This is a genomic window from Streptomyces sp. NPDC001514 (assembly GCF_053597075.1).
The window spans coordinates 112,509-155,025 of record NZ_JBSFHO010000020.1 but is presented as its reverse complement, the minus strand read 5'-3'; the positions used below and the strand labels follow the sequence as shown (position 1 = coordinate 155,025).

General features: G+C 70.8%; 38 protein-coding genes and 2 pseudogenes (1 of these 40 running past the window's edge). 22 read left to right on the top strand and 18 right to left on the bottom strand.

Going from position 1 to position 42,517, the window contains the following annotated elements:
• Positions 1 to 412: 412 nt before the first annotated feature.
• Positions 413 to 3,088: a pyruvate dehydrogenase (acetyl-transferring), homodimeric type gene (gene aceE / locus ACWCXB_RS22100; RefSeq protein WP_450725159.1), complete on the top strand. Its 2,676-nt coding sequence runs from the start codon at positions 413 to 415 to the stop codon at positions 3,086 to 3,088.
• Between the two features lie 174 nt (positions 3,089 to 3,262).
• On the top strand, positions 3,263 to 4,237 hold the full coding sequence (locus ACWCXB_RS22095) for a helix-turn-helix transcriptional regulator (RefSeq protein WP_450725158.1): 975 nt from the start codon (positions 3,263 to 3,265) through the stop codon (positions 4,235 to 4,237).
• On the opposite strand, the gene ACWCXB_RS22090 is transcribed toward ACWCXB_RS22095, so the two are convergent.
• Positions 4,228 to 5,148, bottom strand: a complete 921-nt coding sequence (locus ACWCXB_RS22090) for an SDR family oxidoreductase (protein WP_450725157.1) — start codon at positions 5,146 to 5,148, stop codon at positions 4,228 to 4,230. The two genes, ACWCXB_RS22095 and ACWCXB_RS22090, sit on opposite strands and share 10 nt — an antisense overlap.
• Positions 5,149 to 5,258: 110 nt before the next feature.
• Here ACWCXB_RS22090 and ACWCXB_RS22085 point away from each other — a divergent pair, with 110 nt between their 5' ends.
• Entirely contained in the window at positions 5,259 to 5,777 is a 519-nt protein-coding gene (locus tag ACWCXB_RS22085; protein ID WP_450725170.1) for a DUF4240 domain-containing protein, read from the top strand.
• Positions 5,778 to 5,801: 24 nt separating this feature from the next.
• On the opposite strand, the gene ACWCXB_RS22080 is transcribed toward ACWCXB_RS22085, so the two are convergent.
• Complete coding sequence (locus ACWCXB_RS22080; protein ID WP_450725169.1) at positions 5,802 to 6,572, bottom strand: SDR family NAD(P)-dependent oxidoreductase; 771 nt, start codon at positions 6,570 to 6,572, stop codon at positions 5,802 to 5,804.
• Positions 6,573 to 6,694: 122 nt separating this feature from the next.
• On the opposite strand from ACWCXB_RS22080, the gene ACWCXB_RS22075 reads away from it, so the two are divergent.
• A complete protein-coding gene (locus ACWCXB_RS22075) occupies positions 6,695 to 7,393 on the top strand; it encodes a TetR family transcriptional regulator (RefSeq protein ID WP_450725156.1) in 699 nt (232 codons plus the stop codon).
• Here the strand turns inward: ACWCXB_RS22075 and ACWCXB_RS22070 are convergent.
• Genes ACWCXB_RS22070 through ACWCXB_RS22055 form a run of 4 tightly spaced genes read right to left on the bottom strand, consistent with a single transcriptional unit; the run spans position 7,383 to position 11,342 of the window.
• Positions 7,383 to 7,916, bottom strand: a complete 534-nt coding sequence (locus tag ACWCXB_RS22070; protein ID WP_450725155.1) for an N-acetyltransferase family protein — start codon at positions 7,914 to 7,916, stop codon at positions 7,383 to 7,385. The two genes, ACWCXB_RS22075 and ACWCXB_RS22070, sit on opposite strands and share 11 nt — an antisense overlap.
• A 32-nt stretch (positions 7,917 to 7,948) precedes the next feature.
• On the bottom strand, positions 7,949 to 8,854 hold the full coding sequence (locus ACWCXB_RS22065; RefSeq protein ID WP_450725154.1) for a polysaccharide deacetylase family protein: 906 nt from the start codon (positions 8,852 to 8,854) through the stop codon (positions 7,949 to 7,951).
• Positions 8,851 to 10,020 carry an aspartate racemase/maleate isomerase family protein gene (locus ACWCXB_RS22060; protein WP_450725153.1) on the bottom strand — a complete coding sequence of 390 codons (1,170 nt, stop codon included), beginning with the start codon at positions 10,018 to 10,020 and terminating at the stop codon, positions 8,851 to 8,853. The genes ACWCXB_RS22065 and ACWCXB_RS22060 overlap by 4 nt, the downstream gene beginning before the upstream one ends.
• On the bottom strand, positions 10,017 to 11,342 hold the full coding sequence (locus tag ACWCXB_RS22055; protein ID WP_450725152.1) for an MFS transporter: 1,326 nt from the start codon (positions 11,340 to 11,342) through the stop codon (positions 10,017 to 10,019). The genes ACWCXB_RS22060 and ACWCXB_RS22055 overlap by 4 nt, the downstream gene beginning before the upstream one ends.
• Positions 11,343 to 11,454: 112 nt before the next feature.
• Between ACWCXB_RS22055 and ACWCXB_RS22050 the strand changes: the two genes are divergently transcribed.
• From ACWCXB_RS22050 to ACWCXB_RS22040, 3 genes and pseudogenes are all read left to right on the top strand, one after another.
• Positions 11,455 to 12,138, top strand: a complete 684-nt coding sequence (locus ACWCXB_RS22050; protein ID WP_450725151.1) for a GntR family transcriptional regulator — start codon at positions 11,455 to 11,457, stop codon at positions 12,136 to 12,138.
• A gap of 17 nt (positions 12,139 to 12,155) precedes the next feature.
• Positions 12,156 to 13,046 carry a TIGR01777 family oxidoreductase gene (locus tag ACWCXB_RS22045; protein ID WP_450725150.1) on the top strand — a complete coding sequence of 297 codons (891 nt, stop codon included), beginning with the start codon at positions 12,156 to 12,158 and terminating at the stop codon, positions 13,044 to 13,046.
• A gap of 504 nt (positions 13,047 to 13,550) precedes the next feature.
• Positions 13,551 to 14,885: pseudogene (locus tag ACWCXB_RS22040) on the top strand (NAD(P)/FAD-dependent oxidoreductase); the annotation flags it as partial.
• 7 nt (positions 14,886 to 14,892) lie between these two features.
• Here the strand turns inward: ACWCXB_RS22040 and ACWCXB_RS22035 are convergent.
• On the bottom strand, positions 14,893 to 16,344 hold the full coding sequence (locus ACWCXB_RS22035; RefSeq protein ID WP_450725149.1) for a regulator: 1,452 nt from the start codon (positions 16,342 to 16,344) through the stop codon (positions 14,893 to 14,895).
• Positions 16,345 to 16,551: 207 nt separating this feature from the next.
• On the opposite strand from ACWCXB_RS22035, the gene lipB reads away from it, so the two are divergent.
• From lipB to ACWCXB_RS22015, 4 genes are all read left to right on the top strand, one after another.
• Positions 16,552 to 17,391, top strand: coding sequence for a lipoyl(octanoyl) transferase LipB (gene lipB, locus ACWCXB_RS22030; RefSeq protein WP_450725148.1), 840 nt, complete (start codon positions 16,552 to 16,554; stop codon positions 17,389 to 17,391).
• A gap of 102 nt (positions 17,392 to 17,493) precedes the next feature.
• A complete protein-coding gene (gene lipA, locus ACWCXB_RS22025) occupies positions 17,494 to 18,459 on the top strand; it encodes a lipoyl synthase (RefSeq protein WP_450725147.1) in 966 nt (321 codons plus the stop codon).
• A gap of 231 nt (positions 18,460 to 18,690) precedes the next feature.
• Positions 18,691 to 18,894, top strand: coding sequence for an SCO2195 family GlnR-regulated protein (locus tag ACWCXB_RS22020; protein WP_450725146.1), 204 nt, complete (start codon positions 18,691 to 18,693; stop codon positions 18,892 to 18,894).
• Positions 18,895 to 18,913: 19 nt separating this feature from the next.
• Positions 18,914 to 19,618 carry a DUF4191 domain-containing protein gene (locus ACWCXB_RS22015; RefSeq protein ID WP_450725145.1) on the top strand — a complete coding sequence of 235 codons (705 nt, stop codon included), beginning with the start codon at positions 18,914 to 18,916 and terminating at the stop codon, positions 19,616 to 19,618.
• Between the two features lie 169 nt (positions 19,619 to 19,787).
• On the opposite strand, the gene ACWCXB_RS22010 is transcribed toward ACWCXB_RS22015, so the two are convergent.
• A complete protein-coding gene (locus ACWCXB_RS22010; protein ID WP_450725144.1) occupies positions 19,788 to 20,255 on the bottom strand; it encodes an RDD family protein in 468 nt (155 codons plus the stop codon).
• Positions 20,256 to 20,475: 220 nt separating this feature from the next.
• Between ACWCXB_RS22010 and glnA the strand changes: the two genes are divergently transcribed.
• The gene (gene glnA / locus ACWCXB_RS22005) at positions 20,476 to 21,885 is read left to right on the top strand and encodes a type I glutamate--ammonia ligase (RefSeq protein WP_450725143.1); all 1,410 of its coding nucleotides are present in this window, start codon (positions 20,476 to 20,478) and stop codon (positions 21,883 to 21,885) included.
• Between the two features lie 293 nt (positions 21,886 to 22,178).
• Here glnA and ACWCXB_RS22000 read toward each other — a convergent pair whose 3' ends face one another.
• Positions 22,179 to 22,682 carry an NUDIX domain-containing protein gene (locus ACWCXB_RS22000; protein ID WP_450725142.1) on the bottom strand — a complete coding sequence of 168 codons (504 nt, stop codon included), beginning with the start codon at positions 22,680 to 22,682 and terminating at the stop codon, positions 22,179 to 22,181.
• Between the two features lie 244 nt (positions 22,683 to 22,926).
• Here ACWCXB_RS22000 and ACWCXB_RS21995 point away from each other — a divergent pair, with 244 nt between their 5' ends.
• Positions 22,927 to 23,361 carry a DUF6234 family protein gene (locus ACWCXB_RS21995; RefSeq protein WP_450725141.1) on the top strand — a complete coding sequence of 145 codons (435 nt, stop codon included), beginning with the start codon at positions 22,927 to 22,929 and terminating at the stop codon, positions 23,359 to 23,361.
• 88 nt (positions 23,362 to 23,449) lie between these two features.
• Here ACWCXB_RS21995 and ACWCXB_RS21990 read toward each other — a convergent pair whose 3' ends face one another.
• The 6 genes and pseudogenes from ACWCXB_RS21990 to ACWCXB_RS21965 all read right to left on the bottom strand — a co-directional run bounded on the left by ACWCXB_RS21990 (position 23,450) and on the right by ACWCXB_RS21965 (position 31,084).
• Complete coding sequence (locus tag ACWCXB_RS21990; RefSeq protein ID WP_450725140.1) at positions 23,450 to 25,282, bottom strand: choline/carnitine O-acyltransferase; 1,833 nt, start codon at positions 25,280 to 25,282, stop codon at positions 23,450 to 23,452.
• On the bottom strand, positions 25,279 to 26,124 hold the full coding sequence (locus ACWCXB_RS21985) for a class I SAM-dependent methyltransferase (protein WP_450725139.1): 846 nt from the start codon (positions 26,122 to 26,124) through the stop codon (positions 25,279 to 25,281). Before ACWCXB_RS21985 ends, ACWCXB_RS21990 begins: the two co-directional genes overlap by 4 nt.
• 153 nt (positions 26,125 to 26,277) lie before the next feature.
• Positions 26,278 to 27,147 carry a HalD/BesD family halogenase gene (locus ACWCXB_RS21980; protein WP_450725138.1) on the bottom strand — a complete coding sequence of 290 codons (870 nt, stop codon included), beginning with the start codon at positions 27,145 to 27,147 and terminating at the stop codon, positions 26,278 to 26,280.
• 443 nt (positions 27,148 to 27,590) lie between these two features.
• A complete protein-coding gene (locus ACWCXB_RS21975) occupies positions 27,591 to 29,036 on the bottom strand; it encodes a glyceraldehyde-3-phosphate dehydrogenase (protein WP_450725137.1) in 1,446 nt (481 codons plus the stop codon).
• A 165-nt stretch (positions 29,037 to 29,201) separates the two neighbouring features.
• Positions 29,202 to 29,720, bottom strand: a pseudogene (locus ACWCXB_RS21970) (ABC transporter permease); the annotation flags it as partial.
• 194 nt (positions 29,721 to 29,914) lie between these two features.
• On the bottom strand, positions 29,915 to 31,084 hold the full coding sequence (locus tag ACWCXB_RS21965) for a S1 family peptidase (protein ID WP_450725136.1): 1,170 nt from the start codon (positions 31,082 to 31,084) through the stop codon (positions 29,915 to 29,917).
• Between the two features lie 449 nt (positions 31,085 to 31,533).
• Between ACWCXB_RS21965 and ACWCXB_RS21960 the strand changes: the two genes are divergently transcribed.
• Positions 31,534 to 33,327 carry an ABC transporter ATP-binding protein gene (locus ACWCXB_RS21960; protein WP_450725135.1) on the top strand — a complete coding sequence of 598 codons (1,794 nt, stop codon included), beginning with the start codon at positions 31,534 to 31,536 and terminating at the stop codon, positions 33,325 to 33,327.
• A gap of 146 nt (positions 33,328 to 33,473) precedes the next feature.
• The gene (locus ACWCXB_RS21955; protein ID WP_450725134.1) at positions 33,474 to 34,850 is read left to right on the top strand and encodes a DUF1254 domain-containing protein; all 1,377 of its coding nucleotides are present in this window, start codon (positions 33,474 to 33,476) and stop codon (positions 34,848 to 34,850) included.
• Between the two features lie 60 nt (positions 34,851 to 34,910).
• Here the strand turns inward: ACWCXB_RS21955 and ACWCXB_RS21950 are convergent, their stop codons facing one another.
• The gene (locus tag ACWCXB_RS21950) at positions 34,911 to 35,195 is read right to left on the bottom strand and encodes a hypothetical protein (RefSeq protein ID WP_450725133.1); all 285 of its coding nucleotides are present in this window, start codon (positions 35,193 to 35,195) and stop codon (positions 34,911 to 34,913) included.
• A gap of 119 nt (positions 35,196 to 35,314) precedes the next feature.
• On the opposite strand from ACWCXB_RS21950, the gene ACWCXB_RS21945 reads away from it, so the two are divergent.
• Both ACWCXB_RS21945 and ACWCXB_RS21940 read left to right on the top strand, forming a co-directional pair.
• Positions 35,315 to 35,674 (top strand): arsenate reductase family protein, encoded by a 360-nt coding sequence (locus ACWCXB_RS21945; RefSeq protein ID WP_450725132.1) that lies wholly within the window; start codon positions 35,315 to 35,317, stop codon positions 35,672 to 35,674.
• 177 nt (positions 35,675 to 35,851) lie between these two features.
• Positions 35,852 to 36,544 carry a hypothetical protein gene (locus ACWCXB_RS21940; protein ID WP_450725131.1) on the top strand — a complete coding sequence of 231 codons (693 nt, stop codon included), beginning with the start codon at positions 35,852 to 35,854 and terminating at the stop codon, positions 36,542 to 36,544.
• A gap of 81 nt (positions 36,545 to 36,625) precedes the next feature.
• Here ACWCXB_RS21940 and ACWCXB_RS21935 read toward each other — a convergent pair whose 3' ends face one another.
• On the bottom strand, positions 36,626 to 37,546 hold the full coding sequence (locus tag ACWCXB_RS21935) for a Gfo/Idh/MocA family protein (RefSeq protein ID WP_450725130.1): 921 nt from the start codon (positions 37,544 to 37,546) through the stop codon (positions 36,626 to 36,628).
• A gap of 238 nt (positions 37,547 to 37,784) precedes the next feature.
• Here ACWCXB_RS21935 and ACWCXB_RS21930 point away from each other — a divergent pair, with 238 nt between their 5' ends.
• The 5 genes from ACWCXB_RS21930 (at position 37,785) to ACWCXB_RS21910 (ending at position 42,398) form a co-directional block, all read left to right on the top strand.
• The gene (locus tag ACWCXB_RS21930) at positions 37,785 to 39,209 is read left to right on the top strand and encodes a hypothetical protein (RefSeq protein WP_450725129.1); all 1,425 of its coding nucleotides are present in this window, start codon (positions 37,785 to 37,787) and stop codon (positions 39,207 to 39,209) included.
• Entirely contained in the window at positions 39,206 to 40,372 is a 1,167-nt protein-coding gene (locus tag ACWCXB_RS21925) for an ARPP-2 domain-containing protein (RefSeq protein ID WP_450725128.1), read from the top strand. The genes ACWCXB_RS21930 and ACWCXB_RS21925 overlap by 4 nt, the downstream gene beginning before the upstream one ends.
• Positions 40,373 to 40,464: 92 nt before the next feature.
• Positions 40,465 to 41,484 carry a glutamine synthetase gene (gene glnII, locus ACWCXB_RS21920; RefSeq protein WP_450725127.1) on the top strand — a complete coding sequence of 340 codons (1,020 nt, stop codon included), beginning with the start codon at positions 40,465 to 40,467 and terminating at the stop codon, positions 41,482 to 41,484.
• A gap of 81 nt (positions 41,485 to 41,565) precedes the next feature.
• On the top strand, positions 41,566 to 41,745 hold the full coding sequence (locus tag ACWCXB_RS21915) for a hypothetical protein (RefSeq protein WP_450725168.1): 180 nt from the start codon (positions 41,566 to 41,568) through the stop codon (positions 41,743 to 41,745).
• A gap of 107 nt (positions 41,746 to 41,852) precedes the next feature.
• Positions 41,853 to 42,398, top strand: coding sequence for a winged helix-turn-helix domain-containing protein (locus tag ACWCXB_RS21910; RefSeq protein ID WP_450725126.1), 546 nt, complete (start codon positions 41,853 to 41,855; stop codon positions 42,396 to 42,398).
• 47 nt (positions 42,399 to 42,445) lie between these two features.
• On the opposite strand, the gene ACWCXB_RS21905 is transcribed toward ACWCXB_RS21910, so the two are convergent.
• Positions 42,446 to 42,517 carry the 3' end of a PepSY-associated TM helix domain-containing protein gene (locus tag ACWCXB_RS21905; RefSeq protein ID WP_450725125.1) on the bottom strand. Its footprint extends 1,353 nt past the window's final position, so 72 of the gene's 1,425 nt are visible here — the last part of the coding sequence; its start codon lies off the right edge, out of view; it ends in the stop codon at positions 42,446 to 42,448.

Genomic DNA, 42,517 nt, shown 5'->3' with positions numbered 1-42,517 from the left:
CACCGATTTCCGAGGAGGCGAGCCCGGAGGGGCACCGCACCACCACCCACCCACAGCAGCCGCACCAAGCCCGTCCGGCGCTTGAGGACGGACACCCCGGACGCCCACCCGGCACCGGGCAACACCGCCACCCCCGCCGGAGGCACACCGCATGACCCCGGACCCCCACCCGGGTGGACCCTCGGTCCCGGGGCCGTGGGGCGGAGCCCCGCAAGCAAAAAACCCGGCACCGGGTGCCCCAGCTCGCGGCACCCTGTGCCGACTTTGTCGATCTGAAGAGGTTTTTCGCTCAACACTTTGATCGATCATCGATCGTCGGCTTACAGTCGACGACGGACTCACCGGTCCACGGCCCCGTCCTGCCAGACAAGGCCCCCTATCTCCACCCCCCTCCTCACCGGAAGGCGGCGACATGACCGACCCCGTAGGCAAGCTGCTTCCGAGCGAGCTCGACCAGCTCCCGGACCGTGACACCGAGGAGACCGCCGAATGGGCGGCCTCCCTCGACGCTGTCACCAAGGCTGCCGGCCCGCACCGCGCCGCGTACCTCATGCGGCGTACCCTCCAGCACGCCGAGGGTGTCACCGGGCTCGACCTGCCCAAGCTGCTCGAGACGGACTACGTCAACACCATCCCCACCGCCGCCGAGCCCACCGTGGACGGCGACGAGGAGATGGAGCGCCGGATCACCGCCTGGAACCGGTGGAACGCCGCCGCGATGGTCACCCGCGGCTCCAAGTACGGCGTCGGTGGCCACATCGCCACCTTCGCCTCCGCGGCCTGGCTCTACGAGACCGGCTTCAACCACTTCTTCCGCGGGAAGGAGGCCGACGGTTCCGGCGACCAGCTCTACATCCAGGGTCACGCGTCCCCCGGCATCTACGCTCGCGCCTTCCTCGACGGCCGCCTCACCGAGGCCCACCTGGACAAGTTCCGCCAGGAGTCCGGCGGCGACGGTCTGCCGTCGTACCCGCACCCGCGCCGGCTTCCGTGGCTCTGGGAGTTCCCGACGGTCTCCATGGGTCTCGGCCCGCTCTCGGCGATCTACCAGGCACGTTTCAACCGCTATCTGACCAACCGCGGCATCAAGGACGTCTCCGCGTCCCACGTCTGGGCGTTCCTCGGCGACGGCGAGATGGACGAGCCCGAGTCGACCGCGGCACTCGCGCTCGCGAGCCGCGAGGGCCTCGACAACCTGACCTTCGTCATCAACTGCAACCTGCAGCGCCTCGACGGCCCGGTCCGCGCCAACTTCAAGATCGTGCAGGAGCTGGAGGCCCAGTTCCGCGGCGCCGGCTGGAACGTCGTCAAGACCCTGTGGGGCAACGCCTGGGACGAGCTCTTCCAGCTCGACACCACCGGCGCCCTCGTCCGCCGCCTCCGTGAGGTGCCGGACGCGCAGGTCCAGACGTACCAGACCCGCGACGCCGCCTACATCCGCGAGGACTTCTTCGGCAAGGACCCCGCGCTCGTCGAGATGGCGAAGCTGCTGTCCGACGACAAGATCCTCGAGTGCTTCCACCTCTCCCGCGGTGGCCACGAGCCGCGCAAGGTGTACGCCGCGTACAAGGCCGCCCTGGAGCACAAGGGCGCCCCGACGGTGATCCTGGCCCAGACGGTCAAGGGCTACACGCTCGGCGAGGGCTTCGCGTCCAAGAACGCCAACCACCAGATGAAGAAGCTGACGGTGGACGAGTTCAAGACGATGCGGGACCTGCTCGGCCTGCCGATCTCCGACTCGGCCTTCGCCGACGGCCAGGTGCCCTACGGCCACCCGGGTGCGGACTCCCCCGAGGCCCGTTACCTGCAGGAGCGCCGCGCGGCCCTCGGCGGCCCGGCCCCGGCCCGCCGCGTCCACCCGGTCGCCCCGCTGCCCGCGCCCGCCGAGAAGGCGTTCGCCGCCTTCGACAAGGGCTCCGGCAACCAGTCCGTGGCGACCACGATGGCCTTCGTCCGCCTGGTCAAGGACCTGATCCGGGACAAGGAGACCGGCAAGCGCTGGGTGCCGATCGTCCCCGACGAGGCCCGCACCTTCGGTATGGAGTCGCTCTTCCCGTCGCTCGGCATCTACTCGCCGAAGGGCCAGACGTACGAGCCGGTCGACCGCGACCAGCTGATGTACTACCGCGAGGCCAAGAACGGCCAGATCCTCAACGAGGGCATCACCGAGGCCGGTTCGATGGCCGACTTCATCGCCGCCGCCACCGCGTACTCGACGCACGGCGAGACGATGATCCCCTTCTACATCTTCTACTCGATGTTCGGCTGGCAGCGGACCGCCGACCAGATGTGGCAGCTCGGTGACCAGCTCGGCAAGGGCTTCCTGGTGGGCGCCACGGCCGGTCGTACGACCCTGACGGGTGAGGGTCTGCAGCACGCGGACGGTCACTCGCCGATGATCGCGGCGACCAACCCGGCGGCGCTGACGTACGACCCGGCGTTCGCCTACGAGGTCGCGGCGATCGTCAAGGACGGTCTGCGCCGTATGTACGGGGAGAACGCCGAAGACGTCTTCTACTACCTGACGGTCTACAACGAGCCGATGCCGCAGCCCGCGAAGCCGGAGGGCGTCGACGAGGGCATCGTCCGCGGTCTGTACCGCTTCAAGGAGGGCGAGGGCGCTGCGGACAACCCGCGCATCCAGCTGCTCGCCTCGGGTACGGCGATCCACTGGGCGCTGGAGGCGCAGCAGCTGCTCGCGGCCGACTGGAACGTCACGGCCGACGTGTGGTCCGCGACCTCCTGGACCGAGCTCCGGCGGGACGCGCTGGAGGCTGACGCGGCGCTGCTGCGCGGCGAGTCCCGTATCCCGTACGTCCGCGAGGCGCTCGAGGGCGCCGAGGGTCCGGTGCTCGCGGTGAGCGACTACATGCGCCAGGTCCCGGACCAGATCGCGCAGTGGGTGGAGCAGGACTGGTCCTCGCTCGGCGCGGACGGCTTCGGTCTGTCGGACACGCGTGAGGCGGCCCGCCGTCACTTCGGTGTCGACGCCCAGTCGATCGTGGTCGCCGCCCTGGCCCAGCTCGCCCGCCGCGGCGAGGTCCCGGCGTCGGCGGTCAAGGACGCCCGCGAGCAGTACGGCCTCTGAGGCCCGCGCGCGCCGCGTTGTGCCGCCCCCGTCGCCCATCGGGCGCCGGGGGCGGCTCCTTTGATGCCCGTCCGGCGCTTGAGGACGGACGGACACCCCGGTCCGCCGGACGTGGGCGGCACGCTCCGCAGGGCGCACCGGGGCACACGGGGCCGGCCCCGCGACAATGACTTCATGCGTGCTGCCCGGCTCATCAAGATGGTCCTCCTCCTCCAGTCGCGGCCCTCCATGACCGCCGCCGAGCTCGCCCAGGAGCTCGAGGTGTCCGAGCGGACCATCACCAGGGACGCGCTCGCGCTGTCGGAGGCCGGGGTTCCGGTGTACGCGGACCGGGGGCGGGCCGGAGGGTACCGGCTGATCGGGGGGTACCGGACGCGGTTGACCGGGCTGGCCAGGACGGAGGCGGAGGCGCTGTTCCTGTCCGGGTTGCCGGGGGCGCTGCGCGAGATGGGCCTGGAGGACGCCGCCTCCGCCGCACAGCTCAAGGTGTCCGCCGCGCTGCTGCCGTCACTGCGCGACGCCTCCAGGTCGGCGGCGCAGCGGTTCCATCTGGACGCGCCCGGCTGGTACCAGGAGCCCGAGACGCCCGACCTGCTTCCGGTCGTCGCGGAGGCCGTCTGGGACGACCGGGTGCTCGCCGCCCGCTACCGGGACGCCGAGCGGGAGTTGGAGCCGTACGGGCTCGTCCTCAAGGCCGGGGTCTGGTACCTGTGTGCCCGTGCCGACGGCGCGTCGTTCCGCGTCTACCGGATCGACCGCTTCACCGCCGTCGCCCTCACCGAGCGCCGCTTCGCACGGGACGAGTCCTTCGACCTCCCGGCCTTCTGGGAGGAGCGCGCCGCGCAGTTCGCCCGCTCGATCCTGCGCACCGAGATCGTCGTCCGGCTCTCCCCCGACGGCGCCCGCCGGCTCCCGTACGTCACGGACCGCGCCGCCGCCGAGGAGGCGCTGGCGGCCGCGGGCCCGCCGGACGGGCAGGGCCGGGTCACGGTCGCCCTGCCCGTGGAGTCCGAGGTGGTGGCGTTCAGTCAGCTCCTCTCCCTCGGCGCGGAGGCGGAGGTGCTGGAACCCGCGGATCTCCGCAAGCGGTTCGCGGAGGCCGGGGCCCGTTTGCACGCCCTCTACGCGGGCGACGCCCGTCAGCGGTAGTCGTCCACCGGCGCGTCCTTGCCGCCGTGGACGACCTCTTCGAAGTACGCCCATGCGTCGGGACGGCTTCCGTCGACGTCCGTGAAGCCGTACGCCTTGGCGAGCTGTCCGCTGGAGAGCGACTGGCCGTTCCACCGCGCCCGCTCCGGGTCGGCGGCGAGCGCGGCGACCGCCCGGCCCACGTACACGGGCGATTCGGCGACGGCGAAGTGCGGCTGCTCGGCGATGGCGTCCCGCCAGTTCTCCTCCCGTACCCCGAAGACCTCCAGCATCTGCTCGGAGCGGAGGAAGCCGGGGCTGATGCAGACCGCCGTGCCGCCGACGCTCTTCAGGTCCTCGCCGAGCGCGAAGGCCATCCGGATCGGGGCGTTCTTGGTGAGGTCGTAGTAGAAGTTCTCGCGGAAGCGCCGGTTGGACTCGGCCGTGCCGTCGGTGATCTCGACGACGAGTCCGCCGGGGTTGCGCACGAGCAGCGGCAGGGCGCAGCTGCTCGTGATGATGTGGCTGCGGACACCGAGTTCCAGCATGCGCAGCCCGCTCTCGAGGTCGGTGTCCCACATCTTGGTGTTCCAGACGATGAGGTGTTCACCGCCCCAGATGTCGTTGACGAGGATGTCCAGCCGACCGTGGTCTTTGTCGATGCCGGCGACCAGCGCCCGGACCTGCTCCACGTCGAGATGGTCGGTCGGCACGGCGATGCCCCTGCCGCCCGCCTCGGTGACGAGCTCCGCCGTCTGCTCGATCGTCTCCGTCGCCCTCCCGACCTCGCTGGTGTGTTCCCTCGTCGTACGGCCGGTCACATGGACCGTCGCGCCCGCCGCGCCCAGTTGTACGGCGATGGCGCGGCCCGCGCCCCGTGTCGCGCCCGCGACCAGCGCGATCTTCCCCTGCAGTGCTGTGTCGGTCGTCATGTTGCAACGCTTGCAGGAAAATCGGACACCCTCTGTCCACATTTCCGAAAGGCAGCATTTCGGTGACTCCGCGTGCGCCACTCTCCGCAAACCCCGATGCTTGTCCCGTGATGGACGAGACGGAGTTCTGGGAGATCATCGACAGCACTCGCGAGGCCGCCGAGGGCGACCCCGAGGAGCATGCCGACCTGCTCGTCGAACGGCTGCTGCAGCTCGATCCCGACTCCGTGCTGGACTTCGCCCGCCACTTCGAGGCGCGCTACAACCGTGCGTACCGCTGGGATGTGTGGGGCGCGGCCGCCGTGCTGCTGGGCGGCGCGAGCGACGACGCCTTCGACTACTTCCGGTGCTGGCTGATCGGCCAGGGACGGGAGGTCTTCGAGGGCGCGGTGCACGACCCCGACTCCCTCGCCGAGCTCCTGGACGACTTCGACGAGGAGATCGACGGGGACGGGGAGGAGCTGGGGTACGCGGCGGACGAGGCGTACGAGCAGCTCACCGGCACGGTCGCACCCGATCTGGGGATTCCTTCGCAGGCGGCGGAGCCGGAGGGCACGCCGTTCGACTTCGACGACGACCGCGCGCTGGCTGAGCGCTTCCCCTCGCTCTGGGAGCGCTTCGGGATGTGACTGCTCGCGGGGCCTGTCGTGGTGTCAGAAGTGCGTGCCGCCGTCGATACGGATCTCCGTACCGGTGATGAAGGCACCGTCGTCCGAACCGAGCATGGCGACGACACCCGCGACCGTGTCGGGGCTTGCGAAGCCGGCGCCGATGGCGGGGGCGAGCTTCGCGAACAGCGACATGTCGGCGTCGGCGGGGAGGCCGGGCCCCGTGCCGCTGGTCATGTCGGAGGAGATCGAGCCGGGGGCGACGCACACCGCGCGCAGGCCCTGCTTGCTGTACTCGCTCGCGATGGCATGGGTCATGGACTGGATGCCGCCCTTGCTCGCCGCGTACGCCGACATATAGGGGTGCGCGAAGCTCGCCGACGTCGACGAGAAGTTGACGACGACCGGCCTGTCGCCCGCGAGGAGCGCCGGGATGGCTTCGCGGATCATCAGGAAGGTGCCGGTGAGGTTCACCGCGATGATCGTGTTGAAGAGGTCGAGCGAGGTCCTGTGCGTGTGCTCGGAGCGCAGGATTCCGGCCGCGTTGACGAGTACGTCGAGTCCGCCGAGGGTGTCGACGGCGGTGGTGACGCCCGTGGTGACGGCCGCCTCGTCGGAGATGTCGAGGAGGGCGGTGGTGAGGCGGGCCGCGGTGCCGTCGGCCGCGGCGCGGGCGACGGTGGACTTCAGCCCCTCCTCGTTGACGTCGACGGCGACGACGTGGCCGCCCTCGGCGAGGATCCGGTGCGCGGTGGCCCGGCCGATGCCGGAGCCGGCGCCGCTGATGAGTACGCGGCGGCCTTCGTAGCGGTGCATGTTCTGTCTCCACTCCTCGACGGGTACGGCAGGCACAGCGGCACACGGTACGCCTGGGTGGCACGTTTTGCCATACTGGCCAGTCGTGCCCCCGGGAGTCGCTCGGGCGTACGCTTCCTCCGGTGAGCACTCATGCACCGTCCTCGCAGACGTCTCCGCGGCCGTCGCTGACCGAGCGCCGCAAGGCGGCGACCCAGCTCGACATCGCGCGCGCCGCAGCCGAGTTGTTCGCCGAACGCGGGCCCGACGGCACCACGGCCGAGGAGATCGCCGAGCGCGCCGGGGTCGCACTGCGCACCTTCTACCGCTACTTCCGCAGCAAGCAGGACGCCGTCGCCCCGCTGCTCGCGGGCGGCGCCGAGCGCTGGCGCGCGCTGCTGGCGGCAGCCGGGCCGGACACGACCGTGCCCGAGGCGCTGGAGCGGTCGATCGCCGAAGCGCTGTCCGGGCAGGGCGAGGAGGCGGAGGAAGGCCTGCGCTGGACGCGGGGGCTGCTGCGCGCGGCCGCGGCGGACCCGGCGCTGCGGGCCGTCTGGTACCGCGTGAACCAGGAGTCCGAGGAACGGCTGCTGCCGGTGCTGGCCGCGCTGGCGGGCCCGGGCGCCGACCCGCTGGGCCTCCGGCTCGCCGCGGCGGCGGCCACGGACGCGATCCGGGTGGCGCTGGAGACCTGGGCGGAGACGGACGCGCCGACGGCGGGGACGGCGGACGCACCGGCCGCCCTCGCGGTGCGGTGTCTGCGGGAACTGATGGGCGGGATGCGCCCGTTGACCACCGGGCCGCGGGGCGGGGCGCGGGGCGGGGCGCCCGCTACCGGGTGAGCGAGCGGCCCATGAGTACGTCGTCGACGTACCGCCCGGCCATGAAGAACTCACCGGGCAGGACGCCTTCGACGACGTAGCCCTCGGATTCGTACAGCCGCCGGGCGGGTGTGTTGTGGCCGAGCACGCGCAGGGTGATCCTGACCGCGCCCTGCCGCCGCGCCTCGTCGCCCGCGGCCCGCAGCAGCGCCCGTCCGACCCCCTGCCCGCGGGCCCAGTCGGCCACCGCGAGGCCCTGGATCTGGCGTACATGCCGGTTACAGGAGAGCGGGGTGGGGAACCCGAGACGGATGTACCCGGCGGGGGCGATCCGGCGACCGCCCTCGCCGGGTACGCCCTTCTCTGCCACCAGATAGCCGTCGGGCCGGTGAGTCTCGTCGAAGAACGGCTCGTACGGCGGCATCGGGCGCGGCAGCACGGCATGCAGCGTGGACCAGGTGGCCCGGTCCAGCTCCGCGAGTGCGGCGTCGTCGGAGCTGCGGGCCGGACGTATGGCGAGTGGCGGCGTGTCGGGCTCGGACATGCCGCCACTGTGCCAGGCGCCCGCCCCCGAGGTCAGCGCATGTCGGCGGGACGCTCGGCGCCCTCGAAGGGGAAGCGGCGGCGGAAGTCGTCGGCCGCGTCCTCCAGGGTGCAGAAGCTGACCCCGTCGTGCCCGGAGACGTACTCGATGAAGCGCTCGAGCATGAGCAGCACCTGTGGTCGCCCGCTCACGTCGGGGTGCAGGGTGACGGGCAGTACCGCGTAGTCCAGTTCGCGGTGAACCCAGTCGAATTGGTCGCGCCAGTCCTGTTCCAGGGCACGTGGGCTGACATAGCCATGGCTGTTGTGGGCGTGCTTGTTGAACATCATGGGCGGCAGGTCGTCGACGTACCAGTTGCCGCAGAACTCGACGAGGTCCACCTCATTACCGTGGATGAGCGGCTTCATCCACTCCTTGGCCTCCTTGGTGTAGTCGATCTTCGTCCAGCTGTCGCCGACGCGGGCGTAGAAGGGGGTGAAGTCGCGGTAGTTCTGGCTGTGGTCGTACGAGAAGCCGTACGTGTGGAGCAGCGCGGCGGTGTGCGCCGACATCTCCCACCAGGGCGCCACATAGCCGCGCGGCCGCCGTCCGGTGTACTCCTCGATGAGCTCGACGGAGCGGGCGAGGACGTCCTCCTCCTGCTGCGGGCTCATCGCGATGGGGTTCTCGTGCGAGTAGCCGTGCGCGCCGACCTCGTGGCCCGCCTCGACGACCATCCGGGTCTGCTCGGGGAACGTCTCGATCGAGTGGCCGGGGATGAACCAGCTGGTGCGTATCCCGTACCGCGCGAACAGCTTGAGCAGGCGCGGGGTGCCGACCTCGCCCGCGAAGACGCCGCGCTGGATGTCGTTCGGGGAGTCCTCGCCGCCGTACGAGCCCAGCCAGCCGGCGACAGCGTCCACATCGACGCCGAGCGCGATCTTGATGTCCTTGGTCATGCGAGTGCCTTTTCCTGGGTGTCAAGGATGTGCTGTACGCGCTCGGTGGCGGCGGCCAGTTCGGCGGTGTCGTCGGCGGTCCAGCTCCGCTCGTCGAGGCTGTGGACCGAGATCCAGCCGGTCATCGCGCCGTCGCGGACGACGGGCGACAGCATCTGGGCGTGCACGCCGTAGACGTCGACGAGCGCCTGCGGCGGGTGCGGGTCGGCAGCGAAGTGCGGCTGGACGAGGGGGATCCGGTGGCGTTCCAGCCACTCGACGGTGTTCAGCCGGCGCTGGTCGAGGGAGGCGTCGCGACGGATGGACCGCACGCCCCCTCCGAGTGCCTCGGCGGCCGTCAGATCGACGTGCAGTCGGTGGGCGGGGAGGTCGAGCCTGAGGGTGGTTCGGGCGGCACCGGTGGCCTCGCGCAGCTGCCGCAGTACGTCCTGGAAGCGGGCGCGCAGGCTGCCGGAGCGCAGCAGCTCACCGTGGCCCTCGAGGGCGGGCGCGGCGCCCGCGAGGTCCAGGGCCTTCCACAACGTGGCGGCGACGCTGTCGAAGACCGGGATGCCCAGGGCCTCTTCGAGTCCGGTCGCGGCGGCGGCTCCGTACACGTTGGTGCAGACGACGGCGACGGCGTGCGCGGCGGCGGCTGCCGCCTCGATCTGGCGGGCGACGTGCACCTCCGGGATCCGAGCGAATGCCTCGTTGTCGCCGATGCCGAACGGCTCGGCGAGCGTGCACTCCAGGCCCTCGGCGGCGTACGTCGTGACGATGCGCTCCGCAACGTCCTGGGTGTAGGGCACGGCGAGACCGAGCCGGGTCACTCCGTACGCGGCGCAGGCGTCGAGCAGCGCGAGCGTGGAGGTGGTGGCGGGGATGCCGGTGGCCTCGGTGATCGCGGCGCACAGCGCCCGGTCACGGTCGGGGCCGAGCCAAGAGCCGGAGGTGCCGTTCCAGACGATGACGTCGACCCGCGCGTCGGCGAGTTGCCGGGCGGCGGCGAGCATGGGTGCCGGATCGAACTGGGCGTCGGAGCCGCCGTCGAGGGCGATGCGGGTGACGGGGACTCGGGCGAAGTGGGCGGTGACGGCACCTCGTACGCCGTCCAGGAGCTGGTACGTGACCGGCTCCAGACAGGTGTTGGAGGACGGGGTGAGCATCCCCAGGCGATATGCGGTCATCGGACGGCCAGCCTCTTGCTGTAGTCGAGTACGAGGGACGAAACGGTGAACAGGACACCTGCGCCTACGAAGTAGAGCAGCGCCCAGGTGTACGACCCGGTGCCGCCGACGATGAAGCCGACCGCGATCGGCGTGACGATCCCGGCGATGTTGCCGGAGAGGTTCATGGCACCGCCGACGACTCCGGCGTTGGCCCGCCCGGCGAGGGTGGACGGCAGCGACCAGTACAGGCCCGCCCAGCGCAGGAAGAACAGCACGGCGGAGAGGAGCACGACCGCGGTGATCGCGTCCGGGACGAGGACCACACCGAGCAGTCCGGCGACGACGGCCGCGCCCGCCACGCCCATCAGGGTGCGCATGACCTTGTTGGCGCCGGCGCCGCTCGCCTTCCAGCGGTCGGAGAGCCAGCCGCCGATGAGTTCGCCGACGAAGCCCGCGCCGAAGATGACGAGGGTCGACCAGCCGATGGTCTTGATGTCGAAGCCCTTGGTCTCGGCGAGGTAGAGCGGGCCCCAGGTGAGCAGTCCGTAGAAGACGCCGTTGAAGCCCATCCAGCCCAGGCACATGGCCCAGAAGGTGCGGTACCGGAGGTACGGGCGCAGTCCCGTGCGCTCGTCGGCGGGTCCGACGGCGTCCTCCTCGGCATGGGCGGTCTCGATGTACGTACGCTCGGCGGCGTTGACGCCCGGGTGCTCGGCCGGGGTGTTGCGGAGGTACCAGCCCGCGTAGAGGCCGATGGCGACGGTGAGGATGCCCGCGATGACGAAGCTGAGCCGCCAGCTGCCGGTCCAGGCGATCAGCGCGGAGATGACGATGCCACCGAGGGCGGCGCCGAGCGGGGCGCCGCCGTCGAGGAGGACGGCGCCGCGTCCGCGCTCCTTCGCGGGCAGCCACTGGGCGTTGAGCTTGCCGCCGGCCGGCATGACGGGGGCCTCGACGGCGCCGAGCAGCAGCCGGTAGCCGAGGAGCGATCCGGCGCCGGTCGATGCCGCGGTGAGACCTTGGGCGATGCCCCAGCCCACGCACGCGCCGGAGACCATGCGGCGGGCGCCGAAGCGGTCGGCGAGCCAGCCGCTCGGTATCTGCATCAGCGCGTACGTCCAGAAGAACGCGCTGAGCACGAAGCCGGTCGTCTCCTTGGAGAGGCCCAGGTCCTCGGTGATGAGAGGGAGGGCGACGGAGACGGAGCCGCGGTCGATGTAGTTGAGCGCGACGACGCCGAGCAGGAGGACGAACATCTTCCAGCGGACGCGGGTGGGGCTGGGGCCGGCCGGGGTGGCGGCTCTTTCACTGACGGTCTTGCCGACCGCTGGTGTCTTCATGGCAAACCCTCGATTCGCTGAACCGGCGTTTTGGTATACCAAACAATGAAGGCACTCCCGGGAGTCGTCAAGCGTTTGGTATACCGTGATGACTTCGATACGGGGAGGAACCGTGACCGGGACCAACGCGAGGGCGTCGGCCGATGCGACGGGGGACGCCGGCGGCAACGGAATCGGCCGGCTGCGCGACCAGGTCTGCGAGGGCCTGCGCGACCGGATCATCACGGGGCGGCTCAAGCCGGGAGACCGGCTCGTCGAGCGCGATGTGGCGGAGGAGTTCGGGGTTTCCCGGGTCCCGGTGCGCGAGGCGATCCGCATCCTGCTGGGCGAGGGGTTCCTGGAGGCGCTCTCGCCGCGCCGCATCGTCGTCAAGCAGCTGTCCCGGCAGGACGTCGAGAACCTCTTCGACATGCGGGAGGCGCTGGAGGTGCTGGCGGTGCGGCGCGCCGCGGAGCGGCGCACCGACAAGCAGCTGCGCGAACTGGAAGAGCTGCTGGAGACGGCCCGGCAGGCCACGGCGACCGGCAGGGCGGAGCTGATCTCGCGCGCGAACGCCGCGTTCCACCACCACATCGTGGAGCTGTCCGGCAACGAACTGCTCGCCTCCACACTGGAGTCCCTGGAAGGGCGGCTGCGCTGGCTCTTCCAGCAGATCGACGATCCCGGCCCGCTGTGGGACGAGCACCGGGAGCTGTACGAGGCGATCGCGGCGGCGGACGCGGACGCGGCGGCGGACTGCTCTTTGCGGCACGTGCAGCACTACCGGAACGTCGCACTCCGGCTGTTGTTCACCTGATGCGGCAGGATGGCCACATGCGCATCGCGGTCACCGGCTCGACCGGGCTCATCGGTACGGCACTGGTTCGTTCCCTGCGGGCGGACGGGCACGAGGTGGTACGGCTCGTTCGGCGCGCCGCCCGGGCGGCGGGCGAGGTGGAGTGGGACCCGCTCCGCCAGTACGTGGACGCGGCGGGGCTCACCGGTTGCGAGGCGGTCGTGCACCTGGCGGGCGCGGGGGTCGGTGAGCGGCGGTGGACGGAGGCGTACAAGAAGGAGATCCGGGACAGCCGGGTGCTCGGTACGGCCGCGATCGCGGAGGCGGTGGCCTCGCTGGAGGTGCCGCCGCGGGTGCTGGTCTGCGGGACCGCGGTCGGCTACTACGGCGACACCGGCGAGCGCTCGGTGGACGAGAGCGCGCCGCCCGGCTCGGGTTTCCTCGCGTCGGTGTGCGAGGAGTGGGAGGCGGCGGCGGCCCCGGCCGAAGAGGCGGGCATCCGCGTGGCGTTCGCCCGTACGGGGCTGGTCGTGGCGCGCCAAGGCGGCGCCTGGGGGCGCCTGTTCCCCATCTTCCGGGCGGGACTCGGCGGACGGCTCGGTCAGGGCCACCAGTACTGGAGCTTCATCTCCCTGGACGACGAGGTCGCGGCCTTCCGCCACATCATCGACACGGACACCCTCTCCGGCCCGGTCAACCTCACCGCCCCGGCCCCCCTCACCAACCACGAGGTCACGGCGGCCATGGGCCGCGTCCTCCACCGCCCGACCCTCTTCACGGTCCCGCCCTTCGCCCTGCGCATCGCCCTCGGCGAGTTCGCCGAGGACGTCCTCGGCAGCCAGCGCGTCCTCCCCAAGAAGCTCCTCGACTCGGGCTTCACCTTCAGGCACCCGTCGATCGACGAAGCAATCCGCGCGGCCCTGTACTGATCGGGGACGTTGCCCCCGTGCCCCGTGCCCCGTGCGCCCCGCGCGTGGGCGCCGAAGCACCCCTGTACCGCGGGGCGGCCCGCGTGCGGGCTTGAAGTGCCCCCGTACCGCGGATGGGCCGGCCCGTCCGTCCCCGCCGGACGGGCTCCTGGGAGCCCGCGTAGGGGGAGCTTGAGCCCAGGGGGTGCGGGGGCGGAGCCCCCGTTCGGGAAGGGCGGGGTGGGGCAAAGGCCCGCCGCAGGCGCCCCCACGCCCCGCCGCAGAGCGGCTGTCACCCGGGAGGCCCCGGGACACTGGCCCCGACGCGCCGGGCCGCCCCCGGAGCCCCGCCCCGCCGCGCGGGGAGGCGCACACACGTACGACCCCGTGCTGCCGGGCGACCGATGTGCGCGGCTGGTGGGCACCGCACCACAGGGTTTCTACTCTCCACCCGAACTTCCGCATTGCGCAGGCCGGTTGGGGGAATGAGGCCCCCACACCAGCCGCGCCGACCTCGGGGAGGGGCACGTGCTCAGCAGCGCACGCCACGCGGACGTCGTCATCGTCGGGGCCGGTGTCGCCGGCCTGTCGGCGGCTCATCAGCTGACCAGCGCGGGGGTCACGGTCACCGTGCTGGAGGCCGCGCCCACCGTCGGAGGCCGGATGGCCACGGAACGGGTCGACGGGTTCCGGCTCGACCGGATCGGGCAGTTGCTCAACACCTCGTACCCGGAGCTCCGCCGCACCCCCGGCCTCGCCGAGCTCGGGCTCCGCTCGTTCTCACCCGGCGTGCTCGTGCACAGCGAGGGCCGGCACCACAGGGCAGGCGTGCGCCGGAGCTCCCCCCACACTCCCCGGAGCGTAGGGGGAGCACTCACCGCGGCGCGCGCCCTCGCAAGCGCCCCTCGCACGCCGCTCAGTGAGGCCTTCGACCAGGCGCGCCTGGCCACCGCCCTCGGCCGCATCGCCGCCACCCCGCCGCGCCGCCTCCTCGCGCGCCCCGAACTCCCCGCCCTGGAGGCCCTGTACGCCCGCGGCTTCCCCGCCCGTACCGTCAACGGCTTCCTCCGCCCCCTCCTCTCCGCCCTGCTCGGCGACCCGGAGCTCACCACCTCCAGCCGTATCGGTGACCTCGTGCTGCGCGGCTTCGCCCGCGGTCGGCTGTGTGTCCCGGCGGGCGGCGCGGCCGCGCTTCCCGAGCTGCTCGCGAACGCCCTCCCGCCCGGCACGGTCCACACCGGTGTGCGCGTCACCGAGGCGTCGATCAGCAGCGTCACCACCGAGGAACACGGCCGCGTCAGCTGCCGTTCCCTGCTCCTCGCGACCGGCGCGCGCACCGCCGCCACCCTCCTGCCCGGCCTGCGCGTACCCGTCTTCCATCCCGTGACGGTCCTTCACCACACCGCCCCCACCCCGCCATTGCGCGAGCCCGCCCTGCTGCTCGACGCGGACCGCACCGGCCCTGTCTCGCACACCACGGTGATGAGCGAGGTCGACCCCTCCCGCGCCCCGAACGGCCGTGCTCTGATCACCTCCACCGTCCTCGGCCGGCCGCCCGCCGACCTCGACCGCCTCGTCCGCGCCCAGCTCGCCGGGCTGTACGGCACGCCCACCGGCGACTGGGAGCTGCTCGCCGTCCACCACGACCCGGAGGCCGTGCCCGCGATGCCCCCGCCGCACGACCCGCGCCGCGCGGTGCGGCTGATCGACGGGCTCTACGTCTGCGGCGACCACCGGGACACGAGCACGGTGCAGGGTGCGCTGTTCTCGGGCCGCAGGGCCGCGCAGGCGATCCTGCGCGACTTCGGTGTGCGGCCGGGGTACGCCACGGCGTCGCTCACCTCGAGCGCCGCCGCCTGAGCCCGGGTCAGCCGATCGCCGCGACCCGGTCGCGGTACCCCCGTACCGCGGCCGCGTCGCGGTACGGCTCCAGGCGGCGTTCGAAGTCGCGTACGTACTCGATCGCGCGGGCCGAGCGCATCTCGGAGGCCTGCTGCGCGGCCTCGGCGCCGAGCGCGCATGCCTGGTCGAGCTCGCCGAGCCCGAGGCGCGCGGACGCCAGCACCACCCGGCAGAACAACCGGCTGCGCACGAAGCCGGGCGCCCTCAGCTGCAACGACCGCTCTGCATGCTGGACTGCCGCCCGGTACTGCTGCAGATCACGGTGGCAGTGCCCGAATTCGTCCGCCAGCTGCGCCTCGTCGAAGAAGCGCGCCCAGTGCGGGACCTCGTCCCCCGGCCGCGCCGCCTCCAGCGCCCGCTCGGCCCGTACGAGCGAGGCCGTGCAGGCGCGGACCTCCCCGAGCACCCCGTGGCCGCGGGCCTCCACCGCGTGGAGGAGGGCCTGGACGACGGGCGGGGCCGAGGACCCGACGCCCTGCTGGGCGACACGGGTCAGCTGGACGGCCTCGCGGCCGTGGCCCAGATAGACCGCCTGCCGGGCCATCGTGACCAGGACGTACGACCCGTAGGCCCGGTCGCCGGCCGCCTGGGTGAGGCGCAGCGCCTGCACGAAGTACCGCTGGGCGAGGCCGTGCGCGGCGATGTCGTACGACGTCCAGCCCGCGAGCCGGGTCAGATCTGCCGCGGCCGCGAAGAGCCGCCGCCCGGTGGTCTCCCCGTACGTGCCGCGCAACATCGGCTCGGCCTCGTGCTCCAGGTAGCGGACGAGGGCCTGGCGCGCGTGCCCGCCTCCGTACGCCTGGTCGAGCGTGTGGAAGAGCTCGGCCACCGAGCGCAGGGCCGAGATGTCCCCGGCGGTGACCTTCTGGCCGGGCCCGCGGTCCGTCCCGCGCTGCCGCGGCACGGAGGGCCTGCCCTGGGCGGGCACCCGCGCCGCCCCCTGCTGCGCGGCGGCCGGGTCCGCGCGGCCGACCCGCTCGTCGGCCCGCCCGATCAGCCAGTCGCGGCTCGGCACGACCAGACCCGCCGGGGTGAACGCGATCTTCCGCAGCTCGGTGTGGCTGCCCGAGTCCTTGCGCCACAGCCCGCTGACGATGTCCACGGCCTCCTCGGGCGTGGCCGCGAACTCCAGCCCCGCGTAGACCGGCGCACAGGCGTCGAGCCCCAGATCCTGTGCGGACAGCCGCCGCCCGAGCCGCCGGGTGAAGACCTCGGCGATCAGGGCGGGCGTCGTACCGCGCGGCTGCTGCCCGCGCAGCCACCGGGTCACCGAGGTCTTGTCGTACCGGAGGTCGAGGCCGTGCTCGAGGCCGAGCTGGTCCACCCGGCGGGCAAGCCCTGCGTTGGAGAATCCGGCCTCTGCGATGAGCGCGGCGAGCTGGCGGTTGGGAATGCGCTGCGGGGGTCGTTCCGTCATCAGCTGTGCGGTCTCCTGCCTTCCGGGCCGGGGTGCAGCCCTCATGGAACGGCGCGAATTTAGCGGCCCTAACCGACTCCACCGCCACCTTCGCCCCGCATTCATCCGATCGTGTGAGGATTGAGGGCGGCGCTGACGGGTGCGACGCGAGTCGTAGAGTGGCCGGGCGCGATAAGTGCACCGTGAAAGCTTTAGGGAGGCACAACGGTGAGCGAGCTGCGATTTGTCCATCTGGGCTTCGGCGACGACGCCGTCGAGTACCAGACGGCCTGGGACGAGCAGCGCCGCGTACACGCGGCCCGGTTCGCCGGCGAGATCTCCGACACGTGTCTGCTGCTGGAGCACCCGCCCGTCTACACGGCCGGCCGGCGTACCGAGGACAGCGAGCGCCCCCTGGACGGCACCCCGGTCATCGACGTCGACCGCGGCGGCAAGATCACCTGGCACGGCCCCGGCCAGCTCGTCGGCTATCCGATCATGCAGCTGCCCCGCCCGGTGGATGTCGTCGCCCATGTGCGGCGACTGGAGGAGGCGCTGATCCGTACGTGTGCGGAGTTCGGCGTGGAGACCAGCCGGGTGGAGGGCCGCAGCGGCGTGTGGATCCTGGGCGACCCGGTCCAGGAGCGCCCGGCGTTCGGCGGGCTCGCGCTCGACTTCGACCCGCGACTGCACGACGAGGAGTTCGATCCGCGCCTCAGCGGTCCCGAGTACGCTCCGTCCAACGCAGGCCAGCGGCGCGAGGACCGTAAGCTCGCCGCCATCGGCATCCGCGTCGCCAAGGGCGTGACGATGCACGGCTTCGCGCTGAACGTGAACCCGGACAACACCTGGTTCGACCGGATCGTGCCGTGCGGCATCCGGGACGCGGGCGTGGCCTCGCTCGCGAACGAGCTGGGCCGGGACGTGACGATCGCCGAGGTCCTGCCGGTCGCCGAGAAGCACCTGCGTGAGGTGCTGGAGAACGCGGACCTGAAGCCGCGGCCGGTCGAACGCGACCCCCGGACGGCCGAGCGCGAGCCCGAGCCGGCCCCGGCGCCGACCGCCTGAGGAATGCCCGCCTCTGGCCAGAGGTTGGCCAGGCGTAAGGGCATCACAATCAACGGGCGTACCCTGGTGGTCGCCGAGGAATCGAAGTGTAGGGAGCCGGTCGTGTCCGCTGTCGCACCCGACGGACGCAAGATGCTGCGTCTGGAGGTCCGGAACAGCCAGACCCCCATCGAGCGCAAGCCCGAGTGGATCAAGACCCGGGCGAAAATGGGCCCCGAGTACAACCAGCTGCAGAAGCTCGTCAAGAGCGAGGGTCTGCACACGGTCTGCCAGGAGGCCGGCTGTCCCAACATCTTCGAGTGCTGGGAGGACCGCGAGGCGACCTTCCTCATCGGCGGCGACCAGTGCACCCGGCGTTGCGACTTCTGCCAGATCGACACGGGCAAGCCGCAGGCGCTCGACCGTGACGAGCCGCGCCGCGTCGGCGAGTCGGTCGTCACGATGGACCTGAACTACGCCACCATCACCGGCGTCGCCCGCGACGACCTGGAGGACGGCGGCGCCTGGCTGTACGCGGAGACCGTGCGCCAGATCCACGCGCAGACCGCGGATCGCGAGGCCGGCCGCACCAAGGTCGAGCTGCTGATCCCGGACTTCAACGCGGAGCCGGACCAGCTGGCCGAGGTCTTCTCCTCCAGCCCGGAGGTGCTCGCGCACAACGTCGAGACCGTGCCGCGGATCTTCAAGCGCATCCGCCCCGGCTTCCGTTACGAGCGCTCGCTGAAGGTGATCACGGAGGCCCGCGCGGCCGGTCTCGTCACCAAGTCGAACCTGATCCTCGGCATGGGCGAGACCCGCGAGGAGGTCAGCGAGGCGCTGCAGCACCTGCACGACGCGGGCTGCGAGCTGATCACGATCACGCAGTACCTGCGGCCGTCGGTCCGGCACCACCCCGTGGAGCGCTGGGTCAAGCCGGAGGAGTTCGTGGAGCTCAAGGAGGAGGCCGAGGAGATCGGCTTCTCCGGTGTGATGTCGGGCCCGCTGGTGCGTTCCTCGTACCGGGCCGGACGGCTCTTCCAGCAGGCGATCGAGAAGCGTGGCGAGGTGGCGGCTACGCAAGCCGTGTGAATTCCCGCACAAGAAACTACTGGCCAGTAATGGCCGATTCGACGCGGCCCGTACGCTCCCCGCAGGTCGGGGGCGCGTACGGGCCGCGTCAACGTTCCGGCCCGACGCGTAAACGTTTCATCGGTGTTTGACCAGCCGGTCACGCCCTGGTAACACCAATCAGTGACTCTGTCTTTACGCACCGCACGCATACTCCCGTTCCTCACCACGCCCCCGAGGGAGACCTCCGCCATGCAGGCCGCGACCTCCGTACGCGCCAACGCGCTCCCGACTTTCACCCAGGCCCTTCGCGCCGTCGAGTCCGTGCTCCTGCGCGGTGGCCAGCGCACCGCCCGCCGCAACGCCTGGACCGCAGTACTCGAGGACCGGCGCCGCGCCAAGGACCGGGTCGAGGCGGAGCACGTGCTGGAGGCCACGCTGACCCGCTCCTCCTGAGCCACGTAAACTTCAAGACATGGCGAGGAAGGAACAGGCAGCTGCGGCTGCCGATGCGAATCCCGGGCGACTCAAGCAGATCGCTCTGACGTACAAGATGACCCGGCGGGCCGACTCGAAGGTCGGTCTTGTCGTCGCGGGTGTGGGAATCGTCACCTTCGGTGTCTTCCTCGCGATCGGATTTCTGATCGGGTCCCCGCTCTATCTCGGCATTCTGGGCTTCCTGCTGGCCTTCCTCGCGATGGCGATCGTCTTCGGACGCCGCGCCGAGCGGGCTGCCTTCGGGCAGATGGAGGGACAGCCGGGCGCGGCGGCCGCGGTGCTGCAGAACATCGGCCGTGGCTGGACCACGACCCCCGCGATCGCGATGAACCGCAGCCAGGACGTCGTCCACCGCGCCGTCGGCAAGGCCGGCGTCGTGCTGGTGGCCGAGGGCAACCCGAACCGGCTGAAGTCCCTGCTGGCGGCCGAGAAGAAGAAGATGGCCCGCATCGTCGTGGACGTTCCGGTGCACGACATCGTCGTGGGCAACGGCGAGGGCCAGGTGCCGCTGAAGAAGCTGCGGACCACGATGGTCAAGCTGCCGCGGGTGCTCAGCGGCCCGCAGGTGACGCAGACGAACGACCGGCTGCGCGCCATGGGCGACCTGATGAGCAACATGCCGCTGCCGAAGGGACCGATGCCGAAGGGCATGCGGATGCCGCGCGGCGGGAAGATGCGCTGACGTTTCCGACGACACAAGTACGAAGAGGGCGCCCCGGCGGATGCGGGGCGCCCTCTTCGTACTCGTACGAACTCCGGTGACTCGTACTCGTACGTACTAACTCCGGTGACGCGCGGAACTCGGCCCGGACCCGGGGTCCGGACCCGGGCCCGACCGGACCCGGAGGTGCCTAGATCCGCACCTGGACGGCGCGTGACAGCCGGTCGTGCAGCCCGCGGCCGTCGCGGTCCCAGATGAGCGCCGGGATCGCGAGGCAGAGCAGCACGCTCCGTACGACCACGCGGACGGCACCCAGCCGCCCGCCGTTCTCGGCGATGACACGGATGCCGAGGAGCCGCTTGCCGGGTGTGCTGCCGATGGTGCCGACGGTGAGCACGCTCAGTACGAGGAAGACCAGCAGCGCCCAGTTGCCGGCCGCCTGCTGGTTGCCCTTCGAGAGCAGCCCGTATGCGATCAGCATGCACAGCGCCCAGTCGATGAAGAGGGCCCCGAAGCGCCGCCCGAGCGGGGCGATGGCGCCGGGTCCCTCCTGCGGGAGTCCGAGCCGCTCACCGCGGTAGCCGAAGTCGGCTCCCATGTCCTCGGCCGCCGCGCGGGGGCCGGAAAGCCACGAACCGATTGCCTGCCTGTTGTCCACCCGTCCACGGTACTGTGCGCGCTTTTGATCATCCCTGCCCGGGTCCGACCGGTGGCAGCGGGACATGCCGCATCACCGGTCCGGTTAACTTCTGCGAAACAAATGAGTCATGCTGGAGAAATCCCATCTGCCTAGGGTCGTGTTCAGCGTGTGCCACCGCACTGGCTGCACGACCGAGCGACAACCCCGCCCCTCCCCGGGTGGGAGTAGGAGGAGTTGGATGTTCCAGAACGCCGACGACGCCAAGAAGTACATCGCGGACAATGACGTCAAGATGGTCGACGTCCGGTTCTGCGATCTTCCCGGCGTGATGCAGCACTTCACGATTCCGGCCACGGCGTTCGACCCGTCCGAAGAGCTGGCCTTCGACGGCTCGTCGATCCGCGGCTTCCAGGCGATCCACGAGTCCGACATGGCGCTGCGCGCGGACCTGTCCACGGCGCGTCTGGACCCGTTCCGCCGTGACAAGACCCTGAACATCAACTTCTTCATCCACGACCCGATCACCGGCGAGCAGTACAGCCGTGACCCGCGGAACATCGCCAAGAAGGCCGAGGCCTACCTCGCCTCCACCGGCATCGCGGACACCGCGTACTTCGGTCCCGAGGCCGAGTTCTACGTCTTCGACAGCGTCCGGTTCGAGACGAAGTCGAACGAGGGCTTCTACCACATCGACTCCGAGGCCGGCGCCTGGAACACGGGCGCGATCGAGGACAACCGTGGTTACAAGGTCCGCTACAAGGGCGGCTACTTCCCGGCCCCGCCGGTCGACCACTTCGCCGACCTGCGCGCCGAGATCTCCCTGGAGCTGGAGAACGTCGGCATCCAGGTTGAGCGCCAGCACCACGAGGTCGGCACCGCCGGCCAGGCCGAGATCAACTACAAGTTCAACACGCTGCTCGCCGCGGCCGACGACCTGATGCTCTTCAAGTACATCGTGAAGAACGTCGCCTGGCGCAACGGCAAGACCGCGACCTTCATGCCCAAGCCGATCTTCGGTGACAACGGCTCCGGCATGCACGTCCACCAGTCCCTGTGGCAGGGCGGCGCGCCGCTCTTCTACGACGAGCAGGGCTACGCGGGCCTCTCGGACACCGCCCGCTACTACATCGGCGGCATCCTGAAGCACGCCCCGTCGCTGCTGGCCTTCACCAACCCGACGGTGAACTCGTACCACCGCCTGGTCCCGGGCTTCGAGGCTCCGGTCAACCTGGTGTACTCGCAGCGCAACCGCTCGGCCGCGATGCGTATCCCGATCACGGGCTCCAACCCGAAGGCCAAGCGCGTCGAGTTCCGCGCCCCGGACCCCTCGTCGAACCCGTACCTGGCCTTCTCGGCGCTGCTCCTCGCCGGCCTCGACGGCGTCAAGAACAAGATCGAGCCGGCCGAGCCGATCGACAAGGACCTCTACGAGCTCGCCCCCGAGGAGCACGCGGGCGTCCCGCAGGTCCCGACCTCCCTCCCGGCGGTCCTCGACGCCCTTGAGACGGACAACGAGTACCTGCAGGCGGGCGGCGTCTTCACGGCCGACCTGATCGAGACGTGGATCGACTACAAGCGGACGAACGAGATCGCGCCGATCCAGCTGCGTCCGCACCCGCACGAGTTCGAGCTGTACTACGACATCTAAGAACGTCGCAGGTCAGAGCGGGTTTCCGCTCGCCTGGGCCGTCTGTCTGTGGGCCGCTGGTCTTGCTCTTCCCTCACGGGAAGGCACGGCCGGCGGCCTTCTTCGTACCGGCGAGCAACCGCAGCGGGGGGACGACAGGGCTCTGGCACCATCGGCGGCATGAGTGGTCGAGCTGTGGACGCGGAGGTCCTGCGCCACCCAGTGCCTTCGGCACCACTTGCCGCAGCAGGCCATGCGCGGCCTCACTCGCGGGAGGCGCGGGTTCTTTGGTATGAGGTGGGGCAATGTGATGCTCATAGGTCTCGCCAAACGGTCAGAGAGACTTCCGCGCCGTTGTTCAGATACTGATGGAGGGCGTCGGCGGTGCCGGCAACGAAGGCTTCCGGGATGGCGTCGGCGTCGACCCAGCGGACCTGGGAGTGCTTGCGGGGTTCGCGGTTTTCGGGTTGGCCGGTCCATTCGCGGGCGGCGAAGACGACGGTGAGAAAGCCGTTGGGAGCTTCGACGCCCCAGGAGCCGTGGATGATGTGGGCGACCGTCAGGGACTCCGCCTTCACGGTGAGGCCGGTCTCCTCGTAGAGCTCGCGGACCGCGGTCTCGGTGATCGGTTCGCCCGGCTCGCTCTTGCCGACGGGGAGGTCCCACATGCCCTGGGCGAACTTGGCGTTCTCGCTGCGCTGGAGGAGGACGATTCGGTTGGTGGTCCTGTCGTGGACGATGACGGCCGCGACCAGCAGGGTCATTGATTCGAGCGCCGGCTCGAAGGCTGGGGAGCGGTCGTCGGTCTGCTGGGCCACGGTGTTCCCTTCGTCGGGCGGGTTGGTTGTTGAGCAGGTTGGGCGAGAGCCTCGCGGGCGCGGTGTCGTCATGACGGGTCGGCCGGATCAGGCAGTGTGCAGCGTCAGCCCGTAACGGTTGAGGATCACCGGAAGGCGCGGCCGGCGGCCGGTATTCGAGGTAGGACGGTGTCGGTGCTATTACGCAAGCCCATGAGTACGCGTGCTCATGCGCGTGGCACGCCGTGCGGGAACAGTGGCGGCTATGACAACGACTACTCCGCAGCCCACCGACGGCACCACGGACAGCACAGGCGGCGGTTCCGGGTTCGCAGCGTTCGGTCTGGTCCTCTTGGAGGTACTGGCCGTGCTGGGCGTACTCGCGGCTCTGTTCGCGGCATCGTTCCATCTCGACACCGGAAGTCCTGCCCCGGAGGTGAGGCTGGACGGGTACCTGGGCGCCGTCGGGGTGGTGTTCCTCTTCGCCGCGGGCGCCGCGCTCGTGGGGGCGCGGCGCAAGGCGTGGGTGATCGTGTGGAGTCAGGTGGTCATGGCGGTCCTGCTGCTCGCCGGAATCATCGGTGTGGGAGCGTTGCAGCGGCACGAGGACGCATGGAAGGACCCTGCTCCGCGGTTCACCGGGATGGTCGGGTGCCGCAGCGGCGGGGACAACAGCGAGTGCCCGAACACCGGCGGGTGACGCCACGGCCCCGGCCGCACGCACACCTGCCGGATGACACGCTGCGCCCCCACGCCGAAGCGGCTTCCGCGTCACCGCCCCAGCCTCTTCAGTCCTCTGACCGCTCGGACCCCAGCAGCTCCCGCAGCTCCCCCACCGCCTCCCGGAGCCGGTCGGCAAAGGTCCGCATCTGGTCCGCCACCGCCAGTGGCGTGCTCAGATAGAGGTTGAAGCGCTCGGGCAGCAGCACATAGGCCACGCCGATGCAGCGGCTGCTGGTCGATCCGAAGCCGAAGTACTGGATGTTTCGGGACGGCGCGGAGCTGGTGCTCAGATAGTCGTCCCGCATCGTGAGCCAGCCCGGCGTCCGGTAGAGCGTGGGCTGCTCGGGCACGCCGAGTTCCGCGCCGCGGCGGCGCTGGATCAGTTCCAGTTCCCACAGGTGCTGCTCGGGGACCTGGCCTGCCTGGGATGCCTTCGCGCGGGAGACGTGGGCCTCGGCGGCGGCCCGGAACGCGGCGCGGCGGGTGTCCGCGTCTGCCGCCGGGTCCTCCATCGCCGTCACGAAGGCCAGCATCTCGGGAGTGACGACGCGCATCGCCTCGGTCCGGCCGTTCCGGTACTGCCGGGTGGCGATCGACTCGTACGTGGCGCCCAGCAGTCCCTTGGCGCGCTGGTGGGCGAGCTGGTAGGCGACCTGGACGAACGCGTCCGGCGACACCCCCAGGGCCTTGGCCGTACTGCTCCCGAAGTCCGTGAAGGACACGGTCGTGGTCGCCGTGGCCTCCCCGTACGCGGCGAACGCGTCGGCGGCGGCGCGCACCTGGGCCCGTAGCGCGTCGTCCAGCTCGAACACGACCGGCTCCAGCGCCGGCAGGCCCTGGGAGCTCGCTCCGGACTGCCGGGAGTGATCCTCGGCCGGGGTGCCGAGCAGGGCGTCGACAAAGCTGAGGATGGTCGTCCCGTCCAGCTCGCAGTGCTCCACATTGATGCCCGCCCGGCCGTCGGCGAACACGATCAGGGACACGGCCTTGTCGAACCAGCGGTTGCCGCGGTCACCGTAGAGCAGCTCGTCGCAGGCCTCCTGGGTGTCCGAGGGAGCGAAGTCCTCCAGACAGATGCAGAACAGCGCGGCCTCGATGTCCTCCAGTGCGTCCGCGTTGCGGGGGTGGCAGGCGAGCAGGGACTCACGGGCGGCCGCCCAGTCCGCGCGGGCCAGGGTGGTGAGGGGGCCCACCGAGGTGTCCGCGGCGCCCGGCTCGGCTCCGGCCTTCATCACGGCGCGCAGCCCCGCCTCGAGGTCGTCCAGGCTGTGCGGAACGCCGTCCGCGCCCAGCACGTCCAGCCGGAAGATGCTGCCGCGGAAGAACACCACGATGTGCCGGGCCTTGGACGGGCCCGGCCATTCCTCGCTGTAGGGGGCGCGGACGGTGTCCTGTTGCACGCCGGGGATCCGGGTGGTGGAGAAGAGGAACTTGTTCTGCACCATCGACTGGGGCACTCCGCGCTGCACCACCGGCGGAATGAGTTCCTGATCGAGCTGCCGCTTGTAGTTGAGGGCCCCTGCGATGAGCCCGGCCGCCCGCTCGACCTGCGCCTGGCCGGAATCCTGGAACAGGAAGAAGAAGTTGGCGTTGAGCGCGATCCGGTCCCGGCGGCCCAGGTAGCGGTACGGCCAGAAGGTGTCGAGCCAGCTGTGCACGCCCACCGTTGCGTCGTACTCCTCCAGCGCGGCGTGCAGCACCCGGCCGGGGCCCTCGGGCCGGAGGAAGGCGGCCACCTCCGTCTCGGTCGCCGCCCGTTCGTCGGGGTTGAGCAGCGGCGCGCACCAGGCGAGGAACCTCTCGCAGCTCGCCTCCAGCGTGGGCAGCGGCACGCGCGGCAGACTGTCCTCATGGGCGAAGGTCGTCGTGCCGCCTGCTACACCCTGACTGTTGTTCACTTCTTCTCTCGATTCGGATCGTTGGAACCTGAGGTGCCGTACGGCCGGGAAAGATAGAGCTGTGCGTAGAGCCAGCCTTCCGCCTCCAGGCCCCGCGCATCCACCCCGGCGGACGACATGCTCTCCACCACGAGGGCCTGCTCCTCCGGGGAGGCGAACTGCCGCTGTTTGAACACATCGTCGACGCGGACGGTCCGGTATCCCAGCCCGGCCAGTGCGCGCTCGACGGAGTCGAACGGGAACATCCGCAGCACGAAATGCGCCATCCAGGGCCGGCGGTCGCCTTGGGCCCGCACGATGCGTATGAGCGTCCGCTCAGTGACGTAACCGAGGCAGCCCGTCGAGATCACCAGGTCCGTCCCGGAGAGCTGGTCGAGCTGACGGGGTGTGGGCTCGTTGTTCTCCAGGTCGGCGTGCACGGCGTCGTCGAGGAACCCGGCCTCGAGTGCGTAGGACAGCGCGCTGCCGGAGGTGTCCAGGCCGACGAAGCGTATGTCCTGCGCGGGCCGGCGCGAACGGGACAGCTCCCGGTCCCGGGACAGCAGGGCTTCGCGGCTCTCCTCCTCGCGGTCCTCGTCACCGTAGCGCTCGTACAGCTCGTCCATGGTCGCGTCGTACTTCAGCAGGGCGGCGTTGATTCCGTACGAACAGCCGACGTCCAGTACCTTCGGCACCGCGACGGGCCGGGACTCCTGGTACTCCTTGATGAACTTGGCGAAGTACGGCTTGGCGTGTTGCGGAACGCAGTAGCCGAGTGGGCGCAGCGCCCTGAAATAGCTGCGCGGGTCGGGCTGGGTGTAGATGTGGTCGAGCGAGACTTTTCCGGTCGCGTCGAAACGCACAGGGCTTACTCCTCCGTGGATCGCAGAGCGGGAAATGCCTGGGGGGACGCCTACGGCAAGCCGCAGATCCTCGCTGCCGCTGGGCCGTGTCTTGGAACTCCCGCCTGGCCCGCGACGCCCTACGGGCGGACGGCGCCAGTTCTCGAACTCGGCCTAGTCCAGCAGTCGGTCGCCCCGGACGGCCCGGCCCTCGGCCGCCAGGTGCTCGGGCAGTACCCGGCCGAAGAGCTGCCGGGTCCGTGCCACGTTCCCGATGACGCCGGGGCGCTCGCTGTAGGCGAAGATCGCGGAGTGGCGCGCGACCTCGCCCCGCACCGGACTCACCCGGTGCAGCGAGTAGCGGCCTTTGAACAGCTGCAGGTCACCGGGTTGCAGGGGTAGGCGCCGGATCAACCGCTCGCCCCGGCCGTCCAGTACGTCCCGGACGTCGTCGAATCTCTCGTCGTGCGCGGTCCTGATGTTCGGGCAGTACTCGAAGTCGCCGCCGGCCTGCGCCTGCTGGGTCAGCATGCTCACGGTGAACTCGTTGGTGTCGAAGTGCCAGGGATGCTCCATGCCCGGCGCGACGACGTTGAGTACCAGCCCGGAGAGCGGGTCCTCCAGTTCGTGCAGCTGCGGCAGCCCGAAGCAGCGGGCGATGAAGCGCTGGAACACCTCGTGGGTGTAGAGCCGGCTGATGAGGGAGCCTGCGGGAACGCGGTCCCGCGCGACGAACGCATTGCCCCGCTGGAACGTCCTGCGGCCGGGGTGGTCCGCCGGCAGCGCCGAGTCGACGGCGATGTTGTAGACGTTGACGGTCTCGACGTCGAAGTGGGCCCGAGGGGCGATGGCCGAGCACTCCTGCCGCAGGACGTCGCGGAGCGACGGACGGATGAAGTCCGGCAGTACGGTGCAGCCGACGGTCAGCAGTTCGCGCCGGGCACGGGAAACCACCGCCTGTCCCCCGGCACTCTCGAGTTCCGACAGGGGATACCGAACCGTGTCGACCACCTGGTCGAGCGTCATGGCTTCCAGAGTGCTCATTCGATCCTCTCGACGTGCGGGCAGACCGTCCCGAGCCCTCACTCTCGGCTCTTCGGCAACTCCACTGAGGAACAACACAGTTGAAGCTGCCACAACATCGCCGAGTTGTCTGTGACACGTCACACTGCGGGCACCAGGAAGGCCCCGCTGACCACCTGCTGGTACGCGGAGTCCAAGGAGCCGATCGATGTCGGCCGGGAGTCGGGCGACCTGTGCACTGGTCGGCCGATCCTCTGGCACAGACTCCGATATTGCGCTGAAGGCCGCCACCCTTGCGTAGGGTGGCGGCCTTCACCGTTGCCGAGCCGACTTCCTCGTTCCGCCGAGTGGGCGCCGACCCCGAGCACGTCCACGGTGGGAGAGCAACCGATGCCGATCGGGATCGGTTGCCGCCCCACTGCCGTCCCGCCTGCCGGGACAACGGATCGGACAGTCCGTCGAGATCAGACCATCAGGGCCGGGTAGGTCGGGTACTCCACCCCGGAGACGTGCTGGACGACGCGGATGACCTGGCAGGAGTAGCCGAACTCGTTGTCGTACCAGAGGTAGAGGATCGCGTTGTCGCCATCGACCTTCGTGGCGCCGGCGTCGACGATCGAGGCGTGGCGCGAGCCGATGAAGTCGCTGGAGACCGCATCGGGGGCGGTGGTGAAGTCGATCTGCCGCTTGAGCGGGGAGGTCAGCGACACGTCGCGGAGGTAGTCGAGGACGTCCTCGCGGGTGGTCTCGCGCCCGAGCCGCAGGCTGAGGATCGCGATCGAGACGTCCGGCACCGGGACGCGGATCGAGCTGCCGGTGATCGGCGCCTTGAGGTCGGGCAGCGCCTTGGCGACGGCGGAGGCGGCACCGGTCTCGGTGATGACCATGTTCAGCGGCGCCGAACGGCCGCGACGGTCGGCCTTGTGGTAGTTGTCCAGCAGGTTCTGGTCGTTGGTGAACGAGTGGACGGTCTCCACGTGGCCGCGCAGGACGCCGTACTCGTCCGCCATTGCCTTCAGCGGCGGGACGATCGCGTTGGTGGTGCAGGACGCGCAGGACAGGATCTGCTCGTCCGGCTTGATCATGTCGTGGTTGACACCGTGCACGATGTTGGGGACGTCACCCTTGCCGGGCGCGGTCAGGACGACCTTGTCGATGCCGGGGCGCAGGTGCTGCGACAGACCCTCGCGGTCGCGCCACTTGCCAGTGTTGTCGATGAGGATGGCGTCCTTGATGCCGTACGCCGTGTAGTCGACCTCCGACGGGTCGTTGGCGTAGATCACCTTGATCTCGTTGCCGTTGGCGACGATCGTGCTGCTCGCCTCGTCGACCGTGATCGTGCCCTGGAACTGGCCGTGGATGGAGTCGCGGCGCAGCAGCGAGGCGCGCTTGACGATGTCCTGGTCTCCGCCCTGGCGGACGACGATGGCGCGCAGGCGCAGGCCGTTGCCCGAGCCGGCCTTCTCGATGAGCAGGCGGGCGACGAGGCGGCCGATGCGGCCGAAGCCGTAGAGGACGACGTCGCGTCCCTCGCGGCGCTCGATCTTGTTCTCGCCCGTGGCGCCGGCGACGGCCCGGGCGGTGAACTCCTCCACCGAGAGACCGCGGTCGTCGGTCCTGTACGTCGCGGCGAGCATGCCGATGTCGATCTGGGAGGGGCCGAGGTCGAGCGTGGTGAGAGCCTGCAGGAACGGCAGCGTCTCGGTGACCGAGAGCTCCTCACCGGCGATCTGCCGGGCGAATCGGTGGGTCTTGAGGATGCTGACCACCGACTTGTTCACCAAGGAGCGGCTGTGAAGCAGGACCGTGACGTCCCGCTCCCTGTGCAGCTTCCCGATGATCGGGATCATCGACTCCGCGATCTCCTCGCGGTTCTTCCAGTTGGTGAACGAGTCGTCGTTGACAGTCACAGGTTTATCTTTCGAGCTAGGCGGCGCTCACATGCTAACCTCCCGCCGCTTTGATCGTTCAAGCGGTGCCGCCTGAGCGGGATGCCAAGATCGGCCCCTGGCCACACCTGGACGGGGAATGGGCCGCTCCCGCCGCGGACCGTCGACGACCGACAGAACGCCCGTGCCGGCCGGCAGGCCCGACAGGACGTAGACGGTGGTCTTGGTGCGGGCGACGGGGGCGCCCGTCAGGGCGGCGGCGTGTTCGTTGCCGCCGACGGCGTGGACGTGCCGGCCGAAGCGGCTGCGGCGCAGAGCGAGGGCGCCCGCGGCGAAGAGGGCGGCGGTGATCCGGACAGGCGCCCCGGTGCCGAGGAGTTTGCCCTGGCCGAGCTGGGTGAGGAAGGCGTTCTTGTCGACGAGGTAGGTGCGGGCGCCCTCATCGGTGATGTTCAGCATGATGCCGCGGGCGGCGAGCATCGTGGCGAGGGTGACGATGAACGGGGCGAGGCGGGCCCTGGCGATGAGCAGGCCGTTGACGAGGCCGATGGCCCCGCGGGCCACGAGCGGCAGCAGCAGCGCCACGGCGGTGCCGTACCGGGAGCCCCACGGGGCGAGGACCCCGCCGAGCACGAAGACGGAGCCGACGGACAGGTCGATGCCGCCGGTGATGATGACGAAGGTCACACCGAGGGCGACGACCGCCCCTGATCAAGGGCGCAGAGGAGGGCACGCTGACCTGCACGACGTCGTGACCTGCCGAGAAGCGACACGCTGAAAGCGACCTGCTGAAGAGGGCCCCGCTGAAGAGGGCCCCGCTGGCAGGGACCCGCTGAAGAGCGAAGGCCGCGCCCCGCGACGTACGCGGGCGCGGCTCTCGTCATGACGGGTCGGCCGGATCAGGCCGTGTGCAGCGTCAGTCCGTAGCGGTTGAGGATTTCGTTGACGGGCTGGAACCAGGTGTTGCCGCCCGAGCTGCAGTTGCCCCAGCCCCCGGACGTGACGCCCTGGGCCTGGTCGCCGCTGATGAACGAGCCGCCCGAGTCGCCGCCTTCGGCACAGACGTCCGTCCTGACCATCTCGTACACGGAGCCCTGCTGATAGTTGACGGTCTCGTTCCGGCCCAGCACCGTGCCGCAGTGCCAGTGGGTGGTGGAGCCCGAGCGGCAGATCGACGTACCGACCGGGGCCTCCCAGGAGCCGCGCACCAGCCGGTCCGGGGTCTGGCCCCAGCCCAGCACCACCGGAACGGTCCACCAGCCGTAGCCGGTGCTCACCCAGGCATAGTCGTTGCCAGGGAAGGACGAGCCCTGGAACCAGCCCATGTCGGAGCCGTCCCAGCCGCGGACGAAGCTGCCGGGCCCGCCGCAGTGCCCGGCCGTGACGAAGCCGCCGTACACCGAGAAGCCGATGGAGCAGCGGACGTTGCCGGTGTAGTACGGGTCGCCACCGACGACTCCCGCGGCGAAGGTGGCCGGCGCCTCGCGCACGGTCTCGACCTGTACGGGCCCCGTGCGCCGGGCCCGGTCGAGGAATGCCTTGACCTCGGCGTCCCCGCTACGGTCGGCGACGACGCGGACGACGATCCGGTTGGCCTTCGGGTCGACGTGCCAGCTGCTCACTCCGGCGGGCGCGGGTTGGCGGTCGAACCGCCGCTTGGCCGCGTCGAGCTGTGCGGCGGTGTGCGTGACGATGCGGATGGCGGCGCCGGTCGCCCGTACGGCGTCCGACTTCTGACGGCTGGTCACGGCGACGGTCAGCCTGCCGGTCGTCGCGTCGAACCAGGTGCCGGCGAAGGCGTCGCCGGCCGCGCGTTCCGCCTTGACCTGGACGGCGAAGGCCGCCTTCTCCTGCGCGAGGCGCTCGCGCGCCTGCTGCTCGGTCAGGCCCAGGTCCTTCTGCATGGCGGTGATCAGTCCGGGCGATGCCGGGGCTTCGGAGGCGGCGGCCGGTGCCGCAGCGGCGGAGGGGGCGAACACGGCGCCGCCCCCGGCGCCGAGCAGGAGCAGTGCGCAGAGGGCGGAGAGGGCGGAGGCGGCTGTGCGTGAGGCGGTCGGTCTGCGTCTCACGTCGGTGATCCCTTCTGTTGTTCCGTGATGTGGGGGTGGAACATCAGGTACTGAGAGCGCTCTCAGCAGCGTAGGGGCTGCGCCGTCCGCTGCCCAGAGCCAGAACCCGCCTCCCTGGGCGCCGTTCACCGGCGCTCGACACGATCGGGTGGAGTAGCTCGGTTCACGGCGCGTACACCTGTCCGATCCTGCACGCTGACCGGCCTGAACAGCGGCAGGAAGGGCCCGAGTTGACCGCCGAGGACACAGGAAAACGGTCCGACGAAACGACCGACGAAACGACCGACGAAGCAACCCGAGAAACGACCGGCCGGACGACCGACGGGTCGACCGGCCGACCGGCAGGCAAGCCGGCCGACTCCACCGGCCGACCCCACCACACCGAAGAGTTCCGTTACCGCTCTTCCCGTACGGCCACCCTCGAGCGGCGTCCCGTCACCACCTGGGCCATGGCGCGCCGACTGCCCCAGCTGGTGCGCCGGGCACTCGCGCTCGCCTGGCGCATCGACCGCAAGGCCGTCGCCGTGCTGCTGGCCTGTCAGGCGCTGTCCGCGGCGCTGGAAGCCTTCGGGCTGATCGCCACCACTCGGACCATCACCGCCCTCATCTCCTCCGGCGACATCCAGGACCGGCTGCTCGGCGCGCTTCCCGCGATCTCGCTCCTCGCGGCGGCGGCCGGGCTCCGCGCGCTCCTCGCGATCGCCGTCACCAGCATCTCCAGCCGGCTCTCTCCCCGGATCTCGCGCGAGGCCGAGCTGGAGATGCTCGACGCCGCCGTGCACACGGAGCTCGTCGCCTACGACCACCCCGGTTTCAACGACAAGTGGGAGAACGCCGACCGCGGCGCCGAGGTCGCACAGGATCTGATCGCCGAGTCGCAGCAGGTCATGGCCTGCGTCGCGTCCGTCGTCGCGGCCGCCGGGGTCATCACCGTGCTGCACCCGGCGCTGCTGCCGCTGCTCACGCTCGCGGTGCTTCCGCAGGGGATCGCCAGCATGAAGGGCGCCCGTGTGCACTACGAGACCAGCCGCGCCATGGCGGCCGAGCGCCGCACGCTCGCGCATCTGCGCTGGTACATCGCCGACAAGCTCACCGCCGACCAGCTCCGCTCCGGCACGATGGCCGACTTCCTGCTGGGCCGCTACCGCTCCATCGGGGCGCGGGTCGATGCCGCCACCGACAAGGCCGTGCACCGGGGCGCGCGGTACGCGGTCATCGGCGCGCTCGCGGGCGGCGTCGCCTCGGGGCTGCTCTGGGTCTCCCTGGGACTGCTGCTCGCGACCGACCGGATGTCGGTCGCCTCGGCAGGCACCGCCGTCTTCGCGCTCCGTACCGTCGGTACGTCGCTCCAGGGAATCGTCGGCTACGGCACGCGACTGTTCCGTACGGGTCTGTACTTCGACGACTGGGTCGAGTTCACCCAGGAGGCCGGAGGCCACCGCATCAGGCGCGGGGCGCTCGCCCCGTCGGCCCCGGCGGTGGTCAGGACCGAGGCGCTCACCTTCACCTACCCGGCATCCGACACGCCCGCCCTGGAGAAGGTCAGCCTCGAGGTGCGGCGGGGCGAAGTCCTCGCCCTGGTCGGCGAGAACGGCTCGGGCAAGACCACGCTCAGCAAGCTCCTCTCCGGTCTCTATCTGCCCGCCGAAGGCCGGGTGACCTGGGACGGCCAGGACACCCGTGACCTCGACGCGTACGCCCTGTGGTCCCACACGGCCGTCGTCCCGCAGGACTTCGCCCGCTGGCCCATGTCCGCACGCGAGAACATCACCCTGGGCCAGCCCCACGGCGGCGAGGACTCCGTGGCCCGCGCCGCTGCGCGCTCCGGCGCGGACGAGGTCGTGGACGGGCTGCGCAGCGGTCTCGACACGCTGCTGGCCAGGGAGTGGTTCGGCGGCGTCGAGCTCTCGGGCGGCCAGTGGCAGCGCATTGCCATCGCCCGCGCCTTCCACCGCCCCGCCGGACTGCTCGTCATGGACGAACCGACCAGCGCCCTGGACCCCCGTGCGGAGCACCGCATCTTCACCGGGCTCCGCGCCATCGCCCGGGACCGTGCCGTCGTCCTCGTGACGCATCGCCTCGCGAACGTCGCCGTCGCGGACCGCATCGTCGTCCTCGACCACGGCCGCGTCATCCAGCAGGGCAGCTTCGACGAACTCGTGGCATCCCCCGGCCTGTTCCGGGAGCTGTGGGAGCTCCAGAACGACCGGGGGATCCCGGCGCCGCGCACCGAAAGCGGCTGAGCACGGCCTGATCATCCGGCCGAGCCCCGTCACCAGCCACATGGCGGCGGGGCTCCTCACCGCCCGAAGGGCCTGCGCGATCTAGACTCCGAATGCGGATCAATCGCTCATTCGGGGCATGAGCCCCTGTCCGGAGGGGCTGTTCGATGGCCGATGTGACGGTGACGAGTGCGCTCGCCGCCGAGGCGTATGTGTACGGGTTTCCACTGGTGTACGAGCTCACGGTGGCCGGGGCCTTCGTCCGCAAGGGCATCGGGCCTCTGCCGCCCACCCCGTTCAACACGTTCGCGCATGCCCGGAAGCTCGCGGACCACCATGACTCGTTCGTGTCGGTCAACAACGACACCGTGTACTCGGTCGCGCAGCTCGATCTCTCCGGCGGACCGCTGGTGCTGCATGTGCCGGACAGCGGTGGGACATACCACGTGCTGCAGTTCGTGGACGCGTGGACCAACAACTTCGCGTACGTGGGCACGCGTGCGACCGGCACCGCGGAGGGGCGCTGGCTGGTCGCACCGCCCGGGTGGGCCGGCGAGGAGCCCGAGGGGGTGCGCGGGGTCGTCGACGCGCCGACCGCTGTCGTCACGGCCGTGGGACGGTGGGCCTGCGACGGGCCCGACGATCTGCCGCGGGTGAGGGCGTTGCAGGACGCACTCGCGGTCGAGCCGCTCGACGGAGCCGTACATCCGACGGGGCTGCCGACGCCGGAGCCCGGCGTTCCGGAGGCGCTCGGGTTCTTCGAGAAGCTGCGGGTGTGGCTGGGGGACTTCCCGCCGGCGGCCGCGGACGCCGCGTACCAGGAGCGGTTCCAGCCGCTCGGGCTGCTGGAGGAGGGGCCTTCGCCGTACGTGTCCCCGGATCCCGGGCTGGTGAAGGCGCTCAAGGACGGCTTCGTCGAGGGCCGGGACCTGGTCGGGCGGGCGGCACGGCCGTCGACGGACGCGGCACCCGGGGAGGCGCGGCCCCAGGGCGCAGCGCCCGGGGAGTGGCAACTCGACCCGCACGCCTACGACTACAACCTCGATCACTTCGGGATCGGCACACACGACTCCCCGCAGTGGAAGGCCGCCGACCGCGAGGAGTCGTACCTCCTACGGGCCGTGGCGGCGCGCACCACACTCTGGGGGTGCCACGGCTACGAGTCCGTTAGCGCACAGGTCTTCACCGACTCCGAGGGCGAGCGGCTGAACGGCTCGACGGCGTACACGCTGCGCTTCGAACAGCCGCCGCCGGTCGATTCGTTCTGGTCGGTGACGATGTACGACGCTCCGGACCACTATCTCGTCGCCAATCCCATCGAGCGGTACGCGATCGGCGACCGCACGCCCGGGCTCGTGTACGCCGACGACGGCTCACTCACCCTTTACCTCCAGCAGGACCGGCCGGACGATCCGGCCGAGGCCGCCAACTGGCTGCCCGCCCCGCCCGGCGACTTCCGGCCCATGGCCCGCCTCTACACGCCGAAGGCGCCGGTACTGGACGGGAGTTACCGGCTGCCGCCGATCGAGCCGCAGCGCGGGTGACCGGCCGTCGGTGACCGGCCCGGGGGCAGGTGCCCCCGGGCCGGTCAGCCCGCTCTCCAGTCAGTCGTCGTAGTGGATCAGCGACCGCACCATGCGGCACGTCGTGTCGGACGGCGGGTGGATGCCGATGCGCTCGGCGGTCGTGCGTATCCGGCGGTTGCTGGCGTTCCCCGGGTGGTAGACGCCCGTGTCGAGCAGGGCGATGGCGAGACGCATGGCCTTGAGCCGGCGGTTGTGGGTTTCGTACCACTCACGGGGCAGGCCCGCGGGCAGTGGCTGCTTGATCAGTTTCGCGCTCTTCACTGTCGTGGGCTTCCGCTTCGTCGTGACTGCGGCAACGGCCATCGGCGACCTCCTGGCGCGGTGGTTGGACCCTCACGAACTAGTTCGATTTTACCGTCGTCCACTGACAATCGCCGCTGGCCAGAGGGTGTTCGAGGGGCTGGTGGGAGTACCGTGGCGGGATGGAGATCTGGATCAATCCCGCATGCTCGAAGTGCCGCAGCGCACTGCACCTGCTCGACGAGGAGGGCGCCTCGTACACCGTGCGCCGCTATCTGGAGGACGTGCCCTCCGAGGACGAGATCCGCGAAGTCCTCGCGCGGCTCGGCCTCGAGCCCTGGGACATCACCCGGACCCAGGAGGCCGCCGCCAAGGAGCTGGGCGTGAAGGACTGGCCGCGCGAGGAGGCCTCGCGCGACCGCTGGATCGCGGCGCTCGCGGAGCACCCGAAGCTGATCCAGCGTCCGATCATCACGGCGGACGACGGCACGGCGGTGGTGGCCCGCACGGAGGAGGCGGTACGGGACGCACTGGGCCGCTGACCCGATCGCCCACCGCGGCCCTTAAAGGCCCAGCTCCGCGCTCACCTGCGAAAACTTAAGCCTCAGTTAAGGAAGTCACCCCTGTGACGGTTGAGCAGAGCGCTGGGCCTACTCGTACGTAACGGCACACGGACACCGATCCGGCCGCCGTTCACGGCCGGGGACAGGAGCTCTTACGTGTCGCGCAAGAAGACCCTCAGCGGTAAGAAGAAGATCGCCCTGCTCGTCGGCGCAGCAGCGCTCGTCGGCGGCACTGCGATTGTCATGACCGGGACAAGTCAGGCATCTGTGGCCTGCGACGGACTCGCCCAGGCGATTCGCAACAACGAGAACTTCATCGCCGGTCAACGGGCCAATCCCGACGCCCAGTCGGCAGCACGTATCGCCAACCGCGAGGCCGTGATCGCGCAGATCAAGGTCCAGCAGGGGGCGGCGGGCTGTGAGGTCGGCGAAGGCAGTGGGGAGGCCGGAGGCGGCCAGGCCGCTCCGCCGGCGCAGCCGCCGGCCGAGGAGCAGCCGCCCGGCATGGAGCAGCCGCCGGCCGACGAGGGCGCCGAGGAGCAGCCGCCCGCCGGTGACGCCGGCCAGGGCGCCGGAGCCGGAGAAGGAGGCGGTGCCGCCGGTGAGGTCGTCTGCGCCGGGTCGACCGTGACGCTGTCCGGCGAGGGCGGCGCCCCGGCCGCCTCCAGCAACCAGTTCCCGGTCGGGACCAAGCTGAAGGTGACCAACCTCGACAACAACAAGTCGACCACGGTCGAGGTCACTTCGGTCTCCGGCAGCTGCGCCCTGCTGAACAACGCGGCGTTCGAGCAGGTCCGGGAGCCCGGCAAGTTCCTGATCCGCAAGGCCAGGATCGAGCGGGTCGGCTGACCTGTCCGGTCGGCTGACCTGTCCGGTCGGCTGACCGGTCGGGTCGGCTGACCGAGCGAGATCGGGGGGACGGAGGGGCGGCTAGGCGGGCCGCCCCTCCGTTGCGGATTCCACGACGGGGTCCATGACGGACTCCGCCTCCGCCAGGATCTCCGTGATCCGCAGCCCGAGCCGTACGTCGCACGCATGCGCGTCCCCGCCCCGTACCGACTCGGTCAGCGCGTCCACCGCGGACCGGAACGAGCCGATCGCATCGCCCCACCTCGGCAGGGTCGCCCTCCCCCGCCCGCCCAGCAGCTCGATCGCCGCCCCGGACAGCTCCTGCGGCGCGCTCAGGCCCAGCGTCGCCGTGCTCGACGCACCGGACGCGTGTCGCAGGGCGAGGTGCACGGTGTCCGCCGGGCCGCGCAGCGCCGTCAGTCCGGTGACGTCTCCGAGCACGGGCAGCAGGACGGAGAGCACGTGCGGGCCCACGTCCCACAGCCCGCCCTTCTCGCGCCGCCACGGCGAGGCCGCGTACGGGCTCGTCGAGCCGTTCACGAAGAGCGAGCCGAGCCACTGCGCGCGCGCCGTGAACCAGCCTCCCGCCGCGGCCTGTTCGGCGATCCACGGCGCCGTGTCCGTCGCGAAACGCAGCGTGCAGAAGACGATGGACGCGACGCCCGTCGCCTCCGTCGCCGCCACGACCTCGCGCGCCCCTGCCACCGTGGTCGCGACGGGCTTGTCCAGCAGCAGGTGCCGCCCGGCCGCCGCCGCACGGGCCGCCAGTGGCGCCTGGACGTCCGGCGGCAGGGCGAACGCGACGGCGTCACTCGCCTCGATGAGGGCGTCCACGTCGTCGTACGCCTTGACGCCATGGGCGGTGGCCAGCGCGGCGGCGGCCTCGGGGCGCCGCCCCCACACCCCGCTGAACTCGGTCTGCGGATGCGCGGCGAGCGCCGGAGCCTGGGTGTGCTCCGCCCAAGGGCCGGTGCCGAGAAGTCCGATGCGCAGCTTCGTCATGCGGCCAGTCTGCACCCCGGCCCACCGTCGTGGCAGCGGTGTCCGCCCGACTTCCGAACAGCCCTGGTCGTCGGCAGTCCTGGAAAACCGTTGGCCGAACGGACGGTGACAGGTGTTACGTTGCCAGGGCCGGCCGCGGGACTCCGGCGTGACTTCCGAGACCTGCTTGTGACGCAATGATTTCGCTGTTCACGCCCCCATTCCCCGGCCGGCCTTCGCACACCTCCGGGGGACACGCATGGCGGACACGCGCACCGATCGGATCGCGGCCGAGGATGTGCTGCTCTTCGTCAACGCCGCGATCACGGCGACCGGGCAGCGCGAGTTCCGGTCCGAGGCATATGAGCAGCGGATCTCGCTGGGCTTCCTGCACGAGTACGTGCGGATCAACTACCGGCCGGTGTACGCGGCGGCGCTCGCGCTCGACATCAATGACCACAATGCCGTCCGGATCGTCGAGTGGCTGCTGCGCACGGCTGGCGAGGCGGACGCCCGTCAGCGGGCGGCCGAGGGGCGGCTGATCGCGGCGCGGATCGCGCTGCTGCCGCCGCAGCGCGTGTACCGGCTCTTCCGGGCGCTGCGTGCCGCCAAGGTCAACAACCGCCGCACCCGCGCGATCATGCGGGACTGGCTGGCGGCCCGGCCCGACCCTGCCCATGACGCGGTGAAGTACCGCCATGGGCTGAAGTCCACCGCCCGGCACGCCCACCTCTCCTTCCACGACACGGAGTTGGGGGACTTCCTCTTCGCGCCCGGGCGGCGCGTGCGCTACGAGCACCCGTATCTGGACGCCTTCCGCCGCGCGCACTACGAGCAGTCCGCGCTGTACGAGCTGCCGTTCACCGTCGCCGAGGGCTTCGCCGCCAAGCACGGCATCGCGCGCACCGCGTTCCTGGAGCGGATCGCACCCCGGATGACCCGGCTGGAGCGGCTGCGCGCGCAGCGCGCCGCCGGTCCGGGGGCCGATCTGGCGACGATGCCGCTGACCCGGCTCGCGCTGTACGTACTGTCGCTCGGCTTCGAGGAGCGCGGGGACCGCCGCACGGAGCTGACCGGCGCGCTGCGGGCGGCGGCGCGGCGCGCGGCCGGTCCGTACGCAGGCAGCTGGGGGCGGGTCGCGGCCGTCCTCGACGACAGTTACTCCGCCTCCGGCTCGGGCGTGAAGCGCCGCCGGCCCCTGGCGGTGGCGCTGGCCGGGCATTTTCTGCTGGAGGCGCTGGCGGGGACCTACACCGCGCTGTGGACGTCCGGCGGCACCGACCCGCTGCTGGTGCGGCCCTGGGGGCCGACGCCGCTCGGCGCGCGGATCGTCGACGCGCTGGAGAGCTCGCCCGACCGTCTGGTGATCGTCTCGGACGGCTGGGACAACGCGCCGCCGGGCCTGGCGGGCGAGGTGCTACGGGTCTGGCGCACCGGGCTCGACCCGGACGGGCGGACCGGGGTGGTTCATCTCAACCCCGTATACGACGCGGACGGATTCGACGTACGGCGGCTGGCGTCCGGTGTGCCGACCGCCGGGATCCGTGACGCGGAGGACCTGCCGGCGCTGGTGGAGCTCGCGCAGTTCGCGGAGGGGCGCACCGGCCTGGGTGAGCTCCGGGCTTATCTGGACCGCCGGGTGGCCCGGTTCCTGGCGGAGAGCGGCCTGGAGGAGGCCCGATGACGAGGATCGACCTCACGGGGCTGACGGCCCGCGCGGCGCAGGTGTGGGGCGGTATACGGCTCGTACCGCTGGTGCGGGAGGAGCCGCTCGAGGGGCTGCGGCTGCGGCACGAGGTGTACGGCGGCCACGGCGTCGTGGACGTCGGCCCGCGGACGCACTACGTCGGTTACATCCCGCACGGTTTCATCGCCGACTGGTCGGGCGACGGCGGGCAGTCGGCGGCCTACGGGACCCAGCTCGGCGACGAGGGGCCGGACCGGATCCCTGTGCGCCGCCACCACCGCATGGTCAAGCGCAGGAACGGGGGGAACCGGCTGCCCCGCGGCGGAGCCGCAAAATGTCGCTTCCTGCCGCTCCATCTCGCCCTGGAGGGCTATCTGGCGCTGCACTTCGGCGGGCCGTCCGTCGTCTGGGACGAGTGGTCCCAGCAGGCGGTGCGACGGGGGCTCTCGCCGCGCGCCGAGGCCGCGTACACGGGCCGGGAGGTGTACGGGCTGGCGGAGGCGCTGCGGGTCTTCGAGATCCATCCGGGGCAGTGCGGGGTGATGGTGTACGCGGCGGACGCGCTCGCCGCGGCGTTCGTCGTGCCGCATCCCGACGACTACCGCGCGCTGCATCCGTCCCTGCTGGAGGACCTGTACGGCGAGCTGGTCCATCAGTACGCCTTCTACGGACGCCCGGTGCCGGAGTTCACCGCGCGGATCGGGGACGGCCTGCAGCTGGAGACGCTCGCGGATCTGCGGGCGGCTGCCCGCGCCCAGGAGCGTGCGTGGGAGGAGGCGCACACGGGTCTGTTCGCCCGGGATCTGCTGGAGACGCCGTACGCCTTCGAGCGGGTGCACCGCATGGGGACGTACGCGCTCCACCGCTTCCTGCCTCCCTTCCACCGGGCCCAGGAGGCGTCGCAGCACATCGGTGAGCTGATCACGGACCACAAGGGGCGCACGGCCTATCTGAAGACGTTCCGGCTGTCGGAGAACCAGATCCGCCGCGGCCATCTGCTGCGCGTGCTGGCCGGGCACGACTGGCACCTGGGACGCACCGCGGAGGCGCTCGGCAGCAGCTACGCCGAGCTCGTCCGACGAATCCGGAATGCCGGATTCGAGTCACTGCTCAACGCCCATGTGGTCGCACAGAGATCGCGACAAACGAAGGAAACCTGAGTAACACGGGGTTCACAATCGGGCAACCGCCGGGAAATCCCGTGTTGCGAAGCTGCGGCCACACCCCGATGCACCGCAAAGGATGAGGCCCCGTGACCTTCAAGGCTGAGTACATCTGGATCGACGGCACCGAGCCGACGGCCAAGCTTCGCTCGAAGACGAAGATACTGGCCGACGGCGCAGAGCTGCCCATCTGGGGCTTCGACGGGTCCAGCACCAACCAGGCCGAGGGTCACGCCTCCGACTGTGTGCTGAAGCCGGTCTTCTCGTGCCCCGACCCGATCCGCGGCGGCGACGACCTGCTGGTGCTGTGCGAGGTCCTGAACACGGACATGACCCCGCACCCGTCCAACACGCGGGCGCAGCTGGTCGAGGTGGCGGAGAAGTTCACCGCCCAGGAGCCGATCTTCGGCATCGAGCAGGAGTACACCTTCTTCAAGGGCTCCCGTCCGCTGGGCTTCCCGGAGGCCGGTTTCCCGGCCGCCCAGGGTGGCTACTACTGCGGCGTGGGCTCGGACGAGATCTTCGGCCGTGACGTCGTCGAGGCGCACCTGGAGAACTGCCTGAAGGCGGGTCTGGGCATCTCCGGCATCAACGCCGAGGTCATGCCGGGCCAGTGGGAGTTCCAGGTCGGCCCGCTCGCCCCGGTCGTGGTCGCCGACCAGCTGTGGGTGGCCCGTTGGCTGCTCTACCGCACCGCCGAGGACTTCGGCGTCTCCGCGACCCTCGACCCGAAGCCGGTCAAGGGCGACTGGAACGGCGCCGGCGCGCACACCAACTTCTCCACGAAGGCGATGCGCGAGGGCTACGACGCGATCATCACCGCGTGCGAGTCGCTCGGCGAGGGCTCGAAGCCGCTCGACCACGTCAAGAACTACGGCGCCGGCATCGACGACCGGCTGACCGGTCTGCACGAGACGGCCCCGTGGAACGAGTACTCGTACGGCGTCTCGAACCGCGGCGCCTCGGTCCGTATCCCGTGGCAGGTCGAGAAGGACGGCAAGGGCTACATCGAGGACCGCCGTCCGAACGCGAACGTCGACCCGTACGTCGTGACCCGCCTGCTGGTGGACACGTGCTGCAGCGCGCTGGAGAAGGCCGGTCAGGTCTGATCCGTTCACACCCGCTCGCAAGGGGGCGCCCGCCGGTTTCCGGTGGGCGCCCCCTTCGCCGTGGTCAAGATCGCGCCAAGGTTGCGTCCGCCTTGTGAGAGAGGTCTGCTGCCGTCCTCCCCCATCTGCTTGAATGGGGGAATGGCCAGCCTTCAGAACATCGCGACGGGTCGCAGCGACCTCGAGCCGTTCTGGCCTTCCCGTCAGCACCACGACTTCGACCGTGTGTGTTGCCGCGCGAGGAACGTGTCGGCCCTCTAAAGCCCCCTGAGCTCTCCGAGCTCTCTGAGCCCCCTGTTCAGGTTCGGGCCTTCGGCCGACGCGCACGACGTACGTCCGTACTCCTCCGCGCGAAAGAGCTGACTCCTATGGCGAACACCCGTTCCCTCTCTGCTGCGACCACCACCACACGTGCCGGCGAGGGCCGGCACCGGCTCAGGGCCGTCGACCCGGACGAGGTGGTGCATGTCCCGGACTTCCTTCCGCCGGGCGCCACATGGCTCCCGGCGCCCCCGCACACGCTGCCCGCACTGCCGGGCCGACCGCCGATGGTCGGTTACCTCGTGCTCGTACCGGCCGATCAGCAGCCGCCCACCGTCGTCCACGACGCCGGAACGCCCACCGATGACGACGAAGGGCCGGTGCGGATCGACTCCTTCCGGCGCACCGCCGCCGTCGACGGGCGGGCGCTGGATCTCACGTACCTCGAGTTCGAGCTGCTCGCGCATCTGGTGGCGCACCCGCACCGGGTGCACACCCGCGACCAGTTGGTGACGACCGTGTGGGGCTACGGACATGTCGGCGACGGGCGGACGGTCGACGTCCACGTCGCCCGGCTGCGCCGCAAGCTGGGTGCCGAGCACCGCCACACGATCCAGACCGTGCGGCGGGTCGGCTACAAGTACGCGCCCTGAGGGAAGCGGGAGGGGGCCGCGCGGACGCCCGGGCCCCCTCCCTCCCGTCAGGCGGCCTTCGCCCGGGCCCTGGCTACCAGGCCCAGCGCGACGTCGACCGCGAGGAACACCAGCAGGCT

What these genes read in the sequence shown, in the direction of transcription:
- ACWCXB_RS21925 (WP_450725128.1), top strand. Translation starts at nt 39,206, where the DNA reads ATGACGAGGATCGACCTCACGGGGCTGACGGCCCGCGCGGCGCAGGTG.
- ACWCXB_RS22095 (WP_450725158.1), top strand. Translation starts at nt 3,263, where the DNA reads ATGCGTGCTGCCCGGCTCATCAAGATGGTCCTCCTCCTCCAGTCGCGG.
- ACWCXB_RS21960 (WP_450725135.1), top strand. Translation starts at nt 31,534, where the DNA reads ATGGCGCGCCGACTGCCCCAGCTGGTGCGCCGGGCACTCGCGCTCGCC.
- ACWCXB_RS21910 (WP_450725126.1), top strand. Translation starts at nt 41,853, where the DNA reads ATGGCGAACACCCGTTCCCTCTCTGCTGCGACCACCACCACACGTGCC.
- glnA (WP_450725143.1), top strand. Translation starts at nt 20,476, where the DNA reads ATGTTCCAGAACGCCGACGACGCCAAGAAGTACATCGCGGACAATGAC.
- ACWCXB_RS21945 (WP_450725132.1), top strand. Translation starts at nt 35,315, where the DNA reads ATGGAGATCTGGATCAATCCCGCATGCTCGAAGTGCCGCAGCGCACTG.
- ACWCXB_RS22070 (WP_450725155.1), bottom strand. Translation starts at nt 7,916, where the DNA reads ATGTCCGAGCCCGACACGCCGCCACTCGCCATACGTCCGGCCCGCAGC.
- ACWCXB_RS22015 (WP_450725145.1), top strand. Translation starts at nt 18,914, where the DNA reads ATGGCGAGGAAGGAACAGGCAGCTGCGGCTGCCGATGCGAATCCCGGG.
- ACWCXB_RS22060 (WP_450725153.1), bottom strand. Translation starts at nt 10,020, where the DNA reads ATGACCGCATATCGCCTGGGGATGCTCACCCCGTCCTCCAACACCTGT.
- ACWCXB_RS21930 (WP_450725129.1), top strand. Translation starts at nt 37,785, where the DNA reads ATGGCGGACACGCGCACCGATCGGATCGCGGCCGAGGATGTGCTGCTC.
- ACWCXB_RS22080 (WP_450725169.1), bottom strand. Translation starts at nt 6,572, where the DNA reads ATGCACCGCTACGAAGGCCGCCGCGTACTCATCAGCGGCGCCGGCTCC.
- ACWCXB_RS22065 (WP_450725154.1), bottom strand. Translation starts at nt 8,854, where the DNA reads ATGACCAAGGACATCAAGATCGCGCTCGGCGTCGATGTGGACGCTGTC.
- ACWCXB_RS21980 (WP_450725138.1), bottom strand. Translation starts at nt 27,147, where the DNA reads ATGAGCACTCTGGAAGCCATGACGCTCGACCAGGTGGTCGACACGGTT.
- ACWCXB_RS21995 (WP_450725141.1), top strand. Translation starts at nt 22,927, where the DNA reads ATGACAACGACTACTCCGCAGCCCACCGACGGCACCACGGACAGCACA.
- ACWCXB_RS22045 (WP_450725150.1), top strand. Translation starts at nt 12,156, where the DNA reads ATGCGCATCGCGGTCACCGGCTCGACCGGGCTCATCGGTACGGCACTG.
- aceE (WP_450725159.1), top strand. Translation starts at nt 413, where the DNA reads ATGACCGACCCCGTAGGCAAGCTGCTTCCGAGCGAGCTCGACCAGCTC.
- ACWCXB_RS22090 (WP_450725157.1), bottom strand. Translation starts at nt 5,148, where the DNA reads ATGACGACCGACACAGCACTGCAGGGGAAGATCGCGCTGGTCGCGGGC.
- ACWCXB_RS21950 (WP_450725133.1), bottom strand. Translation starts at nt 35,195, where the DNA reads ATGGCCGTTGCCGCAGTCACGACGAAGCGGAAGCCCACGACAGTGAAG.
- ACWCXB_RS22055 (WP_450725152.1), bottom strand. Translation starts at nt 11,342, where the DNA reads ATGAAGACACCAGCGGTCGGCAAGACCGTCAGTGAAAGAGCCGCCACC.
- ACWCXB_RS21935 (WP_450725130.1), bottom strand. Translation starts at nt 37,546, where the DNA reads ATGACGAAGCTGCGCATCGGACTTCTCGGCACCGGCCCTTGGGCGGAG.
- ACWCXB_RS22020 (WP_450725146.1), top strand. Translation starts at nt 18,691, where the DNA reads ATGCAGGCCGCGACCTCCGTACGCGCCAACGCGCTCCCGACTTTCACC.
- ACWCXB_RS22035 (WP_450725149.1), bottom strand. Translation starts at nt 16,344, where the DNA reads ATGACGGAACGACCCCCGCAGCGCATTCCCAACCGCCAGCTCGCCGCG.
- ACWCXB_RS22085 (WP_450725170.1), top strand. Translation starts at nt 5,259, where the DNA reads ATGGACGAGACGGAGTTCTGGGAGATCATCGACAGCACTCGCGAGGCC.
- ACWCXB_RS21955 (WP_450725134.1), top strand. Translation starts at nt 33,474, where the DNA reads ATGGCCGATGTGACGGTGACGAGTGCGCTCGCCGCCGAGGCGTATGTG.